The organism is Rhizobium sp. BK112 (genome assembly GCF_014193215.1).
Lineage (GTDB): Bacteria > Pseudomonadota > Alphaproteobacteria > Rhizobiales > Rhizobiaceae > Rhizobium > Rhizobium anhuiense.
On the sequence record NZ_JACHYZ010000009.1, the window covers coordinates 226,112 to 283,782 of the forward strand.

Genomic DNA, 57,671 nt, shown 5'->3' on the forward strand with positions numbered 1-57,671 from the left:
CGGTGCTGGTGATCGCGGCTGCCTTCGGCTTCGTCTACTGGATGGCGGAGTATGGCCGTGGCGGCCCGATGACGGAACTGATCGTTCGGATTCCAGGATCGGCGAACGGCCTTAGTGTCGGCTCGCCGGTGCGCTTCAACGGCATCCAGATCGGCTCGGTGCAGACACTGTCGATCGATGCCGACGATCCGCAATATTCGCTGGCCTTCACCCAGGTGCGCACCGATGCGCCGATCTACCCGTCCACCAAGGCCGCCCTTGAAATCCAGGGCTTGACCGGGGCCGCCTATATCGAACTCTCAGGCGGCCGCAAGGGCGAGGAAAGCATCCTCCAGCATGCGATCGACAATAACAAACGCGCCGTCATCGTCGCCGACCAGTCAAGCGTCACCAATCTTCTGGCGACCGCAGACAAGATCCTCGATCGCGCCAACGACGCGGTCGGCGAACTTCAGGGTTTCATCGAGGATTCGCGCGGGCCGCTGACCGAGACTTTTAAGAATGCCGAGACTTTCTCGGACGCGCTTGCCAAGAATTCCGGCAATATCGACTCCTTCCTGCAGAGCGTCGGCCAGCTTTCGGAGACGGTGAAGGCGGTTTCCGGCCGCGTCGACTCGACGCTCAAGGCCGTCGAAGAGCTGGTCAAGGCGGTCGATGCGCAGAAGATCGACAACATCGTTTCCAATGCCGAGAAGCTCACCGCCAATGTTGCCGATGCCTCGGGCGACCTCAAGGGTGCGATCCAGAAGTTCGACCAGACTGCCACCACCTTCAACGATTTCGGCAAGCAGGCGCAGGCCACACTCGACCGCGTCGATACGCTCGTCGCCCAGATCGACCCGGCAAAGGTGAAGGGTTCCGTCGACGACATCGCGCAAGCGACCAAGGATGCGCGCACCGCCGTCGCCTCGATTCGCGATGTCGCCAACACGGTTTCATCGCGGCAGAAGGATATCGACCAGACGATCCAGGACGTCTCGCAGCTCGCCAATAAGCTGAATTCGGCCTCGACCCGCATCGACGGCATTCTCATCAAAGTCGATGCCCTGCTTGGAACCGACAATACGCAATCGCTGTTCACTGAAGCGCGCGATACGCTGGAATCCTTCAAGAAGGTGGCCGACAACCTGAATTCGCGCATCGGCCCGATCGCCGACAATCTGCAGAAATTTTCGAGTGGCGGCTTGCGCGACGTGCAGACTCTCGTCAACGACATGCGCGGAACCGTGAACAATCTGAACGATACGATCACCAACTTCGACCGCAATCCGCAGCGCCTGATCTTCGGCGGGGACACGGTCAAGCAATATGACGGCCGGACGCGGCGTTAACTGGGAAGTCAGGGGTAGCCTAATATGGTCGCATCGCATCTGTTGTCGCGCCGTTCGTGGATCAAGGGAACGGTGATCGCGCTGCCGCTGACGGCGCTGATCCTTTCGGGGTGCGGCACCGCGGCCAAGAACGATACCTATGACCTGTCCGCCGCCGTCGACGGCGACGGGCCTGCGGCCAAATCCCGCCAGGTCCTGATCGCCAGCCCGACGGCGCTGCGGGCGCTCGACAGCGAGCAGATCGTCATCCGTGTTTCGTCTTCGGAAATTCAGTATCTCTCGCGGGCGCAGTGGGGCGACAAGCTGCCGCGCATTGTACAGTCGAAGCTGGTGGAAGCTTTCGAGAACTCCGGCAAGCTCGGCGGCGTTGGCATGCCGGGGCAGGGGCTGGCGATCGACTACCAGGTCGTCACCGATATCCGCTCCTTCGAGATCGATGCGTCGAGCGGCAATCAGGCTGTGGTCGAAATCTCGGCCAAGATCCTCAACGACCGCAACGGCTCGGTGCGCGCCCAGAAGGTGTTCCGCGCCACGGCACCGGCCGGCGGCGACAATGTCGGCTTCGTCAAGGGTCTCGACCGCGCCTTCTCCACGGTTGTCTCCGAGATCGTCAGCTGGACGCTGCGCTCAATCTGAGATGGCGTGTCGCGACCGCTGCGTCGACATCAAGGGTTGCTGATTCTGAAGAATATTTGGCCTCATGAGTTTGGGGCCGCCATCGTATTCAATTTCTTCATGAATTTGTGGAACGCATCATGTTATCGCTATCAGGAGGCATGCTGCATGGTGGTCGCACGCGTATTCGGAAAGTCGTCGTCGGAAGCGATTCAGCGCGAAAATGCTCGGTTGGCTGCGCTGCAGCAGCTCGACCTTCTCGATACGCCGAGGGACGAAGGCTTCGAGCGGATCGTACGCCTGATAAAGCAGATATTTTCCATCGAGATCGGCATCGTATCCCTGATCGATGCGCATCGGCAGTGGTACAAGGCATGCTCCGGCCTTTCGGCCGACGAGGTATCGCTCGAAGACACGTTTTGCCGCTGCGTTGTGGACTGTGACGAGCCTGTTATCGTGCAGGATGCCACGAAGGATGCCCGCTTTTCGAAGCATCCTGCAGTGACAGGCGAAGACCATATCCGCTTTTATGCCGGCGTGCCGCTGAGAACAAAAGCCGGGCACATGATCGGGACGGTATGCGCCATCGACCGTCGGCCAAGATCGTTCGGCAACACAGACCTTAGCATCCTCCAGGAGCTGGCGGGGGCGGCTATGGACCGCATCGAGCTCATGCAATCGGCCGCCACCGACAGCCTCACTGAGACGATGACACGGCGTGCCTTCAAGCAGGAGGCCGATCAGCTGATTTCGCTCGCTCTGCGGCATAAGCATGACCTCTCGTGCATCGTCTTCGATATCGATCATTTCAAGCAGGTGAACGATACGCATGGGCATGCCGCAGGCGACGAGGTTCTCAAGGCGGTGGCAGCGGTCTGCAGGACGGCACTCCGAGCCGGTGATCTTTTCGGCCGTCTTGGAGGCGAGGAGTTTGGCGTTATCCTGCCGCATGTCGACCGGGAAGGTGCACTCGCCGTCGCCGAGAAACTCAGAGCCGCCATCGCCTCTGAGATCATTCGCGGCGATCACGGCGCCCTGACCGTTACGGCCAGCTTCGGAACGTCGGCGCTCTCGATCGTCAGCAAGGAAATCGAGACCCTGCTGGCCCAAGCCGATGCCGCGATGTATCAAGCCAAGCACAGCGGACGGAATCGTTGCGTGTCGTGGAGTTCCATCCACGCCGATCACGCCATCGGCGCGCGACGGCGGGTGCTGAAGGCGGGTTCGATCCTGTTCAACGATCGACGCTCGACCATCGACTGCACCGTCAAGTCCATCGGTTCGGAGAGCGCCGGCATTTCGGTCTCCAATACGTCAGGCATTCCGCCGGAATTCATCCTTGCCATCAAAGGCGAAGGCTTCGAAACGAATTGCAGGGTGATCGCCCAAGACCGGCAACACCTGGAGGTGGCTTTCAGATAAGCCGTCAGCAAAAACCTGCCGGAGCTACTTCGTCGGTTGCGAATCCGTCATCGTCGCTCCCGGCTGGCTGCCGGGTGTCGTGGAAGCTGTGGTGGTCGATGACGCCGGCAGGGTGCTGTCCAGCAGGCTTGCCATCTTGTCGTCGCGCAGGCTCGCGGTCTTTTCGCCCATGACGACGCCGACCACGCGGCGGCCATCCTTCTGCGCCGACGTCACGACGTTATAGCCCGAAGCGTCGGTATAGCCGGTCTTGATGCCGTCGACGCCGTCATAGCGATACATGAGGTTGTTATGGCCGCGCAGCTTCATGCCGCGGAACTGGAAGCCGCGCATGGAGAAGAGCTTGAACTCCTCGGGGAAGTCCCGCATCAGCGAAATTCCGAGTGTGGCCATGTCACGCGCCGTGGTGACCTGCTCCGGATCGGGAAGACCCGACGGATTCTTGAAGACCGTGTCCTGCATGCCAAGCTGGCGTGCCTTGCCGGTCATCGCCTCGGCGAAAGCCTGTTCGGAGCCGCCAAGCTGCTCGGCGATCGCCACCGCCGCATCATTGGCCGACAGCACGACGATTCCCTCGACCGCTTCGCGCAGCGTCACCTTGCGGCCGGCGCCGACGGCGAGCTTGAAAGGCTCCTTGCTCTCGGCATTTTCCGACATGGTGAGCTTCTGGTCCCAGTTGAGGCGCCCGTCATGCAGGGCCTCGAAGGCAAGATAGAGCGTCATCATCTTGGTCAGCGACGCCGGATAGTTCAGGTCGTCCTGATTGGAGCTTTCGAGGACCTGACCGGACTGCGCATCGACGACGAAGCTTGCCTGGCCCGCCTCAGCCAGAGTGAAAGCGCCCGTCAGGAAAAGGGAAGAGAGCGCCGTGGCAAGGAGCCGGGATGTCGTCTTGGTCATCAATGTGCTGTCTCTGTCGTTTCGATGATCGAGTGGGCCGTTGGCCTGAATGCAGCGGATTATAAAAGTTTGTGACGGAATGAAGGACGAGGGGCAATAAAAAAGGGTCATCCACAGCTGGTTCCTTTTGTCTCACCGTTTTCGGTTTTGACAAGGATGCGCCCGGCACGTAGAAAACTCGCCATGAGCATGAAGCCCGCGCTTTTCTCCCGTCATATCAGCACCTGCCTGCAGGTCGTGACGGTGCGCGCTTTTGGCGGACGAGGTCTTCGCGTCCTGCTGTGACGTCGGAGCGCTGCGGGCGTCCGGCGCGCTGCTGGACGTAAAGCCCCTCACCACGCCAATCAAGGTTGCCAGGGAGACAGGCACCGTGCTCAATCTTAATCATGTCAATTCGCTCGTCCATTGGGAGGAGCGTGAGATCCATCTGCGCGATCATATGATCGCCTTCTTCTCGCAAGAGGTCCGCAGTTTTCTCAGGTCGGTCAATCCGGCCTGGGATGTCAGGAGGGTCGAGGCGCCGGCGCTGATGCCGCAGGCGCTGGTGTCGAGCGCCTATTCGAACGCCGATATCTGGGTTCAGGAACAGCTCTCCGCCAGCGATGCCGCGCTGGTCCTGCGACCGGAAACCACGCCATCGACCTACATCTACATGCAGCACATTCTCGGCAATCATTCGAAGACGCGACTGCCGCTCTGCGTTTGGCAGGCCGGCAGATCCTATCGCCGCGAGCAGGAACAGCCGACGAAACACATGCGACTGAAGGAATTCTGGCAGCTCGAATTCCAATGCGCCTTCACGGCCGACAGTGGCAACGACTATCACGCCGCCTGCCTAGAACCGGTCCGCCGCATGATCGCATCGCTGATCCATCTGCCGACGCGGATGGTGCCCTCCGACCGGCTGCCGGCCTATTCCGAGGTGACGATGGATATCGAGGTCGACAATGGCGACAAGTGGATGGAAGTCTGCTCGATCTCGCGGCGCACGGATTTTCCGCAGCGCGACCGGTCTGAGCCCAAGAAGGGAGCGGCGGTCGACCATGACGTTCTCGTGCTCGAGATCGCCATCGGCCTCGACCGTTGTATCCATAACTGGGACATAGCGGCCGATCGGTGAGGGCATTGTAAAACGAAAGCCGCCTGACACATGTTCAAGCGGCTTTCCTGTATCCGATTCAGATCAGCAAGTTCAGGTGAGCCTGCCTGCAGCGTGGGCGAGCATGGTGTAGACCTTGCCGGTGTCCGAGGTGAGGTAAGACTGCGTCACCGTGCGGTTCGGGTCGGTGCGGGCGACGTCGGCGAGCAGCTTTTCGAAATCGCCGATGTAGCGGTCGACGGCGGTGCGGAATTCCGGTTCGCGGTCGTATTTGCGTTTGATCTCGTCGAAGGTCTGCTGGCCCTTCAGCGTGTAGAGGCGACGGGTGAAGACATCGCGCTCACCGCGCTGATAACGGCGCCAGAGATCGACCGAGGCGTCGTGATCGATGGCGCGGGCGATATCGACCGAGAGCGAGTTCAAGGATTCGACGACGTGGCGCGGATTGCGGCTGTCGTTGCTACGCGCGGCCGGCGCGGCAGTTTCCGCCGGGCGGGCAGGGGCGCGGGCAGACGCCTCGTCGGCGGCCTCCTCACGCGATGCGCCGCGCAGGAGATCGCTGATCCAGCCGCCACTTTCCGGACGGGCCGGTTCCTGGCGCACCGGTTCCTGGCGTCCTGTTTCCTGGCGCCCTGATTCGGGGCGACTGGGGGCAGGCTGCGGGGCGGCGCGCTGAGGCGCGGCCGCCGGCGCAGACGGCGCGATCGTTCCACGCAGGCCCGTCGCTTCGATCGACGGGGGCGCTACCGGCTGCGGCGGCTGGGCTGCGACCGGCTGGGCAGGACGCGGAGCCGGCTGCGTCTGGGCTAGCGTGCGGGCGACGGGCTGGGAGATCTCGAGCTGCTGGCTGGAGCGGCCGACGAGCTGGGAGATATCCTGCAGAGCCTTGATCTGCTCAGCCACGGCCCGGCGCATGGCCGAGGCGCTTTCCTTGGCTTCCTCGGGAAGATCGAAGGCGCCGCGCTTCAGTTCGGCGCGGGTGGCGTCGAGCTCATTACGGATGTCGGCGGCGGAGCGGCGGATATCTTCGGTGGCGCCGGAGAAACGGCCGACGGCATCATCGATCGCCTCGCGCAGTGCTTCCCGCATGTTCTGGGCGGCGCCGTCTGAGGCGCGGCCGGCTTCGCCGAGCATGCGCTCGACTTCCGACAGCGAGGCGGTGAGACCGCCGCGAATGCGATTGGAGAGATCGCCGGAACGCCGTTCGACATTGGCGAAGGTGCCGTCGATCGTCGTATTGGCCTCGTCGCCGGCGCGGGTGATCGCCTCGCGCATCGTCTCTGCCGCTTCCTGGGCGCGCTTCTCGGTTTCGCTAAGAATGCGGCCGATATCGGCGAAGGAAGACTGCACGCCCTGGCGCAGATTGCCGGTGACCTGGTTGGAGCGTTGCTCTGCCCGCTCAAACACGGTCTCGATCATGCTGCCGAGGCCCTGCATCGTCTTTTCGATCTCGGCGGAGCGCTGGACGAGGCCGACCGAGAGGGTCTGCAGAGCGCTCTCGCGCTCCTCGAGCGTCGAGGCGAGATTGGACTGGGCAGCGCCGAGCAGCTGCGAGGCCTGGGTCAGGACCTTGGAGTGTTCGTCGAAGCGGCCGATGATGCCGCCGACCTGTGACAGCGTCTGGCCCGAAATGTCGGAGAGGCGGTCGACCTTGCCTTCAAGAAGCCTGGTCGAGGCGGAGACCATTTCAGCGGCCTTGGTGGCGGAGTCGGCAAAGCGCGCGGTGGTGTCACCGAGACGGCCGTCGACGTTGGCCAGTTGCTCGGCGGCGCGGTTCATCATCATCGCCATTGCCGCACTGCTTTCCGACATGCGCTGGACGAGGCCGTTGACGTTACCGACCAGGCTGTTCTCGATGGCGCTGACGGCGTTGGCGACATTCTCGGTGCGGGCGGCAACGGCGCTGGCGAGCGCTTCGTTTTCGGCGCGCAGACGCTCGGCGCTGAGGTTGGCCGCAGCGGTGATGCGGGCGGCAGCCTGCTCGCCGGCATCGGTGTAGCGGTCGATGATCGGGCGAGCCGTTTCGTCGAGGATGCGCGTCAATTCGACAGAGCGGCCCGCCAGCATCGAGTTGAGATCGCGGGTGCGCTCGTCGAGCGTCGAGCGGATCGAGTTGCCGCGCGCTTCGAGCGCCTTGTCAATGTCGGAGAAGGTCGTATCGATCTCGCGGGTACGTTCCTCGAGATTGGTGCGGATGGCATTGCTGCGGGCTTCCAGCGCCCGGTCGACATCCGCCATGGTGGCGGATATCTCGCTGCCGGCCCCCGACAGCGTCGAGCGGATGGCATTGCCGCGCGTCTCCAGAGACTGGCCGGCATCCGACAACACCTTGGAGATGGCATTGACCTGCGTGCCGACGATGGTCTCGGCCTCGGAGACCTTGTTGACGATGGCGTTGCCGGCTTCCGAGAAGGTCTGGGCCACGGCAGCGGCCTGGCTCGCCAGCCGGTTCTGAGCTTCGGCGACCCGGGTGACGATTTGCGACGAACGCTCATCCATGGTGCGGGTGAATTCGTCGCTTTTCGCATTGAGATCCTCGGCGAATTGCTGGCCGGTCTTGCCGAGCAGTTCGGTGGTTCTCGTCGCTTCGCCTTCCATTCCCTGAGCCGCGTCGGCAACCGCGCTGCGCAGTGTCGAGGCGAGACCGGCGGCCTTGCCTTCGATGGTGCGATTGACGGCTTCAAGGCCGACGGTCAGCGCGCGGTCCATGGTGGAGAGGCGTTCCTCGATGCGTTCATTGCCGCGGTCGAGGGTTTCGCCAAGGCTTGCGGTGCGGCCGTCGATAGCGCCCGTCAGGCTTGTGGTGCGGCTGTCCAGCGTCTCGGCCAGATTGGCGGTGCGGCTGTCGATCGCCTGGGTGAGGTTTGCGGCACTGCCTTCGAGCGTCGCGGAAATGCGCCGAGTGGCGTCGTCGCTGAGCGCACCGAGACGGGAGACGCCGTCGGCGAGCACGCCGGACAGCTGGCCGCTGGCGGCTTCGACCTTTTCGGCAACGCCGCCGACGCCGTCGCGGATGCGGGTCTCGATCGCCGCAAGACCGGCTTCCACGCGCGATCCGGTTTCTTCAAAACGGCCGGTCAGGCTTTCGACCGACCGATCGAGATGGGCGGAGAAATCCTGGGTGGAGTTCGAAATGGCGTTCGCCGCCTCCTGGAAGCGGCCGGCGATCTGGCCGGCGCCGGCATGCATGCGATCTTCCAATGTCTGGGCGCCGGCATCGATCGCCTGGCGAATCGCGGCTTCACGGTCCTCCAGCGACATTTCGAGCATGCTGACGCTCGTCGCCACCGAGGTGCCGATGCTGGTCGCCTGTTCGGTCAGCGTATCGCTGATCAGCGCATGGGCCTGGCTCAGCGACAGGTCGATGGCATTGGCGCGGTCTTCGAGCGTCGTGCGGATGCGTTCATGGGCGGAGGCGAGCCCGCCCTCGATGCGCGCTGCGGCCTCGTCGGCGAGGCCTCCGAGCCGTGTATGGGCATCGGTCAGGCGACTTTCGATGCGGCCGGTCAAGCCGCCGACGAGATCCTCGAAGCGGGCGCCGCCGGCATCGAGAGCGCCAGAGAGGGCGGCGCTATGTTCGGAAAGCGCATTTTCGAGCCGCTGCTGATTGTCGGTATAGGCGGTGCGGATCGCATCGGTCTTGTCGGCGAAGGCGCCGGCGACGCGAGCCTCGGCACCGGAGACCGCTTCCATGATGGCATTGCTGCGGGCTTCGAGCGCACTGTCGAAGCGGCTCTGGTTATCGTCGAGCGAAATGGCGAGCGCCATCGTCTTTTCGTCGAGCGTATCGGTGAGCCGGTCGTGGGTTGCGGTTACAGCGCCGATGATTGCGGCGGTGCGGTGCCCCAAGGCTTCCTCGAGGCGGGCCTGGCCTTCGGTCAGCGAGGCGGCAATGGCGGCGGCCTTTTGGTCGAGCACACCGTTCAGGCCTTGATGCGTGCCGGAGACCGCATTGGTGATCGCATCGGCGCCTGTTGTCAGCGTCTCCTCGAGACGGCTCTGGCTCTCGTTCAGCGAGATGGCAAGCGCCATCGCCCGATCGTCGAGTGTTTCCGACAGACGATCATGGGTGGCGGAGACCGCATTGAGGAAGGATTCCGAACGGCTCTCCAGCGTGTCCTGCAGGCGGCTCTGACCTTCGTTCAGGGAGGCAGCGAGCGCCGCAGACTTTTCGTCGAGCGTTTCCGAGAGACGGTCGTGCGTGCCGGACACAGCCTGGAGGAAGGCTTCGGAGCGCGCTTCCAGCGTGTCTTCGATCCGCGACTGGCTCTCATTGAGCGAGATGGCGAGCGTCATCGCCTTCTCATCCAGCGTTTCGGACAGGCGGTCATGGGTGCCGGAGACGGCGTTCAGCAAAGCTGCGGAGCGGGTTTCGAGCGTATTTTCGATACGGGCCTGGCTCTCGCTCAAGGATCTGGCGAGCGCCATCGCCTTTTCGTCGAGCGTCTCGGCAAGACGGTCGCGGGTGCCGGATACGGTGTTCAGCAGCGCTTCGGCGCGCGTTCCAAGCGCATCCTCGATGCGGGCATGGCGCTCATCGAGCGAGGTCGTCAGGGCGGCAGCCTTGCTGTCCAGCGTTTCAGAAAGCCGGTCATGGGTGCCGGACACGGCGTTCAGCAGGGCCGCCGAACGGGTTTCGAGCGTATCCTCGATGCGGGCCTGGTTTTCATTGAGCGAAATGGCGAGCGCCATCGCCTTTTCGTCGAGCGTCTCGGAGAGGCGGTCATGCGTGCCTGATACCGCTTTCACCAGCGCTTCGGAGCGGGTTTCGAGCGTATCTTCGATGCGGGCCTGGCTCTCATTCAGGGAGATGGCGAGTGCCATCGCCTTTTCGTCGAGCGTCTCGGCAAGACGGTCATGGGTGCCGGAGACGGCATTGAGGATGGCGTCGGAACGGGTTGCCAGCGCTTCCTCGAAGCGGCCGTGGTGGGTGGTCAGCGCCTCCACAAGTGCGTCGCCGCGCTCTGCCATGACGCTGTCGATGCGGCCATGGGCCGTGCCGAGCGCCTCGGTGATCTCAGCCGCACGCGCCGCAAGCACGCCGCTCAGCTCCTCGGCGCGACCGCCGAAGGCAGCCGTCACCTGTTCGGTGCCGGCGGCAACGGCGCTCGTCAGCTCAGTGGTGGTGGTGCGCAGCGTGTCGCGCAGTTCGGCCGAGCGTGTCTGAAGATTGTTCTGCAGTTCGGAGGTGCCGGATGCAAGCGCCAGCGCGATTTCGGAAGTCGCGTTCTGCAGAGACGAGGTCAGTTCGCCGGTGCGGCTGCTGAGTGCGGTGGTGATTTCCTCCGCCCGGCTGCCGAGCGTGCTTTCCAGCATCTCATGGCCGGTGGCGAGCGCGGTGGCGAGCGCCAGCGACTGGTCTGTTATCGACGAACCAAGCCGGTCGATACCGGAACTCAGGATGCCGTCGATTGAATCCGAGCCGCCGGTCAGCGTCTCGTTGATACGGGCGAGGCTTTCCATCAGCTTGGTGTCGAGCGAGCCGGTGCGTTTGTCGAAGGCGCTGGTGAATTCTGCGACGCGCTCGTCGAAGGCGGTGGACAACTGGGCAACGGTCGTCTGCAGCCGTTCCTCGAAGAAACCGGAGCGTACGTCGAGATCCATGACGGCGTCGTCGGCGGTGGTCTGCAGGCTCTGGCGGAAGCTTGCGCCCTTTTCGTCGAGGGCGCTGTTCAGCTTCGACAGAACGTCATCGAGCGTGCCGCCAATGGTGCGTTCGCCCGATGTCAGGCTCTCGTTGATCTCGCGGGTGCGGGCGATCAGGATCTCGTTGAGCTGGTGCGTGCGTTCGTTCAGCGCCGCATTCAGCTTCTCGGTGCTGCTGTCCATGGTCGAGGCGCGCGTCTCGAACTGGCTGAGCAGCCTTTCGCCATGGTCATTGAGATTGACGGAGAGCGCTTCGAGGCGATTGTCGAATTCGGTGGCGAGCGCAAAACCCGATGCGTTCAGTGTCTGCAGCAGGGTATCGGTCTTGGCGGCAAGCAGGCTGCCCATCGACTGCAGGGCGCTGTCCGACTTTTCCAGGATCGTCGCGGCGCGCGTATCGATCAGCGAAGCGAAGGCTTCGCCCGATGTGGCAAGCCGCACCGCGATCTCTTCGGTCGCAAGCGACAGCTCTTCCTTCAACTGGTCGTGGACGCTGCCAATCGAGGTACGGATGCGATCGGCATGATTGACGATCGCCTCGCGCTCGGAGCCGAGTTCGTGGACGAGGCCACGGACGCGCAACTCGTTGTCGGCATAGGAGCGTTCAAGGGCATTGACTTCGGAATGGACGAGCGTTTCCAGTTCGGACGCACGTGCGATCGTGCGCTCGATGCCTTCATTCATGGCCGAGACTTCACGGCGCACGGCCTGGCCGACGGTCATGATGCGCTCGGAGGCAATGGTTTCCGGCTCGGCCAGGCGCAATGCCACCTCTGCCATGGAGCGGGCGGCGTTGCGCATGTCCTGGGCGCGCGCGATCATGATGGCGAAGGCATAGAACATCATTACGGGAATGATGATGCCGACGAGGCCGGCGATGACGCCGGGCAGGGCGACGAGATCGGCGATAGAACGGATCTGCCAGATCTGCGGAGCATAAAGCAGCGACATCAGGCCGAGGCCGGCCATGACCCAAAGCACGGAGAACAGCGTGGCGGTGCGCACCGCCGAGCGGCTGGAGGCGCCGTCGAAGGATTTCAGGATCGAGGCAGGCGTGTTGCGGCTGGCATCGTTGGCGGGCGCGAAGGCCGGCCCCCTGGAAGCCTGCTCGCCGGCGGCACCGCGGCGGCTGCGCCGCTGCGCCTCTTCCTGGGCCTGCTGGTTACGCGCATTTACTGGATCAGACACATTAGCCTCCGGGGCCTGGGGCGCGTCGCCGCGGCGAGACGGTACGTTATCCTTGCTGAAGTCGATCTGGAGGGCCTCGTCCAATGCCTTGAACGCCTTGTCCTCAATCGACTCGTTATATTTGTTGTTCGCCATTCGGGTATGCCTCGTTACTGTCAGCCGGCCCAACCGCGCATCCCGGGCTTCCGCCTCACCCGGGGACAACTTTGCCGTTCCAGCCTTCCATCCCAACGACGGACGGATAAGCATGTCATTTCAGAGTAGATAGCCGCTTTTTCAAACGGAAGGTATCAAAACACTACCATTATCCACTCGCTCGGCAAAGGCGCGTACCATAAACCCGCTCCACCAGTATCGTAGTGACACATCTGGGCTCTTCACACAATTAATGAAGGCTTGAGATTTGCGGTTCGTTAACCCGTTGTTAACATCTTTGAATCCTGGGCAGCGCTTAAAAACCAATAATTTAGGGATATTTAACGGACGTTAACCATATGGCGAGATTTCCGCCCTGAATGTGCCGGAATTTAACGGGATGGCCACCCTCCTGACGCAGAACTGTTGCAACTGCGGACGACAGGGACGGGAGAATTGGCAATGGCAGCCCAGATGGCGGCATTGAACATCGTATTCGAGGCGCCGGATAATGCAAAGGGACCCTGTCCCTCGAAGGTCCGGCCGATCGACCTGGTCCATCTCGCAAAGCAGACGATGGGCGACAAGGCGCTGGAAATCGAAGTCCTTCAAATGTTTGCGCGCCAGGCCCGCGCATGCCTCCAGGATATTGCGAGCGGCGAAACCATCCGTATCGGCGCAGCCGCGCACCGGCTGAAGGGCGCGGCAAGCTCGGTCGGCGCATTCCGGGTGTCGCAGACGGCCGAAGCCGTCGAGGAAACCGGCGGCGATGCCGGCGCGACCGCAGCGCTCGGGGCCGCCGTCATCGATGCGGAGAATTTCATCCTGAAGCTCTGCCGCGGCTGATCTCCAAGTCGTTGGTTGATGCATATCATTGTCCCAAAACCGCCGCACAGTTTTGGGCGACATGCATTGAATCCCCTCCGAACGAAGACCCGTTGTTCCATTGCGGAACCGCGGGTCTTTTTGCGACGTCCCGAATGACGCTTTGAAGACGGCGGGCGAAGGCACGATCTGCGAGGCTATGGCGGATTTCCCCAATGTTGACTGTCGCGTCGAATTGTCGGAAGAAAAATCCGCCCACCCACCTGAAGACCGGAAATAGTCCCGATGCCAAAACTTACCATCGTCGCCTTCGACGGCACGCGCTTCGACCTCGACGTCGACCAAGGCTCCACCGTGATGGAGAACGCCGTGCGCAATTCGGTGCCCGGCATCGAGGCCGAATGCGGCGGCGCCTGCGCCTGCGCGACCTGTCATGTCTATGTCGATGAGGAGTGGACGGAGAAGGTCGGTCAGCCGGAAGCGATGGAAGAGGATATGCTCGACTTCGCCTTCGACGTGCGCCCGACTTCGCGGCTGTCCTGTCAGATCCGAATGAAGGCCATCTATGACGGGCTCGTGGTGCACGTGCCGGAACGCCAGGCCTGAAGCACATCCGCTTCAAACGTCGCCGAAACATCCGATATCAAAAAAGACGCCTCGCGCGCTGGAGCGAGCGAGGCGAGGCGGGCGCATTACCTTCGGATGAGGGAGGAACATCCGAGGCTTCGGAACGCGCCAGGAGAACCCAGCGATGAAAGTGCAGGTGCCGTACTTGATGTCGTACCTGGACTTTCGAATGTGTTCATATTAACGCGTTCCGGTTGAGTCTGCCAGGATGAAAAATGACCATTCAATCGCTGGGGAGAGCGCAAGTTTCGCACAAGTTTCGTTGTGCAGCTAAGGTTTCCTGCTCGCAAGCTGATTGAAAAAGCCCTATTTTGCGCCGGTTCGACCGTTGATTCGATTATTCAGCAATCTCAGCATGCGCTTCTGGAAGTTGACCGCTTCGACCCTGTCGAATCGCGCCTGCTGCCGATCGTGCTCCTCTATACCGCGTGCTGATTCGTCGGAGACGAGTTCCTGCATAGCTTCGCAGCTGCGCTGCTGCGGCAGCGCGCGAATGGCGCGCTCCATGGCGCGGGCCTGATCGCGGGCGATCTCGGCATGGCGCTCCTCATGGCGTTTGATATCGCTCGACAGGGCGTCCCAGATCATCGACAGCTCCTTGCTGGCACCCTTGCGGCTGCTCCAGCGCGGCAGGATGATCTGGGTGTGGACCGTGACCTTGACGTTGCCGACGCGGCAGCGCCCGTTATCCTGGATATAGGTTGCCTCGCCGCCGAAGCGGATCTTCGTGGCGCCGGGATGGCGCGCCGAGGAGCCGCTCGCCGTCGGGCCGCGCCGGCTGAGTTCGCGGTCGAGCTCATCCGCGGTTTTGCCGCGAATGTCGAAATAGGAATAGCTTTTCGATGCGATCACTTCGGCTGCCACGGGGCTGCAGAGGGAAAGAGCAATGGAAAAGGCGATAGGGAAGACCATATAACGCACTGCAAGCGGCATTCTGAACGCAACCCGTGTTGAAATCGACCGGAGCTTGGGGCATAGCCACCACAAGCGCAATATCGGATGGCGCTTTTTTCGTCATCAATGGGATAAGTCTGGTGACAGGGCTCGAAGGCAGCATATGGCGTGTCGGCCATGGCCGGGAGATCGAACTTGGCCGTCGTTCGACGATCATGGCGATCATCAACGTGACGCCGGACTCCTTTTCCGACGGCGGACGTTTTGAAACCGTCGATGCCGCGGTCGAACAGGCGCTGCGGGCGGTGAGCGAGGGTGCCGGCATTGTCGACATCGGCGGCGAATCGACCCGGCCGAACGCAGCAGCCGTCAGTCCTTCCGAGGAGCAGGCGCGCGTATTGCCCGTCATCGAGGCATTGCGCGGGCGCACCCAGGCGCTGATCTCCATCGACACCTATCGCGCCGAGACGGCGCGGCTTGCCATCAGCGCCGGCGCCCATATCGTCAATGACGTCTTCGGGCTGCAGAAGGAGCCCGATATCGCCAATATTGCCGCAGTGACCGGAGCCGGGCTGTGCATCATGCATACCGGCCGCGACAGGGTAAAACTGACCGACGTGATTGCCGATCAGGTGCATTTCCTCGAACGCTCGCTTGCGATCGCCGCTGCATCCGGCGTCAACGGCGACCGGATCGTGCTCGATCCGGGCTTCGGCTTCGCCAAGGAGACGGCGGAGGAAAACCTGGAGCTGATGGCGCGGTTTTCCGAACTTTCCCGCTTCGGCCTGCCGCTGCTCGCCGGCACGTCGCGCAAACGCTTCCTCGGTGCGGTGACGGGGCGTGAGGCGGCAGACAGGGATGTGGCGACGGCTGCATCGAGCGCGCTGCTCAGGCTTCAAGGGGCTGCGGTTTTCCGCGTGCACAATGTCGCAATCAACAGGGATGCGCTTGATATCGCCGATGCTATGCTGAATGCACGCCAGGAATTCGAGAGGAAGCGGCCGACATGACCACCTACACGATCACGCTGCAGAACTGCGCCTTCTTTGCGCGCCACGGCGTGCATGACGAGGAGGAATTCCTCGGCCAACGTTTCTTCGTCGATGCCGAGCTCGATGTCGTCGCCGGCGAGGCGCTGGAAAGCGATTCGATCAACGATACCGTCAATTACGGCATTGCCTTCACCGTGATCGAGCAGATCGTCACCGGCAAGCGGCGCTACCTCATCGAGGCGCTGGCGCTCGATATCGCCAAGGGGCTCTGCGAGACATTCCCGCAAATCCGGCGGGCGAAAATCACGGTGCGCAAGCCGAACGCGCCGGTGCCGGGCGTACTCGATTTCGTGCAGGTGAGCGTTGAGCATTTTGCCTGAGGCCGCATTGCAATCCGCCACACTCGGTCTCGGCGGCAATATCGGCGATCCGGTGAAGGCGATGGCGGGCGCGCTGCAAAGGCTGGACGGACGCGACGACTGCCAGGTGACGGCGGTCTCGCGGCTCTATCGCACGCCGCCCTGGGGCAAGACGGATCAATCCTTCTTCTTCAATGCCTGCGCCGCAGTTGAGACCCGGCTGGAGCCCGAGGCTTTGCTCGATGTCTGCCTGTCGATCGAACGGGAGATGAAACGCGAGCGCATCGAGCGCTGGGGGCCGCGCACGCTCGATATCGACGTGCTGACCTATGGCGACGTCATCCAGGACGCACGGCGGCTGGAACTGCCGCATCCGCGCATGACCGATCGCGGTTTCGTGCTGATGCCGCTCGCCGATATCGCGCCGGGCCTTCTCGTCAGGGGCAGGGCGGTCAGTGACTGGCTTGATGATGCCGAGGTGACGGGCATCGAGATTGCGGACGAGAGCCGCGACTGGTGGCGGAGCGCCTGAAGCAGAGACGCTGAAACGGAAAACGGCGGGAAACCCCGCCGCTTCAGGAAAATCCGCTGCGCGGTTTCTCTACTGGATCGAGCCGACGGCCATCTCGTCGACCTGGCGGGTCAGCGTCAGGCCGATCACCGGGATCATCTGGCTTTCGACCTTGACCGAAACGGTGACGTTCATCGTCTTGTCGTCACGCACGCGGGCGATCATCGCACCGTTCAGCTTGGCGCGGTTGATGCCGACGACGACGGTATCCTCGGAGACGGCGCCGGAGACGACGTCAAGGCCCTTGCCGGCGGCGCCGTCCAGGAACTTGCCCTTGTAGGTCGAGCCCGACTGCGAGATGACGGCAGTCATCGGCTGTTTGAAGACGCCAACGCGGCAGGTGCCGTCGAGCTTGATGCCGGCGCTGCTGTCGCCTGTGGGTTCGCCGATCAGGTTGCAGGTGAATTTCGTGCCCTTGTACTTGCCGGCGACGATTTCGCCGGGGCCTTTCCAGGAGCCGGCGACCGAATCGAAGAAGGCCTTGTCACGGGTTGCAGCAGTGGCTGCCGGAGCGACATCTGCGACGGGAGACAATGCCGCGGCGGCCAGGCCGCATACGATGAGAAACTTGCGCGAATACATGGATTTTCCTTGGCAAACACCACTCACGAACTGGGTGCAAGTTTTGCCGAAGAATGGTTAATCCTTCCTTTCAATTGTGCCGAAATGCGCGGAAAGACAGGAATTTCAGGCGCCGGAGATTTTAAAATACTGTCGCTAGAGCTCTGAATTCACTGAAATTTCTTCAACGTTACGCAAGGGGAGGCGAAAGACGCGGAATCGCTGTGTCGCTCAAGGATTGTTGCCGCGCGGCGACATGGACGGGGTGAGATCGCCGATGAAATCACCGATTCCCGGCCGCTTCAGGGCCCGGAAGGCAAGCGGACGGCAGAGATCCATGGCCGCGATTCCGATGCGGGCGGTCATCAGGCCGTTGATCACACCCTCTCCCAGTCGGGCCGAGAGCCTGGAGGCCAGCCCGTGACCGAGCACCTGCTGGACGAGGCTGTCGCCGACGGCGATCGAGCCGGTGACGGCCAGATGCGCCAGCACGTCGCGCAGCAGGCGGAACATGCCCAGCGTGCCGGGCCGGCCGCCGTAAAGTTCGGCCATGGCGCGAATGAGGCGCACGGCCTCATAGAGCACGTAGAGCAGGTCGACCACGGCACGCGGGCTGACGGCGGTGACGATCGAGACGCGCTTGGAGGCATTGACGATCAGCGCGCGGGCCTTGCGGTCGAGGGGAGCAAGCAGTTCGCGTTCGGCGAGCGCAATCAGATGCGGGGGGTCGATGACCTCGCCCTCGGTCGCTTTCAGCGTTGCGCGGCCCTTCGATGTCTCGGGATTGGCGGAAAGCAGGGTGGTGAGGCGCGCCACGACGGCGCGCGCCTTCGCCGGCCGGGTTTCGAGAATCGCGGCGTCTGCTTCGGCCTTGATCGCCTGGACGGCAGCAAGACGCATCATGCCCACAGTTTCGCGGACGACCAGGGCAAGCACGGCGAGGATGCCGACGGCGAGCACGGCAAGGGCTGCATAACCCAGCCAGTCGGCGCGAGTGAAGAGATCGCGGATCAGGCTGTCGGTCCAGAGGCCAATGGCGAGAGACAGCAGGATGCCGAAGGCGCCGGCGGCAATCTTGCCGAAGGAGGTTCGACGTTTCCGCGGCGTGGCAACCGGAACTGCGCTCAGATCCTTGTCGGGATTGAGGAAGGGATCGTCCTCATCGGGCGTCACGATGATATGTTCGGAGAAACTTTCCGGCTTGCGCCGTTGCTCTGCCTGCCTGCCGTTGTCTCGCGGCTGGGTGACCTCGTCCTCATAGGTGAAGGCGGCGGGTGCGCGGCGCGGCGGATCGGACGGGGGCTTGCTCATGCGAGACGGTCTCCGAACAGGAACTGCATGGCGCGGTCGAGGCGGATATGCGGCACCGACAGCTTGATGCCGCCGCCGGTTTCCTCAAGCTGCGGCGGGCGGAACCTGACGACGTTGACATCGTGCAGCTGCAGGCCTGTTACACCCGAGGCAATGCGGTCGAACAGGCTTTCCGGATCCTCCGGCAGGTCGCCGGGGAAGATCGCGGTCTTTCTCTGGCCGTCGAAGCGTTCGCCGGCAAGGGTTTCGCCGTCCATCGGCGTGCCGACGATGACAGGCAGCTCGTGGCCATCGCGCTTGACGGTCGCCTCGCGAGTGGCGCGGACGGAGGCAAGCGCCATGACGTCGATGCCGGCCCCCGCCATGCCGATGCGGTCGATGGCGCGATCCACCAGGCGGCGGGTCAGCGCATCAAGCCGGTCATGGCTTTCATGGTGGAGGTGATCGGCCTTGGTGGCGGCGACCAGCACGCGGTCGATGCGGCGTCCAAGCAGGGAGGAGAGCAGCGAATTGGTGCCGGGGCGGAAACAGGCGAGCACATCGGTCAGCGCGCGTTCCAGATCCTGTACGGCTTCGGGGCCGCGGTTCATCGCCTGCAGCGCATCGACCAGCACGATCTGGCGGTCGAGGCGGGCGAAATGCTCACGGAAGAAGGGTTTGACGACGACCGATTTGTAGGCCTCGTAGCGCCGCTCCATCATCGTCCACAGCGAGCCGCGCCCAGGACGTCCGTCCGACGGCAGCGCCAACGGCGCGAAGGTCAATGCTGGCGACCCATCCAGATCGCCGGGCAAGAGCAGGCGGCCGGGCGGCAGGGTGGAGAGCGAGCGTTCATCGGCCTTGCAGGCCTTGAGATAATCGGCGAAGGCGGTGGCGAGGTCGCGGGCGATCATCTCGTCGGCGCCGGCGTGGATATCGGCGGCGCGCGTCAGAGCCAGCCACTCACGCGACAGCTCCGAGCGGACGCCGGTTTCGGCGAGCGCGATGGTTTCCTCGCTGAAGGTGCGGTAATCCTTGCCGAGCAGCGGCAGGTCGAGCAGCCATTCGCCGGGATAATCGACGATATCGATCGACAGGCGGCCGGGGGAAAACAGCCGGTTCCAGCCGCTGGCGCTCTGGTAATCCAGCGTGATGCGCAGTTCCGATATGGCGCGGGTCGAATCCGGCCAGATGCGGTCCTTCACCAGCGCACGGATATGGTCCTCGTACTGGAAGCGCGGCACGGCATCGTCGGGCTGCGGCTCCAGCCGCACCGCCGAGACCCGGCCGGATTGCACCGGCTCGAACAGCGGCAGGCGGCCGCCATGCAGGAGATTGTGGACCAGCGAGGAGATGAAGACCGTCTTACCGGAGCGGGAGAGGCCGGTGACGCCGAGCCGCACGGTCGGATTGACGAGGCCGCTCGCCCGGTCGGCGAGATTGTCGAAGGCGATGCGGGCGTCATCGGCAAAGGATGTCAGGCGTGGCGGCAAGGCGCGATTCCGGTTGGTGACTGCCCCGCAATATAGGGAGGGCGCGCCGCCCGCAAAAGAAGAGCGGCGTGAAAGACTTCAGACGACCACGAAATCGGTGAGGCGCCAGACAGAGGCCGAAGCGTCAAAATCGACGACGGCAAGGCCTGCGGTTGGGAAGCCGCCGGGAAGGGCGCTTACCATCGCGTCATGGCCGATCAACGTCTCCAGCGCCTGCTCCATGGTCGGATTGTGGCCGACCAGCATGACGGCCGCCTCATCCTGTGCATCGACGATCTCGAGATAGGTATCGACCGTGGCGTTGTAGAGCGCATCGACATAACGCACCTCGAGCGCGACGCCCATCGCCCGGTGGACGGCGCCTGACGTGTCACGGCAACGCAGCGCTGTCGAACTGATCAGGAGATCGGGACGATAACCCTTGTCGGCGGCCTTGTCGGCGATGATCTCGGCATCGCCAAAGCCCTTTTCGCTCAGCGGCCGGTCGAAATCGCGCTGTCCGGGTTCGGCCCAGCTGGCCTCGGCATGACGCAGGAGATAGATGCGGTTGGGCGGAGGCAGCGGTACGGTCATGGGCAAATCCAGGATCGGGCGGGGTCTTTTCAGTAGCGGTTGCGATTGGCCGCCGTCAATCGCCAGCCATGTCGCAACTGCCCGAAACGTGGCCGATAACACGGCGTTTTGAAGGCGAAGCAAAAAACGGCAATCGGAATAACCATGACAAAATAGATCGTTAGCCGAAAATTGTAACAGATTTAAAAATCTGTTTACCTGTCGTATTTGGCTTGAATCGCGACTAGCGCTTGGGATATACACCCGGCCAGATGAGATGTTCTTCAGGAGAATCGCGTTGAGTGAGAAGATCGATCTTAGCAATTACGTTCCCTCGGAAGAGGAAGAGTTCATGAACGTAAACCAGCGTGCCTACTTCAGGGCCAAGCTGGTTGCATGGAGAAACGATATCCTTAGAGAAGCGCGCGAGACGCTCGACCATCTGGCCGAGGAAAGCGCAAACCATCCCGACCTCGCCGACCGGGCGTCGTCGGAAACGGACCGGGCGATCGAACTTCGCGCCCGTGACAGACAGAGAAAGCTGATTTCGAAGATCGACGCGGCACTGCAGCGCATCGAAGACGGTACCTACGGCTATTGCGAGGAAACCGGCGAACCGATCGGCCTGAAACGTCTCGACGCCCGCCCGATCGCGACACTGTCGATCGAGGCGCAGGAGCGTCACGAACGTCGCGAAAAAGTCTATCGCGACGAATAAGAGTTTTCATGCAGGCATGAGAGCAGAACAGGCGCCGCGATCCCGATCGCGGCGCCTTTTTCGATAGTCACGAAGGCCCGAGATCGAGCCTCCGCGACGGAGTTCCACTATTATAGCGGATCTCCTGCTGCCAGAGCTTTCCAAGATTGCTCTCGGTCGGCCTCCATGGCGAGGTCAATCACGACAAGGGTGCCATTCCTGATCCGCCGCCGCATGACGCCTGCTCGGTCAGGATCTGTCCGAACCATGCCTTGATCATGCAGAGCCTGCAGCCGCGAGCGTGACACTTTCAGTTCGGAGCCCAGCAGACGGTCGAGGCGTGTGCTCGTTGGAAACGGGACCATCAGTTCGATTGCCAATCTCGTCCAATTCGCCGTGTCGCTCTGCATCTCTTTTTTGATGTCAAATTCGGCAAACTCGTCCACACGCCGTGACTTCTGCCGGAGAGCATCGAGGTTGAAGGTTTCTGCCCGGATCCAGCCGGGATCGTTGGATTGCAACGCGTCAAGGACTTGAGGATCGATGTCGCGAACATTGCGGCGCTCGAGGATTGGCCGGTTCCATGTTCTTTCACAGGTCAGGCATTTGTAGATAAGCCAGGCGTCGAGCTTGCGACCGTTGGCGTTGAGCCGGATCTTGCCGCTGGGTTGGAAAGCTCTGAGGCCCCCGCATCCGCCGCAGGCCAACCAGGGCTGGGGAGCTGTCTTGGGAATAATGGTCCATCGGACCCGAAGCGTATTGCACATACCGTCTTGGTCTTCCGTTCGGAAGTCCACCAAGATGGTGCATGAGAAAACCCTTGCGGGCGCGGTGTGGCGATGTTGTGGGCGGCTGAAGAGCTGAGACAGCGGAGCTGCACATGGCACATTGTAACAATGCCAAACCGGTCTCTCGCCACCACCCGATGAACATGTTCGTATGCCGCCAGCGTGTCGCTTTGCGGCAGTACGGGTGAAACTGGAGTGAGACCGGTATTTACTTAGGCAAAGTGTTACCTCGAATGCACCAAAGCTCTTCGACTTCAGAGATAACAAATGATCGGCATCAAGGGGAGCCCCCGAGCCGTACGCGAACTGAAAGCCGCAGCATTGCGGCTTTTATGCAACTTGGTGATGAAGGCCGGCGTGTCTGCCCTCATTTGTCGCGATTGACGCTCATCTCGCCGAAGATGCGGGCGACTTCCTTCTGCAGTTCCGTATCGGCTCCGGTGATGGGAGCTAGCTCGGGATCGCGGCGCGGCAGGTTGCCCGGCTGCGGCGCGGCTTGGCGGGGTTCCTGGTTTGCCGGCGCCGGCACGATGCGCTCGGCCGTCAGATTGCTCGACATCTCCTCTTCCAGCACGCGCTGGAAATCATGACGGATCGCCGCTGCCGACTGCGCAGCCGCATCGTCCTCGGCCGTAACAGGCGCGGCGCGTGCTGCCGCCGGCACGTGCTGGACAGGCGGGGCGGAGACCTCCGGTTCGATGCGCTGCTGCGGCAGCACGCGCTGGCGGGCGGCATCGAGAATCTCGGCTGCACTCGCGGTATCATGGAACTGTGCGGGCTGCGCGGCTGGGGGAACGGCGGGACGCTCCGGCGGGCGCGACTGGGGCGGAGCGGCGCGCAGAGGATTGTCGCGTTCGGCCGACAGTGGAGCTGTCACCGGCTCTGCCGGAAGCGGGCTCGTGACCACCGGCGGCGCAACGGCCGGCGGGGCCGATGTTTGAGCCGATGATTCCGGGCGCGAGCGCGGCTCTGGCGGGACCGGCGAGGAGAAAGAGGGCTCGGCGGCCGGCTCGACACGGGCAGCGACCGGCGGGCGCGGCGGAGCGACCGGCGGCGTTTCCGGCCGCGCGACGGGTATCGGGCGCTGCTCGATGGGCTGCGGGCGGTTGACGCTTTCCGGTTGTTCGGTTGCCGCGGCGGGCAGGATGCGGCTTTCGATGACGATATCGCTCGGGCCGCCGATCATGATCAGGTGCTCGACGTCGTCGCGGCGCACCAGCACCAGCCGGCGGCGGGCATCGACGGCAGCGGCATCCAGCACCTGCAGGCGGGGCTGGCGGTTGCGGCCGCCGCGCACGAAAGGCGAGGGCGCCCGGCTGCGGATCACCCAGAGCACGAGGATGAGCAGGAGAAGCGCCAGACCGACGCCACCGGCTGCAAGCAGGAAACGACTGCCATAAGCTCCGACAACATCATCCAACATAGTCACTTACTCCATTTCGCATTTCGGCACATATTGACGACTTTTCCGTTCCTTAGGCAAGGGCCGCCCATGCTGTCCAGTCACGGGAGAACGCGATTTCGTGTTCAGCTGCCTGGCGCCCAGCGACCTTGCGCAGGGGCGGCCGCTTTGGGCTTCAGGGGCAGATGGCGCTGTTGCCTGTGAATTCAAGCAGTCTTGCCGGTTGCCGGTGTTTTTGCCGACGCGGCAAATTGCTAAGAAGGAAAGAGTGCCTGATTCCCGCTTTGTGTTCGTGCTACGAAGCGGGAGGGGCTTATGTGAGGAATACATGACGAAACCGCGTCAGGCCGACGATTATAACGCACCGCTTGTGGATCGTGGGGGGCGTTCTGGCACGGTTTTGCGCATTCTGCTGCTGGCGCTCGTGCTGATTGCTGCCGCCGGGGGCTTCGTCTTCTTCAAAAAGTCGCTCGACAACGAGATCGTGCTCGGCGGTCTCGGCGTGCTCGCCATGGTCGGCATCTTCTTCCTGGTGTCTTCGGTCATCGGCTTCATCGAGGTGATGCCGCAGCGCCAGTCCGACAGCCTGGCGCGCGCCTTCCTCAACAGCCATCCCGACGGGACGCTGATCACCGACGAAAAGGGCCGGATCATCTATGCCAATGCCGCCTATGGCGCGCTGACCGGCGCGCGCAAGGCGACCGAGGTGCAGACGCTGGAAACGCTGCTGTCGCGTCACCGCGAATCCAATGAAGCGCTCTACAGGCTGGTCAACGGGCTGCGCGAGGGCAAGGAAGGCCGGGAGGAATTTCGGCTGCTGCGCGCCGTCGGGCCAGGCAGCAACAGCTCCGGCGCGCATTGGTACCGGCTGAAGGCACGGCTGCTGCAGCCGGAGGAGAATAGCGGCAGGCCGCTGCAGATCTGGCAGATCACCGACATCACCACCGAGCGCGACGACCAGGAGCGCTTCTTCAAGGAATTGCAGAACGCGATCGATTATCTCGACCATGCGCCGGCCGGCTTCTTTTCCGCCGGCAGGAAGGGCGAGATCTTCTATCTGAATGCGACGCTTGCCGAGTGGCTGAGCCTCGACCTCACCAAGTTCGTGCCGGGCTCGATGACGATCGGCGACGTCGTGGCGGGCGAGGGGCTGGCGCTGATCCAGTCGGTGCAGGCCGAACCGGGTCTGAAGAAGACCGTGACGCTCGACCTCGACCTGCGCAAGACCAACGGCCAGAGCCTGCCGGTGCAGATCATCCACAGCGTCACCTCGATGCGCGATGGCGCACCCGGCGAAAGCCGGACGATTGTGCTGGCGCGTGAAAAGAGCGAGGCCGGCGGCCAGTCGGCTTCTGCCGCCGCCATGCGCTTCACCCGTTTCTTCAACAACACGCCGATGGCGATCGCCTCGGTCGACGGCGACGGGCGCATTCTGCGGACCAACGCACCGTTCCTGAAACTGTTCTCCGGCGTCGTCTCGCGCGACGATCTCGAAAAGGCGCCGCATCTCGAAACCATCGTGCAGGAGAGCGACCGGCCGCAGCTTGCCGAGGCGCTGGCGGCGGCCAAGGATCGGCAGGGCGATATCGCGCCCATCGATACCCGGACGCCGACCGACGAGGCGCGCTATTTCCGCTTCTATGTCAACGCGGTCATCGACCAGAGCGACGAGGCGCCCGAGGAGGCGGCGATCGTCTATGCCGTCGAGGTGACCGAGCAGAAGGCGCTGGAAGCGCAGATGGCGCAGACGCAGAAGATGAATGCTGTGGGCACACTCGCCGGCGGCATCGCGCATGATTTCAACAACGTGCTGACGGCGATCCTGCTGTCCTCCGACCATCTGCTGCTGCAGGCGCGGCCGGCCGATGCCAGCTTCGCCGACCTGATGGAGATCAAGCGCAACGCCAACCGCGCCGCCGTGCTGGTGCGCCAGCTGCTCGCCTTCTCGCGCAAGCAGACGATGCGGCCCTCGGTACTGAACCTCACCGATGTCGTCGGCGACCTGCGCATGCTGGTCGACCGGCTGCTCTCCGGCACCAACGTCAAGCTCGACGTGCAATATGGCCGCGACCTCTGGCCTGTCAAAACAGACCTTTCGCAGTTCGAGCAGGTGCTGATCAATCTCTGCGTCAATGCACGCGATGCGATGCCCGAGGGCGGCACGCTGACGCTGCGCACCAAAAACCTGACCGCCGCCGAGGTCTCCGCCTTCAACTATTCCTACATGCCGGCCGAGGACATGGTGCTGATCGAGGTGGCCGATAACGGCACCGGTATCGCGCCTGAGATCATGGACAAGATCTTCGAGCCCTTCTTCACCACCAAGGATGTCGGCAAAGGCACCGGCCTTGGCCTCGCCATGGTCTACGGCATCGTCAAGCAGTCGGGCGGTTATATCCAGCCGGAATCCGAAGTCGGCAAGGGCACGACCTTCCGGGTGTTCCTGCCGCGCCACATCCCTGAGCCGGCGGTCGCCGCCGAAGCAGGTTCCATCGACAGCGCCATCGCCGAGATCGGCGTGCGGCCCGAGGCGCCGGCGACACAGCAGCCGGAGGATCTGACGGGATCGGCGGTCATCCTGCTCGTCGAGGACGAGGAGGCGGTGCGCCGCGGCGGCAAGCGCATGCTGGAAACGCGCGGCTACACCGTACACGAGGCGGGCTCGGGCGTCGAGGCGCTCAGCATCATGGAAGAACTCGACGGCAAGGTCGATATCGTCGTCTCCGACGTCGTCATGCCCGAAATGGATGGGCCGACGCTGCTGCGTGAGCTGCGCAAGACCTATCCCGACATGAAATTCATCTTCGTCTCCGGCTATGCCGAAGATGCCTTTGCCCGCAACCTGCCGCCGGATGCGAAATTCGGCTTCCTGCCGAAGCCCTTCTCGCTCAAGCAGCTCGCTGTTGTGGTGAAGGAAACGTTGGACGGGTGAGTGGGGTGCGCCCGAGAGAGGGCGTGCCACACATCGCCTCTGGCACGGTTGTGCCGTGCCAGCCCCTCTGCCCGGCAGGCAGAGGGGCTTTTTCGGCACCATCTATCTGTCACGGCCATACCGACCTACCCGTCAATCCTCATTCCGCAGCGCCACCGCAATCTCGGCGGCAAGCCGCGCATTGTTCTCCACCAACGCAATATTGGTTTTCAGGCTCTGGCCGTCCGTCAGGTCGAAGATGGTCGAGAGCAGATAGGGCGTCACAGCCTTGCCGGTGATTTCGTCGCGCTCGGCGCTATCCAGCGCCCGCTCGATATAGATTTCCATCTCCTCGCGTGGGATTTCGTCGACTTCCGGCACTGGGTTGGCGACGAGCATGCCGCCGTCGACACCGAGCTGTTCGCGCACCGTCTGGAAATTGGCGATGGCGGCCGGGCTGTTCAGCGACAGCGGGCTTGATATGCCCGAGGAGCGTGACCAGAAGGCGGGGAATTCCTCGCTCTCATAGGTGACGACAGGCACGCCGCGGGTTTCCAGCACTTCCAGCGTCTTCGGAATGTCGAGAATCGCCTTGGCGCCGGCGCAGACGACGATGACGCCGGTTCGGGCGAGCTCCTCGAGGTCGGCTGATATATCGAAGCTTTCCTCGGCGCCGCGATGTACGCCGCCGATGCCGCCTGTGGCAAAGACGCGGATGCCGGCGCGCGCTGCCGCAATCATCGTCGCCGCGACCGTGGTGGCGCCGGTGCGGCGCTCGGCGATCGCGAAGGCGAGATCGGCGCGCGACACCTTCATCACCTCGGTCGCCTTGGCGAGCTGTTCCAATTCCGCGGCTTCAAGACCGATATGCAACGTGCCATGAATGACGGCGATCGTTGCCGGCACCGCTCCCTGTTCACGGATGATCGTCTCGACGCTGCGGGCCATCTCAATATTGCCGGGATAGGGCATGCCGTGGGTGATGATCGTCGATTCCAGCGCCACCAGCGGCGCGCCGCGCTGCTTGGCGCTGGCAACCTCCTTCGAATAGGCGATCGGCAGAAGAGGGGAGATGGGCTTGGTCATGGTCTTGTCCTATGATCGACAGAACATAATGCCGAAAAGTGTGGGCGGTTTTCGGACGGCATCATGCTCAACTCTTTAATTAGTCGCTTCAATGCAGAATTCTGATCTTGGGAACAAGGGCAAGCGCCTCATTCAAAAGATCCGGCGTCAGATTTTCGTTGACGGCGTGCCGCGACTGCACGGTCAGCGTGGCGGCCGCGGTGCCGTGGCGGACGGCTTCCTCGAGCGGCAGGCCGAGCATCAAGGCGGCGAGCGTGCCGGCCGCAAGAGAATCGCCGGCACCCGTGACATCGGCGACGGTGTCGGCGATCGGCGGCTGCAGCGTCACGGCGCGGTGCCCGCAAAGCGCGACGAGTTCGCGCCGGCCGCGAGTGACGACGGCATTCCTGATGCCGATCTCGTTCAGCAATGGTGGCCAGCCGGCGGCGTCTTCCGGCTGCTCACCGGTCAGGGCGGCGGCCTCGGCCTCGTTCAGGAACAGGTAGTCGATATCTCCGATGCAGGGTTTCAGCCTGACGACCTTGGCCGGCGAGATGGCGATCGCCGCGACGGGCTTGGCCAGGGAATGCGCCTTGGCGACGATCGCGGCGATCGTCTCTTCCGGCAGGTTGGCATCGAAGAGGATGAAATCATGGGCGTCGAAAGCTTCCCGCACCCAGCGGATGGATAGACGCCGCGGCACGAAGAAGCGGTAGAGATCCATGTCGGCCAGGGCGATCACCAGATTGCCGTCCTTCTCGATGATCGCCGTGTAGCTCGGCGTCTTGCGGTCGAGGAAGACGAAAGGCCGGTCGTCGATGCCGGCGAAATCGGCGGCTTCGCCGACCAGTTCGCCGTTGGGATCGCCGCCGCGCGGCGAGATCATCGTCACCTGAAAACCGAGCCTTGCGAGATTGCGCGCCGCATTGAAGCCGCCGCCGCCGGGCTCCTCGAACCAGGTGCCGGGATTGCTGGCGCCAGGCGCTGTCTCGCCGGAGATGCGGCCGCGCCGATCGATATGGGCACCGCCGAGAACGAGAATCTTTCTTTTCATTTCAGGCACTCTCCAGATGCCCGACGTGCGAATCGATGGGATGGGTTTTTGTGCGCGGGTGCCGGCACTTTACATCTAAGTCGTTGCTTTTCATCGATAAAACAAATACAGAACACGGGCCGTTTTACCTTTTTCTTTCAATTGTTTGATCGCCTATTGCGAGAGTGGAACAAATAGGGTACAAACTCGACATTGCTTGGGCGGCTTCAATAACCTAAAGGTGGATCGGATGTCTCAGAATTCATTGCGGCTGGTAGAGGACAAATCGGTGGACAAAAGCAAGGCGCTTGAAGCGGCACTCTCACAGATAGAGCGGTCGTTCGGCAAGGGCTCGATTATGAAACTCGGCTCCAACGAGAACGTTGTCGAGATCGAGACGATCTCGACCGGCTCGCTTGGCCTCGATATCGCACTTGGCGTCGGCGGCCTGCCGAGGGGCCGCATCATCGAAATTTACGGGCCGGAAAGCTCCGGTAAAACGACGCTTGCGCTGCAGACCATTGCCGAAGCGCAGAAAAAGGGCGGTATCTGCGCCTTCGTCGATGCCGAGCATGCGCTCGATCCTGTCTATGCCCGCAAGCTTGGCGTCGATCTGCAGAACCTTCTGATCTCGCAGCCCGATACCGGCGAGCAGGCGCTTGAAATCACCGATACGCTGGTGCGCTCCGGCGCCGTCGACGTCCTCGTCGTCGACTCGGTCGCCGCACTGACACCACGCGCCGAAATCGAAGGCGAGATGGGCGACAGCCTTCCCGGCCTGCAGGCGCGCCTGATGAGCCAGGCGCTGCGCAAGCTAACCGCTTCGATCTCGAAGTCGAACACCATGGTGATCTTCATCAACCAGATCCGCATGAAGATCGGCGTCATGTTCGGTTCGCCGGAAACGACGACGGGCGGCAATGCGTTGAAATTTTATGCCTCCGTGCGCCTCGACATCCGCCGCATCGGCGCGGTCAAGGAGCGCGAAGAGGTGATCGGCAACCAGACACGCGTCAAGGTCGTCAAGAACAAGATGGCGCCACCCTTCAAGCAGGTCGAGTTCGACATCATGTATGGCGAGGGTGTTTCCAAGACCGGCGAGTTGGTTGATCTCGGCGTCAAGGCCGGCATCGTCGAGAAATCGGGCGCCTGGTTCTCCTATAACAGCCAGCGTCTCGGCCAGGGTCGTGAAAACGCCAAGACCTTCCTGCGCGACAATCCGGATCTCGCCCGCGAGATCGAGTTGTCGCTGCGCCAGAATGCCGGCCTGATCGCCGACCGCTTCCTGCAGAACGGCGGACCGGATCCCGATGACGGCGATGGCGATGCCACTGCGGAAATGTAATTTTCGCGCTTGAACTCATCAGTCAGTTCCAGCCGGCCGCATTCCTGATGAGAATGCGGCCGGTTTTGTTTGTCTGCTGGACAGTGGCGGAGGCGAACGTTAAAAGCCGATGGATTTGTATTTACCTGCCTCCGGCAGCATTGAAGGGCATAGCATGAGCGGCGTGAACGATATCCGGTCGACCTTCCTCGACTATTTCAAGAAGAACGGCCATGAGATTGTTCCGTCGAGCCCGCTCGTCCCGCGCAACGACCCGACGTTGATGTTCACCAATGCCGGCATGGTGCAGTTCAAGAATGTCTTCACCGGCCTGGAAAAGCGTCCTTATTCGACGGCGACGACCTCGCAGAAGTGCGTGCGCGCCGGCGGCAAGCACAACGACCTCGACAATGTCGGCTATACCGCGCGTCACCTGACCTTCTTCGAAATGCTCGGCAACTTCTCCTTCGGCGACTATTTCAAGGAGAATGCGATCGAGCTTGCCTGGAAGCTCGTGACCGAAGGTTTTGATCTGCCGAAGCATCGCCTGCTGGTAACCGTCTATTCCGAAGACGAAGAGGCAGCGACGCTGTGGAAGAAGATCGCCGGTTTCTCCGACGACAAGATCATCCGCATTCCGACCTCCGACAATTTCTGGCAGATGGGCGATACCGGCCCCTGCGGTCCGTGCTCGGAAATCTTCATCGACCAGGGCGAGAACGTCTGGGGCGGACCTCCGGGCTCGCCGGAGGAAGATGGCGACCGGTTCCTGGAATTCTGGAACCTGGTCTTCATGCAGTTCGAACAGACGGAGCCCGGCGTTCGCAACCCGCTGCCGCGTCCGTCGATCGACACCGGCATGGGTCTGGAGCGCATGGCCTGCATTCTGCAGGGCGTTCAGAGCGTGTTCGACACCGATCTCTTCCGGACACTGATCGGCGCCATCGAGGATACGATGGGCGTCAAGGCGGAAGGCAGCGCCAGCCACCGCGTCATCGCCGACCACCTGCGCTCCTCGGCCTTCCTGATCGCCGACGGTGTGTTGCCGTCGAATGAGGGCCGCGGTTATGTCCTGCGCCGCATCATGCGCCGCGCCATGCGCCATGCGCAGTTGCTCGGCGCCAAGGAGCCGCTGATGTACAAGCTGCTGCCGACGCTGGTGCAGCAGATGGGCCGCGCCTATCCGGAGCTGGTGCGCGCCGAGGCGCTGATCTCGGAAACGCTGAAGCTCGAGGAAAACCGCTTCCGCAAGACGCTCGAACGTGGCCTGTCGCTTCTGTCGGACGCAACGACGGATCTTTCCAAGGGCGATATGCTGGATGGCGAGACCGCCTTCAAGCTCTACGACACCTACGGCTTCCCGCTCGATCTGACGCAGGATGCATTGCGTGCCCGAGAGATCGGCGTCGACATCTCCGGCTTCACCGATGCGATGCAGCGCCAGAAGGCCGAAGCCCGCTCGCACTGGGCCGGTTCCGGCGAAAAGGCGACCGAAACCGTGTGGTTCGAGCTCAAGGAAAAACACGGCGCGACCGAATTCCTGGGCTACGACACCGAAACGGCTGAAGGCGTCGTGCAGGCGATCGTCAAGGATGGCGCGGTTTCGACCGAGGCCAGGGCCGGCGACAAGGTGCAGATCGTCGTCAGCCAGACGCCGTTCTACGGCGAATCCGGCGGCCAGATGGGCGATACCGGGGTGATCTCGTCCGACCACGGCAAGATCGAGATTTCAGATACGCAGAAGAGGGGCGAAGGCCTGTTCGTGCATCTGGGTACTGTCATCGAAGGCGTGGTCAAGGATGGCGATGCTGTCGCGTTGACGGTCGATCATGCCCGCCGTTCGCGCCTGCGCGCCAATCACTCGGCAACCCACCTGTTGCATGAGGCGCTGCGCGAAGTGCTGGGCACTCATGTGGCACAGAAGGGTTCGCTGGTAGCACCCGAGCGCCTGCGTTTCGATGTTTCGCATCCGAAGCCGATGTCGGCCGAAGAGCTGAAAATCGTCGAGGATATGGCAAATGAGATCGTGCTGCAGAATTCGCCGGTCACCACGAGGCTGATGAGCGTCGACGATGCGATCGCCGAAGGTGCGATGGCGCTGTTCGGTGAGAAATACGGCGATGAAGTCCGCGTCGTGGCGATGGGCGAGGGTGTGCGCGGCGCCAAGGCCGGCAAGCCCTATTCGATCGAACTCTGCGGCGGCACGCATGTCGGAGCCACCGGCCAGATCGGCCTGATCCGCGTTCTCGGCGAAAGCGCCGTCGGCGCCGGCGTTCGCCGCATCGAGGCCGTCACCGGCGAATCGGCGCGCGAATATCTGGCCGAACAGGACGAGCGCGTGAAGACGCTTGCCGCCTCGCTGAAGGTTCAACCGTCAGACGTTCTCTCGCGCGTCGAAGCGCTGATCGACGAGCGCCGCAAGCTCGAAAAGGAACTGGCCGACGCCAAGCGCAAGCTCGCCATGGGCGGCGGGCAGGGCGGCTCGGCCGATTCCGTGCGCGAAGTCGCCGGCGTCAAGTTCCTCGGCAAGTCGATATCGGGCGTCGATCCCAAAGATCTGAAGGGGCTCGCCGATGACGGGAAGACCAGCATCGGCTCGGGCGTCGTGACGCTCATCGGCGTTTCCGAGGATGGCAAGGCAAGCGCGGTCGTTGCCGTGACGCCCGACCTCGTTGATCGCTTCAGCGCCGTTGATCTGGTGCGCGTCGCTTCTGCCGCGCTTGGCGGCAAGGGCGGCGGCGGCCGTCCGGACATGGCGCAAGCTGGCGGCCCTGATGGCGCCAAGGCCGACGAAGCCCTTGAGGCAGTTGCGTCGGCACTTGCAGGCTGACCATCAGCCTGACGGCGTTTGACATGTGGACCGGCTGCGAGATCTGGATTTCGCAGCCGGTTTTATTTTGCGCAGAAGCCTGCGGCGGTCAGTTTCGCGCTTGCAAAGCGAGGCGGCAGGCGAGCCCGGTAAAAACAGTCGCCAGCATATATTGCGGCATCTTCGGAAAGCGGCTGAGCGAGGCCAGCCGCGTGCGAATTTGGCTTCCGAGAATAATGACGGCTCCATTGACGACGAGGCCGATGCCGTTCAGCACGGTCGCAAGCACCAGCATCTGCATCGTGATCGAGCCGCTTTGCGCAGTCACGAATTGCGGAAAGAGGGCCATGACGAAGAGGGCCATTTTCGGATTCAGCAGATTGGTGGCGAGACCTGCAAAGAAGATGCGTCTGCCCGAAAGCCGTCTCAATGTCGATGCTGGCGCAAAGGCGGTGACTTCCGAGCGGATTGTCTTATAGGCCAAATAGAGAAGATAGCAGCAGCCGGCCCAGCGCACTGCTTCATAGATAGCGGGCACCGTCACGAAGAGCTGAGAGAGCCCGAAAGCGGCGGCAAGGGCGTGGCAATAGGTGCCGAGCGCGATGCCGGCATAGGTCAGAAATCCGGCGGCGCGTCCCTGGCTGACACTGCGCGAGGCGATCAGCAGCATGTCGGGACCGGGCGTGGCTGTCAGCACCAGCGCTGCGGCGGCAAAAATCATCAATGTTGAAAAATCCGGCATCAGTCATTCCTTTTGGGTTCGAGCCGGACTTCCGCCCTATGCCGGATTCGTCGAAAGCGCAAGTCAGCAGGATTTGTCAAATCGGGTTATGTTCTTCTTTGGCCGATCGATTTGCACGAGGTTTGACATGAACGGCGAAACGGCATGGGCACTTTATGAAAACCGTCTGCGACGGGTTTCGGCCTATATTCACGACCATTTGGACGAGGAGCTGGATATGGAGCGCCTTGCCGAAATCGCCTGCATGTCGAGCTATCACTGGCACAGGATCTACCGGGCGATTTACGGCGAGACGCTGGCGGCAACCGTCAAGCGGCTCAGGCTGCATCATGCGGCAGGCGAGATCGTCCGCACGGAACTTGCCGTCAGTGAAATAGCGAAGCGATCAGGCTATCCCAATCTCCAATCCTTCAATCGCATCTTCAAGTCGGTCTACGGCATGCCGCCGGCCCGCTACCGGAAAGAGGGAAGCCACACAGCCTATGAGCCCTCACCCAACGGAAAGACCAAAGCGATGTTAGACGTTACCATACGCGAGATCGGGCCGATCGAGCTGATCGGCGTTGCCCATACCGGTTCCTACATGCAGATCGACAAGGCCTTCGAGACGCTGTTCGGCACGCTTTATGCCCGCGGCCTCGCCAAGCCCGAGATGCGCATGATCGGCGTCTATCTCGATGATCCCGATATCGTGCCGTTGGAAAAGCTGCGTTCGATCGCCTGCGTCACCGGCGCTGCCGACGTGCCGGCCGATGCGCCGTTCGAGCGGCGCACGATCGACGGCGGCGATTATGCCGTGCTGCGCCACAAGGGCCCCTATGCCAATATGCCCAAGTCCTATCAATGGCTCTTTGCCGAATGGCTGCCGAAGTCCGGCCGGCAACTGAAGGACAGGCTCATGTTCGAGGAATATCTCAACAATCCGCGCGAGGTGCCGCCGACCGAGCTTCTGACGGACATTCACATGCCGCTTGTCTGACGGCGGATATCTCCGGAGCGGCGGTCGGGCCGCCGCTCCAGGTTTTACAGATTAAGCCGCCTGCATCGTCTTGCCGGCTTCGTCGTCCAGCGCATTCGCGCGCTTGTAGGCCTCACGCCCGCTGATGCGGCCGAAATAATCGACGAAGGCCTGGCGCTTCTCGATACTGCCGAAACCGAGGCCCCAGCCGATATGCGAGCCGACATAGACGTCGGCGGCGGTGAAGCGTTCGCCGGCGACGTAGGTCGAGCCGGAGACCGCCATTTCGAGCGTATTCATGACGTCGCCGAAACCGCCGCAGCCGGCCATACGTAGGCGATCCTTCGGAATTTCGAAGCCGAGCCCCTTCATCGTTACCGCCGATTCGAGCGGACCGGCGGCAAAGAACATCCAGCGGTAATAGCGGGCGCGCTCCTCCGGCGTCGGCGCCAGCGCCTTTTCGGGGAAGGTGTCGGCGAGATAGGCGCAGATCGCCGCGCATTCGGTGACGATGGTATCGCCGTGACGGATCGCCGGCACCTTGCCCATCGGATTGACCGCGAGATATTCGGGCGCCTTCATGGTTTCGCCGAAGGTCAGCAGTTCGGTGCGATAGGGCTGGCCGATCTCCTCCAGCATCCAGCGCGCGATGCGGCCGCGCGACATCGGGTTCGTGTAGAATACCAGTTCTTCCGTCATGAGATCCTCCTCGTGCTGCCGTAATTCTGCGGTCTTGCCGTTCCCCGGAATCAATAGTGCGGCGAGGCCTTTGTGCAACCCCAGCCGCTTAAAGCGCCTTTCGGTACTGGATGAAACCCGAGCGCTCGGCGATCCTGTCATAGAGCCGCCGCGCCGTTGCATTGGTTTCATGCGTCATCCAATAAAGCCGGCCTGCGCCGTTTTTGCGGGCGAGGTCGGCGACGGCGTCGATCAGTGCGGCGCCGGTGCCGAGCCCGCGTTGGGTGTTTTCGACATAGAGATCCTGCAGATAGCAGGTCCATTGCGGCAGCCAGCAGGAGCGGTGAAAGATGGCATGGACGATGCCGACGAGACGGCCATCTTCATCAAAGGCGCCGAGCGCGTGCATCGGTTCGTCAGGATCGTGGAAGCGAGCCCAGGTGAGATCGGTGGTTTCGGGCGGAATGACCACCTCATAGAAGCGCTGATAGGCTTCCCATAAGGGTTCCCATGCGGCGCGGCCGGCGGGTTCAAGCGGTCGCAGGATGGCCGTCATCGGTTCATTCCCCAATTGAAAACGGCGGGGAAATCCCCGCCGTTTCGATCTTATCTCGGAAAGGCCGGCTTACGCCATGGCCTTCTGGAGGTTCTGGTCGATCTTGTCGAGGAAGGCGGTGGTGGACAGCCACGGCTGGTCGGGGCCGATCAAGAGCGCCAGATCCTTGGTCATGAAACCGGATTCGACGGTATCGACGCAGACCTTTTCGAGCGTTGCGGCAAAGCGGGCAAGCTCGGCATTGTCGTCGAGCTTGGCGCGATGCGCCAGGCCACGGGTCCAGGCAAAGATCGAGGCGATCGAGTTCGTCGAGGTTTCCTGGCCCTTCTGGTGCTGGCGATAGTGGCGGGTGACGGTGCCGTGAGCGGCTTCGGCTTCGACCGTCTTGCCATCGGGGGTCAGCAGCACCGAGGTCATCAGGCCGAGCGAACCGAAGCCCTGGGCGACGGTGTCGGACTGGACGTCGCCGTCATAGTTCTTGCAGGCCCAGACGTAGCCACCGGACCACTTCAGCGCCGAGGCGACCATGTCGTCGATCAGGCGGTGTTCGTAGGTGATGCCGGCTTCCTTGAACTGATCCTTGAACTCGGTCTCGAAGACTTCCTCGAAGATGTCCTTGAAGCGGCCGTCATAGGCCTTGAGAATGGTGTTCTTGGTGGAGAGATAGACCGGCCACTTGCGCATCAGCCCGTACATCATCGAGGCGCGGGCGAATTCGCGGATCGATTCGTCGAGATTGTACATGGCCATGGCGACGCCGGCGCCCGGTGCGTTGAACACTTCCTTCTCGATGACGGTGCCGTCCTCGCCGACGAACTTGATCGTCAGCTTGCCCTTGCCGGGGAATTTGAAGTCGGTGGCGCGGTACTGGTCGCCGAAAGCGTGGCGGCCGACGACGATCGGCTGCGTCCAGCCGGGAACCAGGCGCGGCACGTTGCGGCAAATGATCGGCTCGCGGAAGATGACGCCGCCGAGGATGTTGCGGATCGTGCCGTTCGGGCTCTTCCACATTTCCTTGAGGTTGAATTCCTTGACGCGGGCTTCATCCGGCGTGATCGTCGCGCACTTGATGCCGACGCCGTACTTCTTGATGGCATTGGCGGCATCGACGGTCACCTGGTCATTGGTGGCGTCGCGGTTTTCGACGGACAGGTCGAAATAGTCGATGTCGAGATCGAGATACGGATGGATCAGCTTGTCCTTGATGAGCTGCCAGATGATGCGCGTCATTTCATCGCCGTCGAGATCGGCGACGGGATTGGCGACCTTGATCTTGTTCATGTATCTGCCTCGTTCGAGCTTGAAGGGGGACGGGGTCCCGGGTGGGTGACGTGATGAGGAGCGCTATAGCATTGTGAACCGGGAACGCAAAGCTGCAACGGGTTCTGCAATGCGTTTTTGCTGCATTGCCAAGTGCCGGAATTCGGCTAGTGTCCGCCTTGATTTGCCGCCCCTCGGATATTCGACCATGAAGACAATCGCCGTTGTTATCGCAAGCCTTATCGCCTTTTCCGGCATCGGCCATGCCGCCGATGTCACCGCCCCCGTGAAGGAGATCATGGACGCGACCAAGAGCAACTGGGCGGACAATAACAGCGACTGGACCGACATCTTCGACGCAAGCCGGCTCGACCATCTTTACAGCCGCGATTTCGTCGCGAGATACCAGGCGGCGGCGCAATTTCCCGCGGTCGACGACGACGGCATATCGCCGTTCGACTACGACGTCATCGTCAACGGCCAGGATGCCTGCCCGCTGCAGGATCTGACGATGGCGGCAGCACCTGTGGTCAACGGGACGGCCGAGGTGACTGTGCGCTTCCAGAAATCCGCCTGCTCCGATGCGCCCGATGCCAAGGACTATACGACCGTTCGTTTCGAAGTGGTCGAAGAAGACGGCAAGCCAGTGATCGACGATATCGTCACCGAGAATATCGAAACGCAGGCCCGTGATTCCCTGAAGGCGACGATGGCGCTGATTGCCAAGGGCCAATAGACGCGCCACATTCGATCGATGCCGAAGGATTCGAGCCCGGCGAATGTTCCGATCGTTGCCGTGGTTTGATTTCCGCTCTTGCGGCGGTATCTGTCGATCCTTCTGCGGCATGAGGGGCTTTGCATTTGTTTTCCGGTTTTCAGTTCCGCGACTGGCTGCTTGCCAATGATCCGGCGCTTTCGCGCCTGCGCATGGCCTCGCGGGTAACGCTGACGATCATCTTCTCATTTTTAATCCTTCTCGCCATCCATATGTTCATCCTGCCGTTGCCGACGGCGGCTTTCGGCCTCGGCATCGTGCTGTCGATCGAGGGTGGGGTGGCCGTTCGCGACAAGGGCAATACGCGCCAGCTGGTGACGCGGCTCTTCGGTTGCGTCGCAAGCCTTGGCGTCGTCGCCATCGCGGCGGGCCTCGAGGATCGCCGTTTATTCTCCGACCTCGTCTTCCTGGTGGTGATCGCGCTCGCATCGGCCGGGCGGGTGTTCGGGCCGCGCGGTTTTGCGATCGGCATGTTCGCCTTCACCTCCTATTTCATGGGCGCCTATTTCCGGCCTCCGCTGGCCGAGCTGCCTGATGTGGCGATCGGCCCCGTCGTCTCCGTGCTCGTCGGCCATCTGGTGAGAGCCGTATTGTTGCCGGACGACTGGCGGCGCGACCTGCTCCGCTCGCTCGAAAGTGTGCGCGGCCGGATCAACCAGATCCTCTTCAAGCTCGCCGCCCTCGCCGTCGGCGCCGAGATCGGTGAAGCCGACCGGCAGGAACTGCGCCAGCTGGAAGACCGGCTGAAGGAAGTGGTGCTGATGGCCGAAACCTTCATCCCGCGCCCGTCCGGCGGCGTTTTCGATGCCACCGCCGATCCGGCCGCAGAATTGGCGATCCGGCTCTTCGATGCGCATCTGGCCGCCGAGAGCGCAATCGTGCTGAGTTTCCAGAGCCCGCCGCCTTTTGCGCTCATCCATGCCGTAATCGAGGCCGATAGCACGGAACTTGCAAGATTTGCGGAGATGGCCGAAGCCATCAAGGACCAGCCGCAAGGCGAAACCGTGCGGGCGCTGCTCTGGCTCGGCGAGGCGCGGCAGCAGTTGACACAGGCGATCGGCGAGGGGCAGACCTCGGGATGCTCCGGCATCGACGCCGTCAAGGATACTGTGCTGCCTGAGAAGATCGACTTTTCCTTTGCCAATCCCCTGCTTCGCTCGGCGCTGCAGATCACGCTCGCCTCAGCGCTTGCCATGGCTTTTGGCCTGGCTCTCTCGCGCGAGCGCTGGTTCTGGGCGGTGCTTGCCGCCTTCCTCGTTTTCACCAACACCAATTCGCGCGGCGATACGGCGATGAAAGCGCTGTCGCGTTCGCTCGGCACCGTGTTCGGGATCGCCATCGGGCTTGTGCTGGCGACGCTGATTTCGGGCGAGCCTGATATCGCCATTCCGATCGCCGCCGTCTGCATCTTTCTCGCCTTCTATTTCCTGCAGGTTTCCTATGCGACGATGACCTTCTTCATCTCGATCGTGCTCTGCCTGGTCTACGGCATGACCGGCGTGCTGACGCTCGATCTGTTGAAGCTGCGCATCGGCGAAACCATGATCGGGGCGGCGGCCGGAACGGCGGTCGCCTTCATCGTCTTCCCCACGCGCACGCGCGGGGCGCTCGATGCCGCACTTGCCCGCTGGTTTCAGGCGTTGCGCGAGCTGCTTGGCGCGATCGGCGAGGGCAAGAGCGGTTTCGACCTGATCCGGTTGTCGCAGAAGATCGATGGCTGCTACCGCGACGTGACGGTGGCGGCGCGGCCGCTCGGCTCGTCCTGGTCGGTGGTGACGCGGCCGGGCCAGATCCGCCAGACGCTGGCGATCTTCCTCTCCTGCACCTATTGGGCGCGTATCCTGGCGAAGAGTTATGACGCGCCGGCCGCTGACGACAATCTGAAGACGCTGATTGCGGCGGATCTGGCGCTGATCGACAATGCGGCCCGGCGCGGCTCGAGCTGTTTCCTCATCAAGCGCAAGGCGTCGCGGACAACTGGCCGGCACCTGCCGCTGTCGCGCGAGGGCGCGAAACTTGGGCTCGAAATGATCGGTTCGGCGCTGGAAAGGCTCTATCCCGCTGCAGACGTCTTGCCGTTTGCAGCGGGCGAGGCTATTGCGCGCTCGAAACAGGGATAGGACCATGGCAGGTACGAACAGCGAGCGTCAACTTCTGGCCGAAGGCCCGGCCATCATTCTGGTCGAGCCGCAGATGGGCGAGAATATCGGCATGGTGGCGCGCGCCATGGCGAATTTCGGCCTTGCCGAACTGCGCCTGGTCAATCCACGCGATGGCTGGCCGAACGAAAAGGCGCTGGCGACCGCTTCCAAAGCCGATCACGTGATCGAGGCGACCAAGGTCTACGACACGCTGGAGCAGGCGGTTGCCGATCTTAATTTTGTCTATGCGACGACGGCGCGCGAGCGCGACGGCTACAAGCCGGTGCGCTCGCCCGTCATCGCCGCCGAGACACTGCGGGCGAGGTTCCGCGCCGGCGAGGGCACCGGCATCCTCTTCGGGCGCGAGCGCTGGGGGCTGACCAACGAGGAGGTGGCGCTTGCCGACGAAATCGTCACCTTTCCCGTCAATCCCGCCTTTGCCTCGCTGAACATTGCCCAGGCCGTGCTGCTGATGTCCTATGAATGGATGAAATCCGGCATGGAGGATCTCGGCGCCGTGCCGTTCCAGGCGATGGGGCAGACGCCTTCGACCAAGGAACAGCTTTTCGGCCTGTTCGACCAGTTGGAAGAGGCGCTCGATGCCCGCGGTTATTTCCATCCTGCCGGGAAAAAGCCGAAAATGGTCGACAATCTGCGCGCTGTCTTATCCCGCCGGGCTTTCACGGAGCAGGAAATCAGCGTGTTGCGCGGCGTCATCTCCTCCCTCGACCGCTTCTCGCGCAAGAGCCCGCGCGGAGGTCGGTTCCCGCCAGCGGCCAAGGAAACACCGCCCGATGACAGCGACGACGCGTGAGCTGAAACCTATTCTTCTCTTCGATTCCGGCATCGGCGGGCTGACCGTCTTGCGCGAGGCGCGCGTGCTGATGCCGGAACGCGGCTTCATCTATGTCGCCGACGATGCCGGCTTTCCCTATGGCGGCTGGGAGGAGCAGGCGCTGAAGGAGCGGATCATCGGACTTTTCGGCAAACTGTTGGCGGATCACGATCCCGAAGTCTGCATCATCGCCTGCAACACAGCCTTCACGCTTGTTGGTGCCGATCTGCGCGCCGCCTTTCCGCAGATGACCTTCGTCGGCACCGTGCCGGCAATCAAGCCGGCGGCGGAGCGCACGCGGTCGGGCCTGGTCTCGGTGCTCGCCACTCCCGGCACCGTGAAGCGAGCCTATACGCGCGACCTCATCCAGTCCTTCGCCCAGCAATGCCACGTCCGCCTCGTCGGCTCGGAGAACCTTGCGCGCATGGCGGAGGCTTATATTCGTGGTGACGCCGTCTCCGACGAGGCCGTGCTTGGCGAAATCGACCAATGCTTCGTCGAGAAGGACGGTCGGAAAACCGATATCGTCGTGCTCGCCTGCACACATTATCCTTTCATGGCCAATCTCTTCCGCCGGCTTGCGCCCTGGCCGGTCGACTGGCTCGACCCCGCCGAGGCGATCGCGCGCCGCGCCCGCACGCTGGTGCCGCTGGTCGCCGATGCCGTACACCCGGACAATTTCGACTTCGCGGTCTTCACCTCCGGCCAACAGGATTTCGCCACGCGGCGGCTGATGCAGGGCTTCGGCTTGCGGGCGTAGCGTGGCGACGGAATGTAGGATCGCGGCGATGGATCCTCTTCTCGGGTGAGCCGGGAATTGTCCTGTGGGTTGGCGAAATCCGGCCCTGAAAGATAGCGCATTCTTTGATAGACGGGGCGATGCCGTTTCGGAAGAATGGCGCTTCGTTCATGTGAGTCTCTTCGCCGCGAGGATCAGCATTGCAGGTTGGCATCGATATGGGATTGGCGTCCGGCAGCCCGGCGACGCTCGATATCGAGGAGCTGCTGGCGACCCGTCTGCTCGTGCAGGGCAATTCCGGATCGGGCAAGTCGCATCTGCTGCGCCGCCTGCTCGAGCAATCGGCGCAATGGGTGCAGCAGGTCATCATCGATCCTGAAGGTGATTTCGTCACGCTCAGCGACAGGTTCGGCCATGTCGTCGTCGACGGTGAACGGACCGAGGCGGAATTGGCGGGCATTGCCAACCGTATCCGTCAGCATCGCGTTTCCTGTGTGCTGACGCTCGAAGGCCTCGATATCGAGCAGCAGATGCGCGCTGCCGCCGCTTTCCTCAATGGCATGTTCGATGCCGATCGCGAATATTGGTATCCGGTTCTCGTCGTCGTCGATGAGGCGCAGATGTTTGCGCCGTCGGTCGGCGGCGATGTCTCGGAAGATGCGCGCAAGATGTCACTTGGCGCGATGACTAACCTGATGTGCCGCGGACGCAAGCGTGGTCTTGCCGGCGTGATCGCGACGCAGCGGCTGGCCAAGCTCGCCAAGAACGTCGCCGCCGAGGCCTCGAACTTCCTGATGGGCCGCACCTTCCTCGATATCGACATGGCGCGCGCCGCCGACCTGCTCGGGATGGATCGGCGCCAGGCCGAGATGTTCCGCGACCTGAAGCGTGGCAATTTCGTCGCTCTCGGACCGGCGCTGTCGCGCCGGCCGCTGCCGATCCAGATCGGAGCGGTGGAGACTTCGGCGCGCTCGTCCAGCCCGAAGCTGATGCCGCTGCCGGATGCGCCTCAGGATGTCGAGGACCTGATCTTCACGCCCGATCCGGAAGAATTCCAGCGCCCGCCCATGCGCCGCGCTGCGCCGGCGCCGCGGCCGACGACCGACATTCTCGCCGAACTCTCGCGCTCGACGCCGGCAGCCTCGGCCGCACCTGCCGAGGCGAGGGCGAGCCAGGTGGAGGTCTCGGCCGAGGAGCGGGAGGAGCGCCTTGCCGGAGTGCTTGCCGAAATCCTCGACGATCCCACCTCCGGTTTCCGCACCGATTCGGTGCTTTACCAGGATTTTCTCGTGCGGCTGCGCATGCGCCGTGTGCCGGGACCACCGATCGCCCTGCCGGATTTCCGCCGGCGCGTGGCGATCTCGCGCTCGGGCGTTGATGCGGAAACGGCCGCGAGCGATGCCTGGGCAACGGCGCTGTCGCTGTCGTCAGGCGTCACCGACGATCTGCAGGGTGTCTTCCTGATGCTCGCCAAGGCCGCCGTCTGCGGCGAACCGTGCCCGTCGGACGCCCGGATCGCCCGCGCCTACGGCACCCATTCCGCCCGCCGCGCCCGCCGCCTGCTTGGCTATTTCGAGGAGCAGGGTATTGTCGTCGTGCACACGGATTTCTCTGGCAAGCGCATCGTCGCTTTTCCCGATATGAACTGCCAGACCGCACCTGGCGACGCCAACGCGCCTGATACAGGCGGCGACCAGCCGTTGGCGGCAGAATAGTGGCGCGTTCAGGCTGTGCCGCTGTTGACATTTTCATGACGGCCCTCTAAAGACCGCCACAAGCACCGGGCAGCAATGCCCGGTGTTTCATTTGACATGTCCCGTGGATCGTTTCTGTTCGCTAACCGAAACATCCTGTCAGATCTCGGCAGAGATCAGAGGAGGGCGTGTTTCCTTCGTGCGGTTTGGTAACAAATCGTCATAAACCTTTGAAAGGAAATACGATGAGCAAGCGCGAATCGTCCAAGTACAAAATTGACCGCCGTATGGGCGAAAATATCTGGGGCCGTCCGAAGTCCCCGGTGAACCGCCGCGAATACGGCCCGGGCCAGCACGGCCAGCGCCGCAAGGGCAAGCTTTCGGACTTCGGTGTGCAGCTGCGCGCCAAGCAGAAGCTCAAGGGCTACTACGGCGACCTGCGCGAAAAGCAGTTCCGCGCGATCTTCGCCGAAGCTGATCGCCGCAAGGGCGACACCTCTGAAAACCTGATCGGCCTGTTGGAATCGCGTCTGGACGCCATCGTCTATCGCGCCAAGTTCGTCCCGACGGTCTTTGCTGCCCGTCAGTTCGTCAACCATGGCCACGTCACCGTCAACGGCGTTCGCGTCAACATCGGTTCCTACCGTTGCAAGGCCGGCGACGTCATCGAAGTTCGCGAAAAGTCGAAGCAGCTGGTGACCGTTCTGGAAGCCGTCAGCCTCGCAGAGCGCGACGTTCCCGACTATATCGAAGTCGATCACAACAAGATGGTCGCAACCTTCGGCCGCGTTCCGACGCTCAGCGACGTTCCGTTCCCGGTCGTCATGGAACCGCATCTGGTCGTCGAATTCTATTCGCGTTAATGCCTTCGTCTCGCAGTCGAAACCGATTGCGAGACAACAGCATGCGCCGATATATGGAAAGCCGCTCTTTCGAGCGGCTTTTTTGCGATCTGGAGAGAAGCGATGGCAGATTTGCAGGCGACCCTCGATAGCATCTACGCCGATATCCAGCCGCGGATCGGCGAGGGCAAGGTCGCGGACTATATTCCCGAGCTCGCCAAGGTCGATCCGAAGCAGTTCGGCATGGCGATCGTCACCGTCGACGGCAAGGTTTACCGTGTCGGCGATGCCGATACTGCCTTTTCGATCCAGAGCATATCGAAGGTGTTCATGCTGACGCTGGCGCTCGGCAAGGTCGGCGAGGGACTGTGGAAGCGGGTCGGGCGCGAGCCCTCGGGATCGGCTTTCAACTCGATCGTCCAGCTCGAGCACGAGAGCGGCATCCCGCGCAATCCCTTCATCAATGCCGGCGCGATCGCCGTCAGCGACGTCGTCATGGCCGGCCATGCGCCGCGCGAGGCAATCGGCGAGCTGCTGCGCTTCGTGCGTTATCTCGCCGATGACGAGTCGATCACCATCGACGACAAGGTGGCGCGTTCGGAGACGCAGACGGGCTATCGCAATTTCGCGCTCGCCAACTTCATGCGCGCCTATCGCAATCTCGACCATCCCGTCGATCATGTGCTCGGCGTTTATTTCCATCAATGCGCGCTGTCGATGACTTGTGAGCAGCTCGCCCGCGCCGGGCTGTTCCTGGCGGCGCGCGGCAGCAATCCGACGACCGGCCATTCGGTGGTCTCGCCGAAGCGGGCGCGGCGCATCAATGCGCTGATGTTGACCTGCGGCCATTACGATGGCTCGGGTGACTTCGCCTATCATGTCGGCCTGCCCGGCAAGAGCGGTGTCGGCGGCGGCATCTTCGCTGTGGCGCCCGGCATTGCTTCGATCGCGGTGTGGTCGCCGGGGCTGAACAAGGTCGGTAATTCGCAACTCGGCGCCGCGGCGCTGGAAATGCTCGCGGCCCGCACCGGCTGGTCGGTTTTCGGCGATTGACGCTGTGTTGCCAGACGGGTTTCTGCTAGAGCAAGTGTGGAATTTCTGTAGGACGAAGCAATGAATATCGCAGCCAATATCGCCGATGAGTTGGAGAGTGGCGAGGCCGACACCGGCGGCCATGCGCTGTTTGCCGATGCGCCGCGTTCCGTCTCCTTCAACAAGCTGCGCAAGCGCTTGCTGCGGCAGGTGCGCCAGGCCTTCGACGATTTCGACATGCTGAAGGGCCAGAAGCGCTGGCTGGTCGGCCTTTCCGGCGGCAAGGATTCCTACGGGCTGCTGGCCTTGCTGCTCGATCTCAAATGGCGCGGCTTGCTGCCGGTGGAGCTCATCGCCTGCAATCTCGATCAGGGACAGCCGAATTTCCCGAAGCACGTGCTGCCGGATTATCTGAAAAAGATCGGCGTTCGGCATCGGATCGAGTATCGCGATACCTATTCGATCGTGAAGGAGAAGGTGCCGGAAGGCGCCACCTACTGCTCACTCTGTTCGCGGCTGCGGCGCGGCAATCTCTACCGCGTCGCGCGGGAAGAGGGCTGCGATGCGCTGGTGCTCGGTCACCACCGCGAAGACATTCTCGAAACCTTCTTCATGAATTTCTTCCATGGCGGGCGGCTCGCCTCGATGCCGGCCAAGCTTCTGAACGACGAGGGCGACCTGATGGTGCTCCGGCCGCTTGCCTATGCCGCTGAGGAAGACCTCGCGAAATTCGCTGTCGCGATGCAGTTTCCGATCATCCCCTGCGATCTGTGCGGCTCGCAGGACGGGCTGCAGCGCAATGCGATGAAGGATATGCTCGCCGATATCGAACAGCGCATGCCGGGACGCAAGGACACGATGCTGCGGGCGCTTTCGCATGTGAACCCTTCACATCTGCTCGATCCGAAACTCTTCGACTTTTCCACCCTTGCTGTCACCGACCCGTCATGAATGGCCGGCTAAGCAGGCGGCTCATGTATGACGGACAGGATTTCGCATGACTATTTCTGACAAGGACATTCTCTTTCTTGGTGATTGCATCCGGGAGGCGGCGCGTGCCGAGATCATGCCGCGTTTCCGCAATCTCGCCGATGCCGATGTTTCGGAAAAGACTTCGGCAATCGATCTGGTGACACAGGCGGATCTGCATGCCGAACACAGGATCACCGCGGCGCTAAGGGAGCGCTTTCCTCAAGCACTCATCGTTGGCGAAGAGGCTTATGATGCCGATCGGTCCGTCGTGCCGGCCCTTGCCGATGCCGAGCTTGCCTTCGTCATCGACCCTGTCGACGGGACGTTCAATTTCGCCGCCGGGCTTCCCGTCTTCGGGACGATGCTGGCGGTGACGGCCAGGGGCGAAACGGTCGCCGGCATCATTCACGATCCCGTTCTCGGCGATACCGTGACGGCGATCAAGGGTGCCGGCACGTTGCTGACACGCCGGGACGGGCAGTCGACAAAGCTGAAGGTGGCCGAGCCTGCTAGCCTGAGCCAGATGGTCGGCGGCCTCTCATGGGGCCACATGGACGACCCGGATCGCGCGCGCATCTGCGCCAACATGGCGAAGATCCGGATGACCTTCTCCTTCAATTGCTCGGCCTACGAATATTGGATGGTCGCTTCCGGCAAGATGCACTTCATCGGCCATGCGAAGCTGATGCCCTGGGACCACCTGGCCGGCGTGCTCGCGCATCAGGAGGCCGGCGGCCATACGGCGAAATTCGACGGCACGCCCTATCGCCCCGGCGAGACGACGGGCGGCATCATCTCCGCACCCGATCGGGAAAGCTGGCAGCTGATCCGACGTGAGATCGTCGGCATTTGATGTGAGGCCCTTCCCGAAAGGCCGGACCGAAAGGATTTGACATGACTTCGACCGTTGACGTGACCGTTCTTGCCGATCTGCTGCGCCGCGCGGCGAAGGCGGAGATCCTGCCGCGCTTCCGCCGGCTCGGCCAGGGCGACGTGCGCGCGAAGAGCGAGGCGACCGATCTCGTCACCGAGGCGGATGAACAGGCCGAGCGGATGATCAAGGCGGAAGCTCAGCGGCTCTGGCCGAGTGCGCTGTTCCTCGGCGAGGAATCGGTCGCGGCCGAGCCTGATTTGCTCTACGGGCTCGAAGATGCCGATCTCGCCATCGTCGTCGATCCGGTCGACGGTACGTTCAACTTCGCCTCCGGTATTCCGGCTTTCGGCGTCATGGCCTCTGTCGTCTCGGCCGGCGAGACGGTTGCCGGTATCATCTACGATCCGATGGGCGACGACTGGGTGATGGCGGAAAAAGGCGGCGGCGCCTGGCTGCGCCGGCCGGATGGCGAAGCGCAGCGGCTCGCGGTTGCAGACCCGGTTGCGCTCGACCAGATGGTCGGCATGGCCTCGACCGGCTACCTGCCGCAGGAGAAGCGGGCGGAGATTCTCGGCAATCTGGCCAAGGTGCGTTTCCTCACCAATTACCGCTGTGCGGCCCAAGAATACCGCACCTTTGCCGGCGGCCATGTGCATTACCTGATGTACAACAAGCTGATGCCCTGGGATCATCTTGCCGGCACGCTGATCTCGCAGGAGGCCGGTGCCTATGCGGCGCGCTTCGACGGCTCGCCCTACCAGCCGCATCACCTCGACGGCGGTCTGCTGATTGCGCCCGACAAGGCCTCGTGGAACGTGCTACGGCGTGAGGTTTTCACGGTCTGAAAAGCGGTCCGACTGCCGCCTGTTATCCGTAGAACTTTTCCATGAGAAAGTTTTCCAGGCTTTGCCCACGTTTCTCGACGATTTGCTTCGTTATGACGCGGAAGCCTTTTCGCGCAAAAAACGGCCGGGCAGTTCGGCTGGCTTCGGTATAAATTCGGCTGAACCCCAGTTTCAGAGCTTCGTCCTCGATCCTGCTCAACAGCCGGCTTGCTATTCCAAGCCCTTGAAATTCGGGATGCACAAACATCATGTCCAGGCACCCGTCGCCGGTCAGGTCGGAAAACCCAACAGGCTGTCCGTCAAATTCTGCGATCCAGGCAGGCCTGCTTTTCCTTCGCTCTGCCCATAGTCCGCGATCTTCCACCTTCGCCCAAGCCTGGATCTGAGCGGGTGAGTAGTCTTTCGACGAGACCTCTCGAATCGCACGCAGAAAAATTTCAATCGTCGCGTCCACGTCGCCGGGCGCGTAAGACCTGATCAGAATTCGGTCGTCCATAGAGGATGCCTTCGCGCACTGCCGCACCAATCCGATGGCTTGAACCATCGATCAAATGACTACTGCTATCCTGTTATAGGGCAGCGAGAATGTACTCCCACGCCAGTCGTCCCAATTTGGCATCGGCTGTCTCACTTCCACCGTGAGCACGCAGCGATGATCGGGGAGTCGTTTCCCCCGGCAGCAAAATGCGATGGCCCGCATCTTCTCCCAACACAAGCTGGGTGAATAGGCCCGAAGCTGCGCGCCGGCGAACAATTGCTGCGGCAAATTCGTCTGACGGCCAAAGCGCATCATCGCCTCCTGCCACAAGCAGAATTTCGGCAGTTGTTTTCTCCAAAGGGATAGTTGCTGGCTCGATCTCAGACTCGTGCACTTGAAGACATCGTTCGAACAGGCCCCGGTAGGCAACGAGCCCGTCTCGGTATTCCTGCACCCATTCGGGGTCGGACGATACAAAGGGAAGCGGTGTCCCTCGCAACGTCCAGGATGAGCGTTCCGGCCAGCTGATGCCGTCAAGCCCCGGACCAATATTTCCCCATACAACCGAAGAAGGGCTCATTGCGATGACGGCGCTGATGCGTGGATCATATACCGCCGTGAGCAGCGCGGCTTCGGCGCCTTTCGATGTCCCCACCAAGACGATACGTCTGCAGCCGAGCTCCATCAAATAATCGGTGGCGGCGAAGAAGATTTCCAGCGGCACCTCGCAAATACCTGGCACCTGGCCTTCGCCGCCGAACCACCGAAGCGCGATTACCGTTGCCCCTTGGCTGGCACACAACCTGGCACGGGCCACATCGACCCGACCACTGGAGCCACCGAGTACCACAACGCCAGTGGCGGTATTTGTTTTGGCTTGAAATATCCCACCCTGCAATGGCGGGGGGAGATGTTGATATTCTACATCCAAAACTGAGCTCCTTGTTCCAAGGGCATCCAGATTTAGGAACGTGCCGAGTTTGTTATTTAAATGCAATGCCGCCGGGACCGAACCACCCAGCAGCTCGCATTTCAAAAGTGGGCCGCACCCGGATCGAGCTGCGGGCTGTCGCCGGGGTGGGTGAAGAGCTTGCCGTTCTCCGCCCAAAGGGTGGCTGCGATCGTCACCGCGCCGAAGAGCGCGAAGCCGCCGAAGAGCGGCTGCACCGTGCCGTTGAACATCTGACCGACCAGGCCGCCGAGGATGGCGCCGAAGGTCGTCGAGACGAAACCGGTGATGGCGGTGGCCGTGCCCGCGAGATTGCCCATCGGCTCGAGGCTGATGGCGGTGAAATTGGTGGCGATCAGGGCAAACATCATCAGCACGATGGTGAAGATGCCGTAGGCGATGGCGAAATCCGGCTTGCCAGCCAGCGAATAGAAGAAGCCGACAGCCGACAGTGCCGTGAAAATCAGCAGGGCGGCGTGCGAGATGCGACGCATGCCGAATTTGCGCACGAAGAAGCCGTTGGCGAAATTGGCGACGGCGATGCCGCCTGCGGTGGCCGCAAAGGCGATCGGCAACCAGTCGCCAAGGCCATAGACTTCACCGAAGACCTGCTGCACCGAGATCACATAGGCGCTGATGACGCCGGTGAACATGGTGAGGCCGATCATGTAGCCGCAGGTGATACGGTTCGTGAGCACGGTCTTGAAGCCATCCCCGACAGAGGCAACCGACAGCGGCAGCCGCTCTTCCGGCGGCAGCGATTCCTTCAACCGCAGAAGAGCCCAGACGAACAGGATGGCGGCGATGATGCCGAGCAGGATGAAGATCCAGTGCCAGTTGGCATAGAGGATGATGAGCTGGCCGACGGAAGGCGCAACGATCGGCACGATCATGAAGACGATCATGACATAAGACATGACGCGCGCCATTTCGCGGCCGCCGAAGCAGTCGCGGACGATGGCCATGGTGGTGATGCGCACGGCCGCACCGCCGATGCCCTGGACGAAACGCATGACGAGCAGCATTTCGAAACTGCCGGTCGCTGCGGCGGCAAACATTCCGACAATATAGCAGGCCAGGCCGCCGAGCAGGATGTTGCGGCGGCCGAACGTATCCGAAAGGCTGCCGAAGAATATCTGTGAGACGCCGAAGCCTAAGAAGAACACGCCGATGATCAGCTGCGCGTCGTTGGTATTGGTGACGCCGAGGGAATGGCCGATATTGGGCAATGCCGGCAGCATGCTGTCGATCGCCATGGCGACGCTGGCGGTCATGATGGCGATGGTGACGACGAATTCGCCAAAGCCCATGCCGATGCGGCGAGAGCCTTGGTTTTCCTGGTGCGGTTTATGCGGCGGCGTCATGTGGTGAAATCCCGGATGCGAATGAGGCCGGCCGTTCAGACGGCTGGGTTCTGCGATTGGAAGAGGCGGCCCTTCTCGGCGATCAGCACGAAGACCAGGCCGACGATCGACACGGCGAAATAACCGGCGACCATCGGCAGTGCCGTGCCGTCGAAGGCCTGGCCGATGCCGGCGCCGATGATGGCGCCGCCGACCGTGCTCATGAAGCCGAGGACGGAGGAGGCGGTGCCGGCGACGTGGCCGAGCGGTTCCATGGCGAGCGAATTGAAGTTCGAGCCGATCCAGCCAAACTGGAACATGGCAAGGCCGAAGAAGGAGATGAACAGGGCAAACGGCATCGGCTCGGTGCTGGCCATCTGGACGATCAGCCAGATGGTGTTGATGGCAATGAAGCCGAGCAGCGAGCCGTGCGACAGGCGGCGCATGCCGAGCTTGCCGACGAAGCGGGAATTGAAGAAGGACGACAAAGACATGAAGATCGCCACGCCGGCGAAGGCGAAGGGAAAATAGACGCCGAGATCGTAGATGCCGACATAGATCTGCTGGGCGGAATTGATGAAGCCGAACAGCGCGCCGAAGATGAAGGTGCTGGCGATGGTGTAGCAGAGCGCCACGCGATTGGTCAGCACCAGCTTGAAGGCTCCGAAGACCGAGCGGGCGGTAAAGGGGCGGACATTGCCGGGATGCAGGGTTTCCGGCAGACGGAGATAGGCCCAGACGGCGATAGCAATCGCCATCGCGGCGATGAACAGGAAGATCAGGTGCCAGTTACCGAAGAACATGACGATCTGACCGGTGCCGGGCGCAATCACTGGCACGATCATGAAAACCATCATGATCAGCGACATGACTTCGGCCATCTGCCGGCCGCCATAGATATCGCGAACGATGGAGACGGTGATGACGCGGGTTGCGGCGGAGCCGACGCCCTGGATGAAGCGCAGGGCGAGCAAGCCAGCAAAGGACGGAACGAAGACGATACTGATGGCGGACAGGATATAGATGACGAGGCCGATTAGAAGCGGCGTGCGGCGGCCGAAACGGTCGGAGAGCGGACCGTAAAACAACTGGGCGCAGCCGAAGCCGAGCAGGTAGGTGGAGACGACGAACTGACGATGATTTTCGCTCTCGACGCCGAGGCTCGCGCCGATCTGCTGCAAGGCCGGCAGCATGATATCGATCGCCAGCGAATTGACGGCCATCAGGAAGGCAGCAAGCGCGATGAATTCTCGCTTGCCCATGGGCAGGCGGCCCGCGGACACGGCTTGTGATGAATCTGTCACAATGAAATTCCCATAAACAGGTCAAGGCGCTGCTAGCCGCAGCGCCTCGAACTCAAGAAACAGATTTGGAAACCGGGCGGACGTCCGGTGACCGGTCAGGCGGCGCCGCGCACGGTGATGCCGTTTTCCTGGAGGTGCTGCTGCAGCTCACCAGCCTGGAACATTTCCCGGACGATGTCACAGCCGCCGACGAATTCGCCCTTTATGTAAAGCTGCGGGATTGTCGGCCAGTTGGAGTATTCCTTGATGCCCTGGCGGATTTCCGAATCGGCAAGCACGTTGACGCCCTTGTAGTCGACGCCGATGTAATCGAGAATCTGCACGACCTGCCCGGAGAAACCGCACTGCGGAAACTGCGGCGTGCCCTTCATGAAGAGGACGACGTCGTTGCTCTTGATTTCGTTGTCGATGAATTCGTGAATGCCGCTCATAGGACCTGATCCTTTCAACAGGCGGGTTAAAGGCCCGCCGTTTCAATCGTTGCCTTTAGATAGCATGCGACGGCAGGAATTCCAGCCGCCCGAACCAAAAAAAGACCAATTCGCGCAGGCCGTTGCCGGGTTGTTGCCGTCGCGTTACGGTCGATTGGCGAGATAGGTCTGAATCTGTTCGATTTCGACATCGGTGAAATGGCTGAAATCCCATTGGGAAACCTGTGTCATCACGCCGAGATCGCGGTTGCCGACACCCTTGCCGGTGCGCAGCAGCGTCCTGAAATCGGCAGCCGAATAGGATTGCGCCAGGGGCTTAAGCGCCGGCGCCAGGAAGGCTTCCGACTGCTTTGCCGTATCGAGATTATGACAGTGGCTGCAATCGGTCCTGAAGGCGTATTCGCCGATATCGGCCGGACGCGTCGCGGCAGGGGTGCCCACGGCAGGCACCAGATCGGCCTCGAAGGGGATCTTGTCGAGCGCCAGGCCGATTCGCCCGAGCGGTCCCCATTGAGTCGTTCCGGCCACCGCATCGGGAAGCTGCTTCAAACTGCGCATCCACGCAATGATCGCCGCCATATCGTCATCGGTGATATTGGCGAAGTTGCTTGCCGGCATGATGAAGGCGCCGGTACCGTCCTTCTTGACGCCATGGCGGATGAGGCGCACGAGTTCAGCATCGCTGTACATGGGCACGAAGCGGGTCAGGTTCGGCGCGACGATGCGGCCGACGCCCGGTTCGTCGATGAGCACGTTGCCGGCATCGTGATGACAGCCGCCACACATCAGCGTGCGCGCGCGGCGTTCGGCTTCCTCGGCAGGCAGCGTCGTCTTGACGGTGAAATCGGCAACCGCGACGTCGTAGGTCCTGGAAAGGCGCATCTCCGACAGGGCGTAGACGCCGGCAACGGCGATGAGACAGATCGCGACGACGGCCGCAAGAATGATTTTCAACATGCGCATCATCGGTTTATGCCCTCAAGAGCGCCGCTATTCGTCCGAAGCCGCTCACATTTGATCGTGCCTTAGCTGCGTCGCTGGCGGCTGCGGCCAGCGGCGGTGCGGCGCTTGCTGACCTGTTTGCGGGCGGGCTTAGCCTTGGCCGAGGTCGTCTTGCGCGCAACCTTCGTCGTCTCGGCGGGTCGTGTCTTACGCCTCCTGCGCTTCGTCGCGACGCGGCCGGTGGTCTTTTTCAGGATCTCCTTCAGCACGCTGTCGACGACGCCTGATATCAATTCTTTGACTAGGTCGGCCACAAAACCCCTCCGTTCGTGATGGAAACGACATGGACGCTATTGAATTCCGGAAGAGTTCGGTTAGCAAGACGGCTTCGAGACCATAGCTGCTTTTTTGTCCCTATCAGCGGCGCAGCAGCCGGATCGCAGCAACATGCCGGCCATTCGCCGGCCGGAAGAGTGGAATGAAACTGATCGAGAAGCGGGTCGTCCTGCATTTCACGGGCTTCGAGCCGCTCGACGGCGTTGCCCATAGGGCACGCTACGAGCGTTCGGCCAGGCAGAGTGCCGCCGTTTGGGGCTATTCGCTTGAAACGGGTGCGCCGGAGGCAAGAAGTGATCCCCTCAGTTTCGTGGTCACGACGGGCGGACGGGATGCCGACAAAGCGGCGGCCGGGGAAGGGACCGGTTTCCCCAGCTGGCAGACGAAGAGCCGGATCCACATGGTCGATCACGATACGCTGGTAACCAGGCTGCGCGGGGGCAACACGCTGAGCCAGATTATGGCAGGTTTCCGAAGCTGCGCCGAGATCATGCTCGAAGGCGGGATGCGGGGATATTTTCGCCACGCCTGGCGCTTCGGTCTGTTCTTCCTCTTCCCGTTCCTGCTGACCGCGCTGGCGATCGCGCTGACGGCACAGATCGCCATCATGCCCTATGGTCTCGGCTTTTCGCCGTGGCACATGCTCTGGAGCGGACCGCTGGCGCTTTGTTTCTTCATCTTCGCCTTCCTGCCGTTTTCCGAACGTTTCCATACGCTGCATCTCTTCGCCGATTGGGTAATGGCCGTGGCGCTCGGCCGCATGGACCGGACAGATTTCAACGACTGGCTGGAAGACCGGGCCGCTGCCGTGCGTAACGCGCTTGACGAAGAGGCGGACGAATATGTGATCTCCTCGCACAGCATGGGATCGAGTGTTGCCGCCCATGTCATCGGCATATTGCTGGAACGGGAGCCGGAGATATTCAGGGGCAAGCGGGTGGTGTTTGCCACGCTCGGCAGCGCCATCCTGCAATGCGCGCTGCTATCGTCGGCGACGCAGCTGCGCGCCCGCGTCGGGTTGATCGCGCGCTGTCCCGAGATTTCCTGGCTCGACGTGCAGTGCCTGACGGATTCGATCAATTTCTACAAGGTGCCGGTCGTCGCCATTTCCGGCCATGCGGATGCACCTCCGGCGAAGATGATCCTGATCCGCGTCAAGCAGATGCTGACGCCCGAGCACTATCGCAAAATCCGCAAGGACCAGCTGCGCGTCCACCGGCAATATGTGCTGGGGCCCGATCTGCAGGCATCCTTCGATTTCACGCTTTTGACATCGGGGCCAATGCCGGCCTCGGTCTTTGCCGATCCCGACGAAAAGAGAATGCCCGGCTGAGGGCCGGGCACCGTTTATCCGGATCGCGTCGGGCTCTATTCCGGTGCGGAGGTCTGCAGCGCCAACGCGTGCAGTATGCCGCCCATATTGCCCTTCAGCGCCTCGTAGACCATCTGGTGCTGCTGCACGCGGCTCTTGCCGCGAAAGGCTTCGGCGACGACTTCGGCGGCGTAATGATCGCCGTCGCCCGCCAGATCGCGGATCGTCACCTTGGCACCGGGAATCCCAGCCTTGATCATGTCTTCGATATCGCCGGGTTTCATGGCCATGATCGTTACTCCTTGCGCATCATTCCGCAGCCAGTTCGCCGCGGCCTTCCATGAAATCAGGGAACCACGATTCATGGGCATCGCGCAATTGCTGAATCGGCAGCGAGATGAGATCGCCGACGATGAGCGCCGTTCCTCCGACCGTGCCGAGACGGCGGAAGGGGACGCCGGCGCCTTCGGCATTGGCGCAAACGAAATTTGCGACGTCCGCAGGCACCGTCAGCACGTAGCGCGCCTGATCCTCGCCGAAGAGCAGCGCATGCGGCGCGCCCTTGGCTTCACCGAGATCGATGACGAGACCCTTGCCTGAGGCCATCGCCATTTCGGCGAGCGCCACGGCAAGACCGCCGGAAGAAATGTCGTGGCAGGCGGTCGCCTGGCCGTTGCGGATGACGGAGCGGACGAAATCGCCATTGCGGCGCTCGGCGAACAGATCCACCTCCGGCGCCGGACCTTCGCGGCTGGCAAGCACGTCTCTGACATAGACGGACTGGCCGAGATGGCTGCCGTCGACGCCGATCATGATCACCTTGTCGCCGTCGTTGGCGGTGCCGATGCGGGCCATCTGGCTCCAATCCGGCAACAGGCCGACGCCTGCGATCGTCGGGGTGGGCAGGATGGCGACGCCGTTGGTCTCGTTGTAGAGCGAGACGTTGCCGGAGACGATTGGGAAATCGAGTGCGCGGCAGGCTTCGCCGATGCCCTTCACTGCCTCGACGAACTGGCCCATGATTTCGGGCTTTTCGGGGTTGCCGAAATTGAGATTGTCGGTGGCGGCGAGCGGCTCGGCGCCTGTCGCGGTGATGTTGCGCCAGCATTCGGCGACCGCCTGCTTGCCGCCCTCGAAGGGATCGGCTTCGACATAACGCGGGGTGACGTCGGAGGAGAAGGCGAGCGCCTTGCTCGGATGGCCGTCGACGCGCACGACGCCGGCATCGCCGCCCGGAAGCTGCAGCGAATTGCCCTGGATGAGCGTGTCATATTGTTCATACACCCAGCGGCGGCTCGACTGGTTGGCGGAACCGACGAGCTGCAGCAGCGCCTGGCCGTAATCCTGAGGTGCCGCGACGAGATTGGCGGGCAGGGGAGCCTGCTTGCCGGATTCGCGCCAGGGGCGATCATATTCCGGCGCCTGGTCGCCGAGATCCTTGATCGGCAGGTTGGCGACTTCCTCACCCTGATGCATGACGCGGAAGCGCAGGTCGTCGGTTGTCTTGCCGACGATGGCGAAATCGAGGCCCCACTTGACGAAGATCGCCTTGGCTTCCTCTTCCTTCTCCGGCTGCAGCACCATGAGCATGCGCTCCTGGCTTTCTGACAGCATCATTTCGTAGGCCGTCATCCTTTCTTCGCGAACCGGCACCTTGTCGAGCTCGAGCAGGATGCCGAGATCGCCCTTGGCGCCCATTTCGACGGCCGAGCAGGTGAGGCCGGCCGCACCCATGTCCTGGATGGCGATGACGGCGCCGGTCTTCATCAATTCCAGGCAGGCTTCCAGCAGGCACTTTTCGGTGAAGGGGTCGCCGACCTGAACGGTCGGGCGCTTCTCCTCGATCGATTCGTCGAATTCGGCCGAGGCCATCGTCGCGCCGCCGACGCCGTCGCGGCCGGTCTTGGCGCCGAGATAGACGACAGGCAAGCCGACGCCCTTGGCTTCGGACAGGAAGATGGCGTTGGATTTCGCAATGCCGGCGGCAAAGGCGTTGACGAGGATGTTGCCGTTGTAGCGGGCGTCGAACTCAACTTCACCGCCAACCGTCGGCACGCCGAAAGAATTGCCGTAGCCGCCGACGCCGGAGACGACGCCGGAGACGAGATGACGGGTCTTGGGATGATCCGGCTCGCCGAAGCGCAGCGCGTTCATGGCGGCGATCGGGCGTGCCCCCATGGTGAAGACGTCGCGCAGGATGCCGCCGACGCCGGTCGCCGCACCTTGATAAGGCTCGATATAGGAGGGGTGGTTGTGGCTCTCCATCTTGAAGACGACGCAATCGCCGTCATCGATGTCGACGACGCCGGCGTTTTCGCCCGGACCCTGGATGACGCGCGGCCCCTTGGTCGGCAGCGTGCGCAGCCATTTCTTCGAGGATTTGTAGGAGCAGTGCTCGTTCCACATGGCCGAGAAGATGCCGAGCTCGGTGAAGGTCGGTTCGCGGCCGATCAGATCCAGAATACGCTGGTACTCGTCCGGCTTCAGGCCATGGCCTGCAATGAGTTCCGGCGTGATCGGGATGGTGTTTGGAATGGTCATGAGCGGAAAGTCCCTGGCGCGTTTTGCGCTGTCTTTAGCTTATGTAGCGGCGGCGCGCGACAGAAAAAAGCCCGCCGTCAACAGAGGGCGGGCAGGCTTTCTTCACAAAGGCGGCAACCACTCAGAACTTATAGCCGATCTGCAGGCCGGCGCGGGTCATGCCGTCGTTCGGGCCGTCGCAGAGATTGGCATGCGAGGAGTGGGCAATCTGGGCCATCACGTTCCAATTGCGGGTGAAACGGTAGCCGGCGCCCAGATATTCGTGGAAGAGGACGCGACAGCCGAGTTCCGGACCGTCACTGTCGCCCTCGAGATCGCCGGTATGGATGACGCCGCCGAATCCGGCTTCGGTAAAGAGCTTTTCGTTGAAATCGACCGTCCAGGTGAAGCCGGTGAAGAATTGGGTGGCCTCGCCTGACGTGCCGATCGACGTGCCGAGATGGATACGGGGATGCAGGAGCTGTTGCTGCCAGCCGACCGCCGCGTCGTAACCGAAGGGATCGAAGAGAGCGGTAATCTCCGGAAAGACGCCGTCTTCCCTGGAGTGGCCCGATTGTACCGAG

Annotated in this window: 50 protein-coding genes (2 of these 50 running past the window's edge); 25 read left to right on the top strand and 25 right to left on the bottom strand. The window is 62.4% G+C overall.

Translation table 11 applies throughout. The features are described 5' to 3' along the window. The 3 genes from FHT75_RS24005 to FHT75_RS24015 form a co-directional block, all read left to right on the top strand. A protein-coding gene (locus FHT75_RS24005; RefSeq protein WP_047613957.1) for an MlaD family protein crosses the window boundary here: on the top strand, nt 1-1,331 show its 3' portion. Its footprint begins 40 nt before the window's first position; the window shows 1,331 of its 1,371 coding nt (coding positions 41-1,371); its start codon lies off the left edge, out of view; the stop codon is at nt 1,329-1,331. A gap of 24 nt (nt 1,332-1,355) precedes the next feature. Further along, entirely contained in the window at nt 1,356-1,967 is a 612-nt protein-coding gene (locus FHT75_RS24010) for an ABC-type transport auxiliary lipoprotein family protein (protein WP_047610060.1), read from the top strand. Nucleotides 1,968-2,114: 147 nt separating this feature from the next. Beyond that, complete coding sequence (locus tag FHT75_RS24015) at nt 2,115-3,368, top strand: sensor domain-containing diguanylate cyclase (protein ID WP_063475197.1); 1,254 nt, start codon at nt 2,115-2,117, stop codon at nt 3,366-3,368. A 24-nt stretch (nt 3,369-3,392) separates the two neighbouring features. Here FHT75_RS24015 and FHT75_RS24020 read toward each other — a convergent pair whose 3' ends face one another. Continuing rightward, on the bottom strand, nt 3,393-4,268 hold the full coding sequence (locus FHT75_RS24020; RefSeq protein ID WP_063474985.1) for a D-alanyl-D-alanine carboxypeptidase family protein: 876 nt from the start codon (nt 4,266-4,268) through the stop codon (nt 3,393-3,395). Nucleotides 4,269-4,638: 370 nt separating this feature from the next. Between FHT75_RS24020 and FHT75_RS24025 the strand changes: the two genes are divergently transcribed. Continuing rightward, nucleotides 4,639-5,388, top strand: a complete 750-nt coding sequence (locus FHT75_RS24025) for an aminoacyl--tRNA ligase-related protein (protein ID WP_063474984.1) — start codon at nt 4,639-4,641, stop codon at nt 5,386-5,388. A 72-nt stretch (nt 5,389-5,460) separates the two neighbouring features. On the opposite strand, the gene FHT75_RS24030 is transcribed toward FHT75_RS24025, so the two are convergent. Continuing rightward, complete coding sequence (locus tag FHT75_RS24030) at nt 5,461-12,336, bottom strand: hypothetical protein (RefSeq protein ID WP_097622379.1); 6,876 nt, start codon at nt 12,334-12,336, stop codon at nt 5,461-5,463. 462 nt (nt 12,337-12,798) lie between these two features. Here FHT75_RS24030 and FHT75_RS24035 point away from each other — a divergent pair, with 462 nt between their 5' ends. Both FHT75_RS24035 and FHT75_RS24040 read left to right on the top strand, forming a co-directional pair. Continuing rightward, complete coding sequence (locus FHT75_RS24035; protein WP_080759826.1) at nt 12,799-13,182, top strand: Hpt domain-containing protein; 384 nt, start codon at nt 12,799-12,801, stop codon at nt 13,180-13,182. Between the two features lie 264 nt (nt 13,183-13,446). Then, on the top strand, nt 13,447-13,767 hold the full coding sequence (locus tag FHT75_RS24040; RefSeq protein WP_047610054.1) for a 2Fe-2S iron-sulfur cluster-binding protein: 321 nt from the start codon (nt 13,447-13,449) through the stop codon (nt 13,765-13,767). A gap of 327 nt (nt 13,768-14,094) precedes the next feature. Here the strand turns inward: FHT75_RS24040 and FHT75_RS24045 are convergent, their stop codons facing one another. Further along, complete coding sequence (locus tag FHT75_RS24045; protein ID WP_047610052.1) at nt 14,095-14,721, bottom strand: DUF922 domain-containing Zn-dependent protease; 627 nt, start codon at nt 14,719-14,721, stop codon at nt 14,095-14,097. Nucleotides 14,722-14,822: 101 nt separating this feature from the next. On the opposite strand from FHT75_RS24045, the gene folP reads away from it, so the two are divergent. From folP to folK, 3 genes are read left to right on the top strand one after another with little or no spacing between them, the layout of a single operon-like run. Next, the gene (folP, locus tag FHT75_RS24050; RefSeq protein WP_097622380.1) at nt 14,823-15,692 is read left to right on the top strand and encodes a dihydropteroate synthase; all 870 of its coding nucleotides are present in this window, start codon (nt 14,823-14,825) and stop codon (nt 15,690-15,692) included. Continuing rightward, nucleotides 15,689-16,054: a dihydroneopterin aldolase gene (gene folB / locus FHT75_RS24055; RefSeq protein ID WP_027667693.1), complete on the top strand. Its 366-nt coding sequence runs from the start codon at nt 15,689-15,691 to the stop codon at nt 16,052-16,054. The genes folP and folB overlap by 4 nt, the downstream gene beginning before the upstream one ends. Further along, a complete protein-coding gene (gene folK / locus FHT75_RS24060; RefSeq protein ID WP_174824478.1) occupies nt 16,047-16,565 on the top strand; it encodes a 2-amino-4-hydroxy-6-hydroxymethyldihydropteridine diphosphokinase in 519 nt (172 codons plus the stop codon). The genes folB and folK overlap by 8 nt, the downstream gene beginning before the upstream one ends. Nucleotides 16,566-16,634: 69 nt before the next feature. Here folK and FHT75_RS24065 read toward each other — a convergent pair whose 3' ends face one another. From FHT75_RS24065 to FHT75_RS24080, 4 genes are all read right to left on the bottom strand, one after another. After that, entirely contained in the window at nt 16,635-17,186 is a 552-nt protein-coding gene (locus FHT75_RS24065) for a hypothetical protein (RefSeq protein ID WP_027667695.1), read from the bottom strand. A gap of 210 nt (nt 17,187-17,396) precedes the next feature. Beyond that, a complete protein-coding gene (locus FHT75_RS24070) occupies nt 17,397-18,476 on the bottom strand; it encodes a YcjF family protein (protein WP_047613949.1) in 1,080 nt (359 codons plus the stop codon). Further along, a complete protein-coding gene (locus FHT75_RS24075; protein WP_127430915.1) occupies nt 18,473-19,948 on the bottom strand; it encodes a YcjX family protein in 1,476 nt (491 codons plus the stop codon). The genes FHT75_RS24070 and FHT75_RS24075 overlap by 4 nt, the downstream gene beginning before the upstream one ends. 78 nt (nt 19,949-20,026) lie before the next feature. After that, nucleotides 20,027-20,521: a SixA phosphatase family protein gene (locus FHT75_RS24080; protein ID WP_047610040.1), complete on the bottom strand. Its 495-nt coding sequence runs from the start codon at nt 20,519-20,521 to the stop codon at nt 20,027-20,029. Nucleotides 20,522-20,798: 277 nt separating this feature from the next. On the opposite strand from FHT75_RS24080, the gene dksA reads away from it, so the two are divergent. Beyond that, nucleotides 20,799-21,218: an RNA polymerase-binding protein DksA gene (dksA, locus tag FHT75_RS24085; RefSeq protein ID WP_017964517.1), complete on the top strand. Its 420-nt coding sequence runs from the start codon at nt 20,799-20,801 to the stop codon at nt 21,216-21,218. A 110-nt stretch (nt 21,219-21,328) separates the two neighbouring features. Here dksA and FHT75_RS24090 read toward each other — a convergent pair whose 3' ends face one another. Next, nucleotides 21,329-21,964, bottom strand: coding sequence for a DUF1062 domain-containing protein (locus tag FHT75_RS24090; RefSeq protein WP_047611592.1), 636 nt, complete (start codon nt 21,962-21,964; stop codon nt 21,329-21,331). 388 nt (nt 21,965-22,352) lie between these two features. Next, nucleotides 22,353-23,414: a flagellar biosynthetic protein FliO gene (locus FHT75_RS24095; RefSeq protein ID WP_097543653.1), complete on the bottom strand. Its 1,062-nt coding sequence runs from the start codon at nt 23,412-23,414 to the stop codon at nt 22,353-22,355. Nucleotides 23,415-23,715: 301 nt separating this feature from the next. Between FHT75_RS24095 and cckA the strand changes: the two genes are divergently transcribed. Beyond that, the gene (gene cckA / locus FHT75_RS24100) at nt 23,716-26,319 is read left to right on the top strand and encodes a cell cycle histidine kinase CckA (protein ID WP_047610036.1); all 2,604 of its coding nucleotides are present in this window, start codon (nt 23,716-23,718) and stop codon (nt 26,317-26,319) included. Between the two features lie 132 nt (nt 26,320-26,451). On the opposite strand, the gene FHT75_RS24105 is transcribed toward cckA, so the two are convergent. After that, nucleotides 26,452-27,384, bottom strand: a complete 933-nt coding sequence (locus FHT75_RS24105) for a pseudouridine-5'-phosphate glycosidase (protein ID WP_063475220.1) — start codon at nt 27,382-27,384, stop codon at nt 26,452-26,454. Nucleotides 27,385-27,472: 88 nt separating this feature from the next. Next, a complete protein-coding gene (locus FHT75_RS24110; RefSeq protein ID WP_127430914.1) occupies nt 27,473-28,417 on the bottom strand; it encodes a carbohydrate kinase family protein in 945 nt (314 codons plus the stop codon). 229 nt (nt 28,418-28,646) lie between these two features. Here FHT75_RS24110 and recA point away from each other — a divergent pair, with 229 nt between their 5' ends. Together recA and alaS are read left to right on the top strand one after the other, a co-directional pair. Then, the gene (recA, locus tag FHT75_RS24115; protein ID WP_003540131.1) at nt 28,647-29,741 is read left to right on the top strand and encodes a recombinase RecA; all 1,095 of its coding nucleotides are present in this window, start codon (nt 28,647-28,649) and stop codon (nt 29,739-29,741) included. A gap of 154 nt (nt 29,742-29,895) precedes the next feature. Continuing rightward, the gene (gene alaS / locus FHT75_RS24120; RefSeq protein WP_028758078.1) at nt 29,896-32,550 is read left to right on the top strand and encodes an alanine--tRNA ligase; all 2,655 of its coding nucleotides are present in this window, start codon (nt 29,896-29,898) and stop codon (nt 32,548-32,550) included. Nucleotides 32,551-32,638: 88 nt separating this feature from the next. On the opposite strand, the gene FHT75_RS24125 is transcribed toward alaS, so the two are convergent. Continuing rightward, nucleotides 32,639-33,271, bottom strand: coding sequence for a LysE family translocator (locus FHT75_RS24125; protein WP_028756194.1), 633 nt, complete (start codon nt 33,269-33,271; stop codon nt 32,639-32,641). Between the two features lie 127 nt (nt 33,272-33,398). Here FHT75_RS24125 and FHT75_RS24130 point away from each other — a divergent pair, with 127 nt between their 5' ends. Beyond that, nucleotides 33,399-34,250 (top strand): GyrI-like domain-containing protein, encoded by an 852-nt coding sequence (locus tag FHT75_RS24130; protein ID WP_028758076.1) that lies wholly within the window; start codon nt 33,399-33,401, stop codon nt 34,248-34,250. Nucleotides 34,251-34,301: 51 nt separating this feature from the next. Here FHT75_RS24130 and FHT75_RS24135 read toward each other — a convergent pair whose 3' ends face one another. The 3 genes from FHT75_RS24135 to FHT75_RS24145 all read right to left on the bottom strand — a co-directional run bounded on the left by FHT75_RS24135 (nt 34,302) and on the right by FHT75_RS24145 (nt 36,744). Then, nucleotides 34,302-34,928, bottom strand: coding sequence for a glutathione S-transferase family protein (locus FHT75_RS24135; RefSeq protein WP_028756196.1), 627 nt, complete (start codon nt 34,926-34,928; stop codon nt 34,302-34,304). A gap of 88 nt (nt 34,929-35,016) precedes the next feature. Beyond that, nucleotides 35,017-35,463, bottom strand: a complete 447-nt coding sequence (locus tag FHT75_RS24140) for a GNAT family N-acetyltransferase (protein WP_028756197.1) — start codon at nt 35,461-35,463, stop codon at nt 35,017-35,019. Between the two features lie 69 nt (nt 35,464-35,532). Then, nucleotides 35,533-36,744: an NADP-dependent isocitrate dehydrogenase gene (locus FHT75_RS24145; RefSeq protein ID WP_028756198.1), complete on the bottom strand. Its 1,212-nt coding sequence runs from the start codon at nt 36,742-36,744 to the stop codon at nt 35,533-35,535. A gap of 187 nt (nt 36,745-36,931) precedes the next feature. Between FHT75_RS24145 and FHT75_RS24150 the strand changes: the two genes are divergently transcribed. The 10 genes from FHT75_RS24150 (at nt 36,932) to FHT75_RS24195 (ending at nt 47,472) form a co-directional block, all read left to right on the top strand. Continuing rightward, on the top strand, nt 36,932-37,459 hold the full coding sequence (locus FHT75_RS24150) for a hypothetical protein (RefSeq protein ID WP_028756199.1): 528 nt from the start codon (nt 36,932-36,934) through the stop codon (nt 37,457-37,459). 119 nt (nt 37,460-37,578) lie between these two features. Beyond that, the gene (locus FHT75_RS24155; protein WP_097622383.1) at nt 37,579-39,618 is read left to right on the top strand and encodes an FUSC family protein; all 2,040 of its coding nucleotides are present in this window, start codon (nt 37,579-37,581) and stop codon (nt 39,616-39,618) included. Between the two features lie 4 nt (nt 39,619-39,622). After that, nucleotides 39,623-40,453: an RNA methyltransferase gene (locus tag FHT75_RS24160; protein WP_028756200.1), complete on the top strand. Its 831-nt coding sequence runs from the start codon at nt 39,623-39,625 to the stop codon at nt 40,451-40,453. Continuing rightward, nucleotides 40,434-41,234: a glutamate racemase gene (gene murI / locus FHT75_RS24165; RefSeq protein WP_028756201.1), complete on the top strand. Its 801-nt coding sequence runs from the start codon at nt 40,434-40,436 to the stop codon at nt 41,232-41,234. The genes FHT75_RS24160 and murI overlap by 20 nt, the downstream gene beginning before the upstream one ends. A 179-nt stretch (nt 41,235-41,413) precedes the next feature. Next, a complete protein-coding gene (locus FHT75_RS24170; RefSeq protein WP_028756202.1) occupies nt 41,414-42,928 on the top strand; it encodes an ATP-binding protein in 1,515 nt (504 codons plus the stop codon). Nucleotides 42,929-43,152: 224 nt separating this feature from the next. After that, complete coding sequence (gene rpsD / locus FHT75_RS24175; RefSeq protein ID WP_004676212.1) at nt 43,153-43,770, top strand: 30S ribosomal protein S4; 618 nt, start codon at nt 43,153-43,155, stop codon at nt 43,768-43,770. Between the two features lie 102 nt (nt 43,771-43,872). Beyond that, on the top strand, nt 43,873-44,802 hold the full coding sequence (locus FHT75_RS24180) for a glutaminase (protein ID WP_028758072.1): 930 nt from the start codon (nt 43,873-43,875) through the stop codon (nt 44,800-44,802). Between the two features lie 60 nt (nt 44,803-44,862). After that, the gene (gene ttcA / locus FHT75_RS24185) at nt 44,863-45,732 is read left to right on the top strand and encodes a tRNA 2-thiocytidine(32) synthetase TtcA (RefSeq protein ID WP_028756385.1); all 870 of its coding nucleotides are present in this window, start codon (nt 44,863-44,865) and stop codon (nt 45,730-45,732) included. Between the two features lie 46 nt (nt 45,733-45,778). After that, entirely contained in the window at nt 45,779-46,606 is an 828-nt protein-coding gene (locus FHT75_RS24190; protein WP_028756384.1) for an inositol monophosphatase family protein, read from the top strand. Between the two features lie 41 nt (nt 46,607-46,647). Then, on the top strand, nt 46,648-47,472 hold the full coding sequence (locus FHT75_RS24195; protein WP_063475223.1) for an inositol monophosphatase family protein: 825 nt from the start codon (nt 46,648-46,650) through the stop codon (nt 47,470-47,472). A gap of 22 nt (nt 47,473-47,494) precedes the next feature. Here the strand turns inward: FHT75_RS24195 and FHT75_RS24200 are convergent, their stop codons facing one another. From FHT75_RS24200 to FHT75_RS24230, 7 genes are all read right to left on the bottom strand, one after another. After that, nucleotides 47,495-47,968 carry a GNAT family N-acetyltransferase gene (locus tag FHT75_RS24200; RefSeq protein WP_063475254.1) on the bottom strand — a complete coding sequence of 158 codons (474 nt, stop codon included), beginning with the start codon at nt 47,966-47,968 and terminating at the stop codon, nt 47,495-47,497. Between the two features lie 73 nt (nt 47,969-48,041). Continuing rightward, nucleotides 48,042-48,881 (bottom strand): acyl-CoA thioester hydrolase/BAAT C-terminal domain-containing protein, encoded by an 840-nt coding sequence (locus tag FHT75_RS24205; RefSeq protein ID WP_063475224.1) that lies wholly within the window; start codon nt 48,879-48,881, stop codon nt 48,042-48,044. Nucleotides 48,882-48,982: 101 nt separating this feature from the next. Continuing rightward, nucleotides 48,983-50,263, bottom strand: a complete 1,281-nt coding sequence (locus FHT75_RS24210) for a multidrug effflux MFS transporter (protein WP_028758066.1) — start codon at nt 50,261-50,263, stop codon at nt 48,983-48,985. Between the two features lie 35 nt (nt 50,264-50,298). Next, nucleotides 50,299-51,504 (bottom strand): multidrug effflux MFS transporter, encoded by a 1,206-nt coding sequence (locus FHT75_RS24215; protein WP_183845016.1) that lies wholly within the window; start codon nt 51,502-51,504, stop codon nt 50,299-50,301. A 137-nt stretch (nt 51,505-51,641) separates the two neighbouring features. Then, the gene (gene grxD, locus FHT75_RS24220) at nt 51,642-51,977 is read right to left on the bottom strand and encodes a Grx4 family monothiol glutaredoxin (protein ID WP_003586231.1); all 336 of its coding nucleotides are present in this window, start codon (nt 51,975-51,977) and stop codon (nt 51,642-51,644) included. A gap of 144 nt (nt 51,978-52,121) precedes the next feature. Then, complete coding sequence (locus FHT75_RS24225) at nt 52,122-52,943, bottom strand: c-type cytochrome (protein WP_063475225.1); 822 nt, start codon at nt 52,941-52,943, stop codon at nt 52,122-52,124. A gap of 59 nt (nt 52,944-53,002) precedes the next feature. After that, nucleotides 53,003-53,233, bottom strand: a complete 231-nt coding sequence (locus tag FHT75_RS24230; protein WP_063475226.1) for a hypothetical protein — start codon at nt 53,231-53,233, stop codon at nt 53,003-53,005. A 164-nt stretch (nt 53,234-53,397) separates the two neighbouring features. Between FHT75_RS24230 and FHT75_RS24235 the strand changes: the two genes are divergently transcribed. Then, complete coding sequence (locus tag FHT75_RS24235; RefSeq protein ID WP_063475227.1) at nt 53,398-54,588, top strand: hypothetical protein; 1,191 nt, start codon at nt 53,398-53,400, stop codon at nt 54,586-54,588. Nucleotides 54,589-54,623: 35 nt separating this feature from the next. Here the strand turns inward: FHT75_RS24235 and FHT75_RS24240 are convergent, their stop codons facing one another. From FHT75_RS24240 to FHT75_RS24250, 3 genes are all read right to left on the bottom strand, one after another. Further along, nucleotides 54,624-54,857, bottom strand: a complete 234-nt coding sequence (locus FHT75_RS24240; protein WP_003579540.1) for a BolA/IbaG family iron-sulfur metabolism protein — start codon at nt 54,855-54,857, stop codon at nt 54,624-54,626. Between the two features lie 19 nt (nt 54,858-54,876). Continuing rightward, nucleotides 54,877-57,108, bottom strand: coding sequence for a phosphoribosylformylglycinamidine synthase subunit PurL (gene purL / locus FHT75_RS24245; RefSeq protein WP_028758061.1), 2,232 nt, complete (start codon nt 57,106-57,108; stop codon nt 54,877-54,879). 121 nt (nt 57,109-57,229) lie between these two features. Further along, nucleotides 57,230-57,671: the 3' portion of an acyloxyacyl hydrolase gene (locus FHT75_RS24250; RefSeq protein ID WP_063475228.1), read on the bottom strand. It continues 125 nt past the right edge of the window; only the last 442 of its 567 coding nucleotides appear in the window; its start codon lies off the right edge, out of view; the stop codon is at nt 57,230-57,232.

Excerpts from the sequence above, each read along its gene's own strand:
- FHT75_RS24160 (WP_028756200.1), top strand. The coding sequence starts at position 39,623 with ATGGCAGGTACGAACAGCGAGCGTCAACTTCTGGCCGAAGGCCCGGCC.
- FHT75_RS24045 (WP_047610052.1), bottom strand. The coding sequence starts at position 14,721 with ATGCCGCTTGCAGTGCGTTATATGGTCTTCCCTATCGCCTTTTCCATT.
- grxD (WP_003586231.1), bottom strand. The coding sequence starts at position 51,977 with ATGAGCGGCATTCACGAATTCATCGACAACGAAATCAAGAGCAACGAC.
- FHT75_RS24110 (WP_127430914.1), bottom strand. The coding sequence starts at position 28,417 with ATGAAAAGAAAGATTCTCGTTCTCGGCGGTGCCCATATCGATCGGCGC.
- cckA (WP_047610036.1), top strand. The coding sequence starts at position 23,716 with ATGACGAAACCGCGTCAGGCCGACGATTATAACGCACCGCTTGTGGAT.
- alaS (WP_028758078.1), top strand. The coding sequence starts at position 29,896 with ATGAGCGGCGTGAACGATATCCGGTCGACCTTCCTCGACTATTTCAAG.
- FHT75_RS24225 (WP_063475225.1), bottom strand. The coding sequence starts at position 52,943 with ATGATGCGCATGTTGAAAATCATTCTTGCGGCCGTCGTCGCGATCTGT.
- FHT75_RS24090 (WP_047611592.1), bottom strand. The coding sequence starts at position 21,964 with ATGTGCAATACGCTTCGGGTCCGATGGACCATTATTCCCAAGACAGCT.
- FHT75_RS24150 (WP_028756199.1), top strand. The coding sequence starts at position 36,932 with ATGAAGACAATCGCCGTTGTTATCGCAAGCCTTATCGCCTTTTCCGGC.
- FHT75_RS24140 (WP_028756197.1), bottom strand. The coding sequence starts at position 35,463 with ATGACGGCCATCCTGCGACCGCTTGAACCCGCCGGCCGCGCCGCATGG.
- folB (WP_027667693.1), top strand. The coding sequence starts at position 15,689 with ATGACCACCTACACGATCACGCTGCAGAACTGCGCCTTCTTTGCGCGC.
- FHT75_RS24125 (WP_028756194.1), bottom strand. The coding sequence starts at position 33,271 with ATGCCGGATTTTTCAACATTGATGATTTTTGCCGCCGCAGCGCTGGTG.
- FHT75_RS24040 (WP_047610054.1), top strand. The coding sequence starts at position 13,447 with ATGCCAAAACTTACCATCGTCGCCTTCGACGGCACGCGCTTCGACCTC.
- FHT75_RS24235 (WP_063475227.1), top strand. The coding sequence starts at position 53,398 with ATGAAACTGATCGAGAAGCGGGTCGTCCTGCATTTCACGGGCTTCGAG.
- FHT75_RS24240 (WP_003579540.1), bottom strand. The coding sequence starts at position 54,857 with ATGGCCATGAAACCCGGCGATATCGAAGACATGATCAAGGCTGGGATT.
- FHT75_RS24010 (WP_047610060.1), top strand. The coding sequence starts at position 1,356 with ATGGTCGCATCGCATCTGTTGTCGCGCCGTTCGTGGATCAAGGGAACG.
- murI (WP_028756201.1), top strand. The coding sequence starts at position 40,434 with ATGACAGCGACGACGCGTGAGCTGAAACCTATTCTTCTCTTCGATTCC.
- ttcA (WP_028756385.1), top strand. The coding sequence starts at position 44,863 with ATGAATATCGCAGCCAATATCGCCGATGAGTTGGAGAGTGGCGAGGCC.
- FHT75_RS24215 (WP_183845016.1), bottom strand. The coding sequence starts at position 51,504 with ATGGGCAAGCGAGAATTCATCGCGCTTGCTGCCTTCCTGATGGCCGTC.
- FHT75_RS24135 (WP_028756196.1), bottom strand. The coding sequence starts at position 34,928 with ATGACGGAAGAACTGGTATTCTACACGAACCCGATGTCGCGCGGCCGC.
- FHT75_RS24035 (WP_080759826.1), top strand. The coding sequence starts at position 12,799 with ATGGCAGCCCAGATGGCGGCATTGAACATCGTATTCGAGGCGCCGGAT.
- FHT75_RS24130 (WP_028758076.1), top strand. The coding sequence starts at position 33,399 with ATGAACGGCGAAACGGCATGGGCACTTTATGAAAACCGTCTGCGACGG.
- rpsD (WP_004676212.1), top strand. The coding sequence starts at position 43,153 with ATGAGCAAGCGCGAATCGTCCAAGTACAAAATTGACCGCCGTATGGGC.
- FHT75_RS24190 (WP_028756384.1), top strand. The coding sequence starts at position 45,779 with ATGACTATTTCTGACAAGGACATTCTCTTTCTTGGTGATTGCATCCGG.
- FHT75_RS24080 (WP_047610040.1), bottom strand. The coding sequence starts at position 20,521 with ATGACCGTACCGCTGCCTCCGCCCAACCGCATCTATCTCCTGCGTCAT.
- recA (WP_003540131.1), top strand. The coding sequence starts at position 28,647 with ATGTCTCAGAATTCATTGCGGCTGGTAGAGGACAAATCGGTGGACAAA.
- FHT75_RS24145 (WP_028756198.1), bottom strand. The coding sequence starts at position 36,744 with ATGAACAAGATCAAGGTCGCCAATCCCGTCGCCGATCTCGACGGCGAT.
- purL (WP_028758061.1), bottom strand. The coding sequence starts at position 57,108 with ATGACCATTCCAAACACCATCCCGATCACGCCGGAACTCATTGCAGGC.
- FHT75_RS24195 (WP_063475223.1), top strand. The coding sequence starts at position 46,648 with ATGACTTCGACCGTTGACGTGACCGTTCTTGCCGATCTGCTGCGCCGC.
- FHT75_RS24210 (WP_028758066.1), bottom strand. The coding sequence starts at position 50,263 with ATGACGCCGCCGCATAAACCGCACCAGGAAAACCAAGGCTCTCGCCGC.
- FHT75_RS24070 (WP_047613949.1), bottom strand. The coding sequence starts at position 18,476 with ATGAGCAAGCCCCCGTCCGATCCGCCGCGCCGCGCACCCGCCGCCTTC.
- FHT75_RS24105 (WP_063475220.1), bottom strand. The coding sequence starts at position 27,384 with ATGACCAAGCCCATCTCCCCTCTTCTGCCGATCGCCTATTCGAAGGAG.
- FHT75_RS24020 (WP_063474985.1), bottom strand. The coding sequence starts at position 4,268 with ATGACCAAGACGACATCCCGGCTCCTTGCCACGGCGCTCTCTTCCCTT.
- FHT75_RS24015 (WP_063475197.1), top strand. The coding sequence starts at position 2,115 with ATGGTGGTCGCACGCGTATTCGGAAAGTCGTCGTCGGAAGCGATTCAG.
- FHT75_RS24200 (WP_063475254.1), bottom strand. The coding sequence starts at position 47,968 with ATGGACGACCGAATTCTGATCAGGTCTTACGCGCCCGGCGACGTGGAC.
- FHT75_RS24030 (WP_097622379.1), bottom strand. The coding sequence starts at position 12,336 with ATGGCGAACAACAAATATAACGAGTCGATTGAGGACAAGGCGTTCAAG.
- FHT75_RS24065 (WP_027667695.1), bottom strand. The coding sequence starts at position 17,186 with ATGTATTCGCGCAAGTTTCTCATCGTATGCGGCCTGGCCGCCGCGGCA.
- FHT75_RS24180 (WP_028758072.1), top strand. The coding sequence starts at position 43,873 with ATGGCAGATTTGCAGGCGACCCTCGATAGCATCTACGCCGATATCCAG.